The organism is Pueribacillus theae, assembly GCF_003097615.1.
Classification (GTDB): domain Bacteria; phylum Bacillota; class Bacilli; order Bacillales; family UBA6769; genus Pueribacillus; species Pueribacillus theae.
Genome location: NZ_QCZG01000019.1, coordinates 1 through 57,671, shown reverse-complemented (window position 1 = coordinate 57,671; position 57,671 = coordinate 1). Strand labels below are relative to the sequence as shown.

The window sequence follows — 57,671 nt, the reverse complement described above, 5'->3', positions numbered from 1 at the left end:
AGATATGCAAACCATTTCCTACGTCTACAACTGGGAAAGGCGAGGAATGTCTGTTGACTTGCCTTATCTAGAAGAAGGAATCGAGTACGGAGAGCTTAAACTCAAAGAACTGGAGCAAGAGATACACACCATAGCTGGAAGAGAACTTAACACGAACTCACCGAAACAAATTCTTGGAATCTTTCATGAACGTGGATTGCCCATCAAAGCAACAGACGAGGAAACATTAGAAGGAATTGCAGCCCAAGATCCATTAGCGTCGAAAATTGTCGAGTACCGCAAGCATGGAAAAATCGTTGGAACCTACTTTAAACCGATTTACGAAAGAGCGAAACGAACGGGAGGAACCATTCACGCCAACTTCAATGTTGCCGGGCCCGTAACAGGAAGATTTTCAAGTTCAGACCCGAACCTTCAAAATATTCCTAACCACAACTTAGGTGAAAAGCTGAATGTTAGAAGAGCGTTCATTCCCTCCAATGGCTATAGTTTTGTGTTTATGGACTATTCCCAGATGGAAGTTATTATCATGGCTGAATACAGCGGGGACGAAAACTTGATCCAAGCCATTTTAAATAAAGAAGATCTTCACACAAAGACAGCATTGTCCATCGATCCAAGAGCGAAAGAAGTTTACCTTCCCGGCGTTCCAAAGGACGAACAGCCGCCTGAGTTTCAAAAAATCAGAAGCATGGCAAAAGCGACAACGTTTGGGATTTTCTACGGCATCGGAGCCAGCACCCTTTCAAAGAATCTAAAGATCGACATTGAAACAGCAAGGCAATATATCCGAAACTTCTTTCTAACCTATCCTAGAATCGAAGCCTTTATGAGAGCCGTTCAAAACACTGCCCAACGCAGGCCAGGCAGATACGTGATCAATAAATTCGGAAGAGTGTACTGGGGAGTAGAAGGCAGGGAATACGCTCTTGCCAACTACCTTATCCAAGGCACAGGAGCCGATATGATTAAAACCGCAATTGACAGATGCGAGAAGCTGCTTCAAGGATACAAAAGCCGCATCGTCCTCATGGTACATGACGAACTTATCTTTGAAATTGCGGACGGGGAGCAGCACCTTATCCCGCTCTTGAAAGAACAGATGACTTACTTTCCAACGTTCAAGCTTCCTATTGAAGTAGGCATTGAATATTCTTCTACTTCATGGGCAGAACCTTTACCTTGGAGAGGTCAAGATAAAAAGCAAACCGCTTAGGAGGATTAAACATGCAATACATGAAATTATCTGATGAATTTTTGTCACAGTACAAAGGGAAGCAGCCGAAATGGGGGTTTGATGGACTAGGGTATATCATTTACTTAAGAACTTACGCACGCACAAAACAGGACGGCACACTCGAAGATTGGTGGGAAACCGTAAGACGTTTTACAGAAGGAAACTTTAATATTGAAGCACAAAGGCTTGTCAAGCTTGGCAAATTTACATTTTCAAAGAAAAGACAGCTTCGGCAAGAAATGGAACGCTTTTACCACATGGCTTTTAATCTCGTTATCCTTCCTCCAGGAAGAGGAATGTGGATGTCCGGCACAGAGTACGCCAATCGGGTAGGAGACGCAGAAAATAACTGCTGGTTTATCTCGATGCGCCCTCAAGCATACGGGAAAGTAAATCCCCTGGGAGTGAAATCAAATAAACCGCTGCCTAGTTTTCCAGCCGTTTTCACGTTTGATCAAGCAATGAAAGGCGGAGGCGTGGGCGATAATATACAAATCAAGAATACCGGATTAATGCCAGAGGTCAAAAACTCAACTGAACTTAAATTTTATGTAAATGCCCATCACGAAGATGTAGAAGAGTTGCTGGCTTTAAAATGCGGCGTTCATAAGAAGACGTTAGACCTTACCGGAAAACAAGTGCGTGACTTAGAGAGTTCGTTTGTCGTACCTGATTCACGCGAAGGATGGGCAAACGCTTTACGTATTGTTATTGACGCACATTTTGAAGGTAAGGATTCACTAGCCATTGACGTTTCCAAAGTACGCCCAAAAGGAGCCCCGATTAGAGGCTTTGGCGGAACAGCTTCTGGCCCAGCACCACTTGTTGAAATGTTAACGAAAGTTAACCGCATACTCAATAGAAGAGTCGGAAGAAAATTAACCCCGACAGAATGGGGGGACATTATTCAGCTTATCGGCACTTGTGTCGTAGCTGGGAACGTAAGAAGAACCGCCTTAATTCTTATCGGAGACCAAGACGACCAACAATTTATCCAATCAAAGAACTATGAACTGGAAGAGAATCAAGCTGCTTCCCAGTGGCGATGGGCAAGCAACAACAGCGTTGATATTTCATTTAATACCACGTCAATTCAGTTTAAGAAAATAGCTGAAAATATTTACTACAATGGGGAGCCTGGCGTTGTAAACGTTGCTCTCGCCAAGGATTACGGAAGAATCGCAGACGGCAAGCAGGAAGGGGTTGATGAAGAAGTAGAAGGCTTCAATCCTTGCGGAGAGGTCACACTGCCGAATGGAAGTCCTTGTAACTTGTTTGAAATCAATCTTCCTAGAATCCATGAACTCATTGAAGCTGGAGTGGAAACGGACTTCTTGTATGAAGAAGCAGCGTATATGGCTGCAAGGTACGCATACCGTGTGACTTTCCGTCCTTACGAATGGGAAGTAACAAGAGAGATTGTGGAACGTCATAGACGCTTAGGAATCGGCATTACAGGCATTACAGACTGGGTACTCATGAAGTTTGGAGACCGTGCGATCTTAGGCTTTAACGACAACGGCGATCCAATTTTTAACAAAGAAGTTACGAAGAGCCTGGACGCTCTTTACAACCACGTCAAAGAATCCAATATCGCTCAAGCGAAAGATCTAGGGGCGAATGAATCTATCAAACTTACAACCGTAAAGCCTTCTGGAACAGTATCAATCCTTATGGGAGTAAGCCCAGGGCAGCACTTCCATTGGTCAAAATACATGGTGAGACGAGTTCGCTTTGCCGCAAACGCTCCTTTAGTACCTGTTCTTGAAGAATGCGGCTATCCAAAAGAACAAGCAATTAAAGGTTTTGATGAAAAAGGAAACCCTGTTTATGACGAAAACACAGTCGTATTTTCCTTCCCAGTCAAAGCCCCGATCGCGGAACATGAGAAATTTCAATCTGCTGGAGACGTGCCTTTGCATGAGCAGGCAGCTATTCAAGCACTACTGCAAACATTTTGGAGCGACAACGCTGTAAGTGCGACATTATCATTCAAGAAAGCATTGCCTAAGCCTGTATACTTTTCAGACGGAACGCAGCTTCAAGATAAATTTGGCTACCCAGTTCTGGAGCCGAATCCTCGTGAAGAGAAACAAATTGTAGAAGAAATTGCAGACGTTTTAAACAGGTACTCAACTGTCCTTAAATCAACAAGCCTGCTTCCTCATGCAACAGAAACCTATCCGCAAATGCCATATGAGGAGATTTCGGAAGAAGAGTATAAGGAAATGGCTTCCAAAATAACCGCCAAGCCTTGGGAAGTTATGAACGGAACAATTCTTGCCGACCAGGAAAGCGAAGAAGATGTTATAGGGGAGTGTGAAGGTGGAGTATGTCCAATAAAATAACGGTTTTAGATAAAGGGTATGTCCGTTTGATTGAGCCAATGGGATCTGATTTGAGCGTAGTCAATGCTGCAAGAGTTTCTTTCGACAAAGAAAGCGGAAGGATAGACGACAGAGATAAGCGTCTCATTCAATTTTTGGCTAGGGAAGGGCATACCAGCCCCTTTCGCCACGCCTTCGCTTCTTTTGAAATATACGCGCCCCTGATGGTAGCTAGGCAATGGTTTAAATATATCGTCGGAAGCGATCACGCTATGGACGGATGGAACGAATCGAGCAGAAGGTATATTACTGAAGAACCGACATTCTATGTTCCTGGAAAAGAGGAGTGGCGTTCTGCTCCAGAAAACTCCAAACAAGGATCAGGAAAACCCGTTGACCCGTTAATTGGAAACATGCTTATGAACGAAATGGAAAATCACATTAGAAAGGGAGAAGCATTATATAACTTTGCCATTGAACAAGGTATATGCGCAGAGCAAGCACGCCTTTTCCTCCCTGCCTACAGTCTGTATGTTCGCTGGAGGTGGACAGCATCACTACAGAGCATTTGCCACTTCCTAAACGAGCGTTTAGCATCTGACGCACAGAACGAAATTACTCAATACGCCAAAGGGGTCTATGAATTAGTCGAACCACACTTCCCAGAATCCGTAAAAGCGTTGGTGAAGCAACATGAGTAAACTGGCGGTTCATTTCTCAAGCCGATCATCTGACTGGGAAACTCCACAAGACTTTTTTGACGAACTGGATAAAGAATTTAACTTCACCCTAGACCCGTGCGCCAGCCATACGAACGCAAAATGCGACAAATACTTTACCAAAGAGGACAACGGACTTTTGCAAGATTGGAGTGGGGAAACCGTTTTTATGAATCCCCCATACGGGAGAGAAATCAAAGACTGGGTAAGGAAAGCTTACGAAGAATCCCTTAAAGGTACGACAGTCGTATGCCTTCTTCCAGCTAGAACAGATACCCGTTGGTTTCACGACTATATTTACGGAAATGCAGCCATTCGATTTATCAAAGGAAGGCTGAAATTCGGAGGAGCAAAAAATTCAGCCCCCTTTCCAAGTATGGTCGTTATTTATGACAGGGGGAAATAAGTTGGCTCAAGCAATGGAATTCATTATTAAATTAATCATTGTTATAGCGATGGCTTGGTTTGTTTTGTACTCAACTTTTAAATTAGAAGATTAATAGGAGGAATGAAATATGAGCAAAGCTAGAAGATTACGAGTAAAAGCAAAACCCGAAGATTTCGAGAGGCAGCATGATGATGACGCAGGATTCGATTTAAGGGCAAAAGAAGAAGTGACATTGATTGAAGGAAAGCCAAAATTAGTCAAAACAAATGTCTTTGTTGAAATCCCGAAAAACCATGTCGGTCTTGTCATGATTCGTTCCAGCCTGGGAATGAAAGGAATCACGCTCGCTAACTCGGTAGGCGTAATTGACAGTGGTTACCGGGGAGAGGTTGGCCTGATTATGGTTTCGTTGTCTGGAAACCAGACCGTATTCGCTGGAGACAGAGTAGCGCAAATGCTAATCGTCCCGCTACAGCCAGTCAATGTGGAATACGTGAAACAGCTAAAAGGAAGTGAACGTGGTGAAGGCGGCTTCGGGAGTACAGGAAAATCATAAGCGAATCGTAGCGATTGATCCTGGGAAAAGCAACGGATTCGCATTTTTTGAGGGCGAAGAGCTTCATCTTTCAGGAGTTTTTATGAATATTCCGGAAGCGATAGAGAGAATGTTTTATTTAATAGATTATTACTCTCCAGATGAATTAGTGATTGAATCATTTAGGCTTTACCCGTGGAAAGCGAAACAGCAATTCTGGAGCGACTTTGAAACACCCGAAATCATTGGAGTATTAAAACACTGGGCATGGAATAGAGAACTTCCCGTAATCATGCAGCCTGCATCGAACAAGCAGCCTTTCCCAGATGAACGGCTCCGTAAAATGAACGTCTATGTTACGAACGGCCACGCAAGAGACGCAATACGGCACGGTCTGTATAGAGTACGTTTCGGAAAGTGAGGAGGGAATTACATGTCTTTATACCTTCATGACGCGCTTGAAAGAAGAATTGGAGGAAAGAAAGTTGAAGAAATACGTGTCGGACAGGGAATCATTACGTTAATCTTTGAAGGCGGTATCGAAGTTACTTTCGGCAAATTTAGACAAGAAAACCTAGAATTTAAAATTGAATACTATGAGAAAAAGAAAGTTGAATTTACCGTACCCAAAGATTACTGAGGAGGGTTAAAGTGGAAAAGCATTTAGTCATCACATGGGATCATGAGAACAAGAAGTTTGATGTAAATGCAGTTGGAAATCCGACATTTGTAGAAGCCGTCGGAGTGTTGGAATTAGCCAAAATCACGTTGTTTAACGATCAAACAACCCTTACAAAAGAAGAGGAGGAAACTGAAGATGTCGAGAAGAAAGCAGACTAAATATTTCCAAGATGCCGTAATGGATCATATTACTGAACTCGCTGACACACTGATTCGAAAACAAATTGATTACGGGCCGAACGCTATTTCACGATTTGGAATGGACGGAATCGTAATTCGTATATCAGATAAACTGGAACGGCTTATCAATCTAACGCAGCTTAAATCCGAGCCTGAAGTGGATGAAAGTGTTGAGGACACGTTAAGAGATATGGCTGGATACGCCATACTTGGACTAATGGTACTTGAAGGCAACTTTCCGCTACCGATCAAACAAAAAGAACAGGTATAATACCATTCGGAGCAAAAAACAAACCCCTTAAAAGCAATTTTAAGGGGTCAATTTTTACATAAATTACTGATTTTCCGCTAATTCAAGGATGTTTTTCTTCGTTTTTCGTTCGCCCATATCATCGAGCAACTGTCTAAACAAACGCACTTGTTCAGGAGTTAAGCCAAGTTCTTCTGCTTGATCAATCTCCGTTTTCGTATACACTGTTTCGCCTTTTCTCGTTAGCCTGCGTATTTCTCCTTGGAGTTGCTGGGCGTGTCGGTATGGAAGAGCTTCCTCCAACCAGTATTCTGGGTTATACTCCCCGAACATTCCGGCAAACCCTAACGGTTCTTTCGGATCGAACGGAGCTAAGTTACGTGCGATAAATGCGTCTTCCGGTCTAGCATCTTCAGGGTTCGGAGGGTTTACGACATCCGTTATTTCTCTTGAATCGGTTAATGAGCGATACAAGTTATACGGTAAACCGCTTTGCTGGAAGAGGTAATTAATAAATGCTTCACCGCTTACATTCTCTCCAGATAATTCAGCGTCTCTGTCTATCGGCTGCCCAGTAAAGAATTGCTTGTTTTGTGAGTATTCGATTGGGCCTCTTACGAACGGAGCCGTCTGCTGCATCATATATTTCAAGAAATCTTGAGGACTGCTTGCTCCTCGTAAAATCTCCATAATATCGTTCGCTGGAAGGGCGAATTGGTTAAGATACCTAGTATATCCTTCTTCCGTATTCCCTAAAGGAACCATCGCGGAATTAGCCAACCAATCAGGCATTTCTTCGATGTCAATTCCAGAAAACTCCGCACCTTCATCTTGAGCATGGGCTAGCCCTGTATACATTCCAGGACGAGTAATTAACGCCTCTAACTGGAGAGGGATATTTTTACGGCTCCACGTATAGAAAGGAATAACTCTTCGTAGCCATTTCTTTTCAAAGTTTGACAGCTCAGAGTAATCGAATAAATGTTTCTTTACGTTTAAGGCAGAAGCGTAAGGATCGCCTGTTTTTCTTAATTGATCCATAAATCCAGCAAGCCTTGCCACGTCCTCAGACGCTTCACCAAACTCTCTCACATGACCGAGCCTTGCAGCTTTTCTTAGTCCAGAACTTTTTCCAATCTCTTTTACAGACATAGAGCCTAAATCACCCATCCAGCCTGCATGAAGAAGATCATATTGATTTGCAAGCCTCAATATCTCTTCTCCAGATAAAGAATGACCGTTAGGTAAATCAATACGAATGCGGTTAATTGCTTCCATATTTTTATCAAGCCGTCTTGCTTTTCCAACTAAAATCATATCCGCAGCATTGATATAATCTCTTGGGTTTTTTACGCCCATTATCCAGTTATTCCATATTGACCCCAAGAAGTTACGAACGTGGAACCCAGGAGTCGCTGTTGCTGAAGTTTTGAATATCCGCATAGCAGTATCCCAAATTTCAACAAGATTATTTAAAGATCCGCCTGGTTTTGTGATATTGTTCCATTCCTGCAAAAACTTAGCGACATCGTTACTAATGGCGAAGTTTTCTAAGTCTTTACTAACTCCTTCCAGTTTCGTAAAGCCTGGATCTGGGATACTGTTTTTCTTTAAAGGACGTACATAATCAGTTCCCAATTTCTTGATGTTATCGACAAGCTTTTTATTTTGAATTAATGTTTCAGACGCAATTCTGCGAGTTGCAACAACTTGACCAATATTGTAGTTCACTTCAATATCCTTTAATCCAGGATTCGAGCGATTGAACATTTCGACAAACTTTTCCAACTCCTCTAATGTTTCCATCGTTCTTGCTTGTTGGAAAGTGCCGATTGACCGTAATTGGTTAGGCTGTGTAGAAGATAGCGTTCTCCTCGCTTCGTCTAATGCTCGTTTATCTCCAGAAAGAAGGTGAGAGAAGTAAAAGTCCCTTACTTTATCAGCGTCCATTACGCCAGCAGCTACTTCACGTTTCGCAATTTCGTCTAATTCTTTTTTAGCTAAGTTCATTGCAGCTTGAACTGAATTTCTTTGTTCTGATGGAAGGGAATGGAGTAATTGGCTTGTTCGGCTAGGATTTTCAATCGACATGGCAATTGCACGATGTAATTCCTCGTTACCTTTATACCTGCCTATCATCTGATCAATCTTTATTCCCGTTTGCACCCCAATTTTTGACCCAGCATTAATCTTCATTTGCCGTTGTCTGAACAAATTAGCGACATTACTAGGGAGATTATAAGAAGCGAACATATTCCTTACCGTGCTTCCCGTTCTTGAACCTAGCTGTCCGATTGAACGAATAATCGGGTTATTTGAAGTAGGCATTTTACGAAAAGCTTCCCCAGCTTTCCTGAAAGCAGGAGTAAGATCTGCGATCTGTTTTGAAACATTCGTAAAAGGAATACCGACTTCTAAATTAATTTGTCTTGGAAGGTTGGGAGCAACGTCTCCAAGTTCATAAATGGGCGATCTTCCATCCGTTCTAGCCCTTACTTTTACAGGCCTGCCCATTTCCCTTGCGACCGCAGCAATTCTAGGATCAGCAGTAGAAGAAGCCCCTCTCGAAGCAGGGCCTACTGCATGTTCAATAATCTTCTGTAACTCCTTCGATGAAGCTTTTTGACCGTGTTTAGCCAACGCTTTTTTGGCAGCCGTTTCTGTAGCCTTCGTACCAACGTTCTTGGCAAGCCCGACACCTAAGTAAGTTGTAGGGTCTAACACAACATCGGCTAAGAACCCTCCGACTCCTTTTGCGACCTTGTTTTTAACGCCAAGCTCGTCAAGAATATCGGAGCCTATTTTACGATCTTCTCCTGTAAAGCCTTTTTTAAGTGACTGGAGGGGTGATCTGTTTGTTCCTTTAATTGCGTCATGAACTAAAGTTGTGACGGCTCCTCCAGGTGCGCCTAAAGCGTTTAACAATTTCCCTACAAAACCCTGTCTGCCTTGAGAATCAGGCTCAGGAACCTTATGCCCCGATTTTTCCAAGCGTTCTTTTAATGTATCTAATCTCTTTTGAGTTTTAGAGCGATTATCAGTTGGTTTATCTTCTTGAAGAAGGGAGGAGGTAGGCGTGATTCCCATATCAATAAACGTATTTTCAATCAATTGTTTCCATTCTTTAGCGGAGAGAGGATCTTCCCCTAAGCGTCTAACGGTTATAGGCTGGAAAGAAGATTGAGGGGCTTGCATAGTTGAAGCAAGCCTCCTAATATTTGAAAAATCCGGTTGCCTAAGCTGTACCACTGGCTAAACCTCCTTTAATAGCCTCGATATTTCCCTCCAGCAGCCATACTTTTAATGCCTGGAACATTCGTAACCGTGCCATAGCGTGACTTAATATAATTAATCGCTGCGATGGCGTTATGCACTGGGTTATAAATATCGTCATAGCCTTTAATTTTATAACGGCTGAAAGTCGGATCAATCGTTTGCATAAGCCCTTTCGAAGGAGTACCTCGTTTAGCGTTGCTATCCCATTTGTTAATCGCTCTAGGGTTTCCAGACGACTCTTTCATAGCGATTGTTCGTAAATGGGGGAGCCATGACATCGGAACTCCTGTAATTCTAATTGCTTGTGTCAGCCAATCATCAACTTTCCCTCCAGAACCTCCGCTGCTTGGAGCTTTCCAAGAAACATGAACATGGTCATAGTGTCCTGGAACTTGCCACAATACTTGGTCAAACAATCCACTGCTCTTGGCCCACTTAGCAAACTGATCCATTGCTTTTTTCGATCCAGAAAAGTCATAAGCCAAACCTTGCATATGCTTCGATTTCTTAGAACCTCCGACCGCAGCGTTTTTCTTAGGATCCCGATATCCGCTCGTTAATCTTAGTCCCAACTGGGAAGCCATTTGATGCGCTTGGATTGCTGCATCTGATAATTTGACTCCTTGCGTCGCTAACCCAGGTAAATTCTGTGCGTATCTTTGCTGCTCTTCTGTAAGCATTTTTTGATATCCCATTTGTTCTTGGAGTAAACGTCCTTCTTGCTGCTGAATGAGCGCATTGTACTCCAACTGAGCTTCGTTAAGCAGACGTTCTGCATCTTGAACCCTTCCCTGGAAAAGAGATTCCTGTGCTTGATTTATATAAGTTTGATAACGTTTTGTCGCTTCAGCCCCTTGCTGGACAGCCAACTCTCTTTGAGGCCCAAACACTTGAGACAGCAATTGATTCAAATAGTTTCCTTCCATTTGCCCTTGCTGCCCAATAAGTTCCTGAAGACCTTGTGCCTGCTGCTGGAGAGGGGCTTGGCCTGCCTGTAATATATTCATTAGCCCGACCCCAGAAGAAGCTACCCCTCTTTTAGCCTCCTGCTGTCTAACTTGGCTTGCCGTTTGTTTTAAATTTTGCTGGAACCACTGGGGGAGAAGGGAACGATTTCTTTGAATAGCATTTAATTGCTGCGTTCTTTGTTGATCCAGTATTCTCCTTGTTCCTTGAAGTGCTTCTCTTTGAGGAGCGGTAGCAGTCGCTGCTTCTTGTCGAGAACGATCCCTGAAATTTCGTAAATCCTGATTAGGAAGAGTGAAATCAGTTAATTTGCGTATCGTATTTTGCAACGGATTTAAACTAGGCATTAATTCTTTATAACTAGGCAATTAAATCACCGCCTTATATTTCTCATTGCTGCTGAAGCCAAGGAACCAGGATTTAACGCAAAAGGAATAGTTCTAATTAAATTCCAAGCCACGTTTGAAGCTATGTTACCAATCGTAGGAGTCTTTGTTTTTCCAACCTTATCGTAGAATCCTTTCGGAACTACAGAAGCTGGAGTCGTAATATAAGGCGCAGAATAGTTGGGGTTCTTCCAGTTTGGTCCAAGATCCTTAATATAGTTCTCCAATTGGTTGTATCCTTCTTGTCCGATTGCGTCAATAATTGTTCCACGGTTTTGCTGGAGAAGAGATAAAGCGTCTGAACGATTTTCGACACTTGGTCCGGTTAAATAATTCGTCCATTGACTTAAATTACTTTGCGCTAAATTCGCTTCGTCAATCTGAGCTTGCTGCATATTTTGTTGAAACAATTGTTCCATAAATCTATTGTAGTTTTCCGTGCTTTGCGATTGGTATTGATTATAAGCAGCGGCAGATTCCTGCTGAAATCTAGCAGCATTGGATCTTGCTCCAGATTCCATCTGGGAGATTCCTTGCAGGAACTGTTGCTGTGCTTGTTGAGCGGCTCTAAATTGCTGAACGGCTTGGTCTTTTAAGGCGTTGTAATTTTCTTTCGTCATATTCTTCTTATTCTTTTCAATTGACTTTAATAAATTTTGCGCCTCTTTCTGCTGCATCTGCAAAGCACCTAACACTTGTTCACGTGTATTTACATAGTCCGTGTGCATTGCTTTTGTTAAAGGGGCTGCCTGCTGCCTTGCCTGGGAAGCTAACTTAACCGCAACGCCTGAACGAATCCCTCCTTGCTGGCTTTGCGCTTCTTGAATCGCTTCTCTAACTGTTCTATTAACGCTATCGACCATTTGCTCTTGAGAATCTCGATAAGAAGAATCTATATCTTTTCTAGCTTGAGGAATCAAGCTTTTGAATGCGTTGATTTGACTTCTTAGAGCTTCAATTTGAGGATTTGTCAACAACTCAGTTTGCGTCTTAGCCCGTTCCTGAAGCTGTTTTTCATTCATGTTTGGTTTTGCGTTCATAAGCTTATTAATCAGTTTCAATGTATCGTTCGGCATGAAATAAGAAGCGTCAAATGTCGGGATATCTCGGAATTTTGGAACCATAGGCGTATACGTTATCGGAGGGGAAACAGAACTTAAAGGAAGCGTGTTCGGCGCGCCAGATGTTGATGATTTAGGAGCCGATTTAACAGTTGTTGCGGTCTTTTTAGGCGTGATCTTTTTCGTCCTAGCCTGATTCGATAAAGACTTTAACGTATCAAGCCTTGAAGTAGGCTTAGGACTAGGTCTCATGACAGTCGGATAACGCGCGCCCTGTATTCGATCTCTTAACGCAGCTAAACTCACGATTTTACCTCCTTATCCAAACATTTTCATCCAAGTTTTCGGCCCTACAATTCCGTCTACTTGTAACTTGTTCTTTAATTGATACTTTCTTACAGCCAACTCAGAATTTTTTCCGTATAGTCCGTCTACAAGTACTCCGGTTTTACGCTGAACAATTTTAACCGATTTTCCCTTCATAAGGGGTTTTTTAACCGAGATAAGATAGCCAGGATATTTTACCATTGTAGTGAACGCTTTCTTTGTATCAGGCCCGATAATTCCGTCAACGCTTATTCCAGCGTCTAACTGGAAGAGGCGTAGAGCTGCCTCAGTGTTAGGGCCGAAAATTCCGTCCACTTTCCCAGGATTGTAGCCCATTTTCTTGAGTCTATTTTGATACGACTTAACCTCCGAACCTTTGCTCCCGACTCTAATTAAGCCGCTGGACTTGGGGGTGGAGGTATCTTTGGTTTTTTCCTTGGCTGGAGCAGAATATTTAACCCCTTGAACCAGTGCAATAAATTCATCCCAATTAGCTCCTTTTCTTAGATTTCTAGGACAGTTCTTTCCAGACCATTTATTATGCTGGACGACATTACTAATTGGAATATTAATCTCTTTCATCAAGTACCGTACGAGCCATGCTGCATGAATCTTAGCTTTGCCATAGTCCCCGTCACGGTTTACGCAGATTTCTATATGAACGGACTTGCGGTTCCCCGTACCATTCCTTCCGTCACCGCCAGCCCAGGCTGCTTCGTTCGTTGGAATGCTTTGATAAATAATCGGCTTATCATCGACCTGGAAGTGCCAGGAGGCTTGCCTTCGGTTCCCGTTTTCCTGGAGACGGGCATGGGCGAGAGCGTTTGCTCCGACATTTGGATTATCCGTTTCATGTACCGTGATATATTCAGGCTTCATTGAAAAACCGGGGCGAGTGAATGTATTCGACTTTGGGATAAAAGCTTGAATAATCTTCATGTTATTCCTCCTCCTTCAGAACAACATTTTTTGTGCCGCTGTAGACGCCGACCGCTGATGCTCCGGCAGCTAGGCCAAGAACAACCCCTTGAGCCGTCATTCCGTAAGCGCACACCCCTAAAACAACGCCGATAATGAGAGCGAGAATAGGGGAGAAGCGGCTTGGCGATCCTACTTTCTTAGCAACTTCTACAAGCGCAATGCATAGGGCGACCGCACCGACACCATATAATTCAAACATCGTTAGTCTCCTCCCATAAACTTTTTAACTTCCTGTAAATCAATACTCCTGTCTTTAGCAAACACAGTAGCTAGTGTTATCACCGCTTTCGTATTCTGGTTTATTTGTTCACATAACGTATCAACGCGTTTTGACAGCTGGAACGTCGTCCACCATACGAAGAAAACCGCCAAGGCTGATGGGAAACCGAGCTTTGTTACTGCTTCCACTAAATCCACGGAATCACCCCTATACGCAATTGACTACTCACTTATTTTTAGAAGGTTTATCTCTTTCCTCCAGCTTTTTCTTCAATTCCTTATTTTCTTCATCTAACTTCATTATAACATTTTCATAGTCTTTTAGCTGAGACTGGAGGAGGGCTTTTTCTTTTGATAGCTTTGCTACATCTTCAGACATCGAAGCGATCAAGGCATCGACATTAACATTTATTTTTTGTGGTTGCACGAACAACACTCCTTAACCAATTTTTGTTCCAACGCTGCAATTTTTGAAGACAGCTCCTGAATCGCCTTCCAGCTCCAAGTATTCATCAAATATTGCTCAACGCCGTCTCCGTCAATGATGCCTTCGGGAGTACTGAATCCTTTTCCGATAACTAATCCTTGCCTGTTTCTAGCAATGCCTTGCTCAAGCTCGGTTTTTAATTGGTACTCATAAATTGTCGCAGAGTTGATTAAGTCAAGCGCACTTTCTTCCCATACGGTAATGTTCTCCTTATACTCCACCAAAGAACCTGTTGGAAAAGAGCTTGCACGGAAGGGCATGTAAGCAGTGCCTGCATTATTTATACATCTGCCTTCCAAGCCCGTATACAAAACAATATTTTGGTTAGGAGGGGCTATAACGCCAGATGTCCGAATCCTTTCATAATGGTAGCTATCTGCGTGGCCATCCCCCGGGATATCGTCATAACTGACCACGCGGGCTTCATATCCGCGTAAAGGGGCTAAATAAACATTCGCAACGTTTGTGCCGACGGCATTTGTCTCAACCATTATGTGGTTCAGACTGTACGTTCGACGACCGTTATTAAACTTGATTCCTTGAGGGTCAAGTGTCATAACTCCGCCACTATGAGATTCAAACCTTCCGCCAATGACCCTCCCGCCAACAAGGTCGCCTACAAAGGTTCCGCTTGCGCCGTTTAGCTGCCCAATGAAATTGCCGTCTACCGCATCAAGAGTTCCAGTAAATACGCCATCTACAGCCTGGAGAGTGCCTGCAAAAGTCCCGCTGGCAGCACGTAGTTCTCCCGTAAAACTGCCTCCTGCCGCCTGCAAGTCGCCTGAAAAGGTTCCCGAAGCTGCCAACAGATTACCTGAAAAACTGCCGCTAGCAGCGAGCAATTCCCCAGTAAACGTCCCGGAAGCTGCCAACAGGTTGCCCGTGAAAGAGCCGTTCGCGGCCTGTAGCGTACCGGTAAATGTGCCGTCCACTCCTTGAAGACTGCCCGTAAAGATCCCATCAGCCGCTACCAGTGTCCCGTCAAGATGGAGATTTCCAGACGTATCGGCATATAATTTTGCTTTCCACGGGTCATTCACACTAGAACGGGTCTGAATCGCGATACCTACAGTTGCGTTCACAACCGTTTCTACTAATTCGTCGTCACGTAATGCGAGAAAGCCGTCGGATTTTGTAATACTCACGCCGTTATAGCGGTCAGTCTGTAATACGGATTGCTCAATGTTTACCGGAGAGTGGTACTCTAAATTATGGTCAAATTTGATGAAAGCCGTCGTGTAGTCGTTAGGCTTAAAAACATATTCAAAGCGTTCTACATTAAATAGGGTATCCGTAATTGTCTTAGATTCCGTTTGACCAGCAAAACGCATACGTCCCTGCGCGTATGATGTAGCTTCAGTGAAAGAGTTTGTAAAGCCGACTTCCCGTAAAACGCTTTTTATAATTGAATTTATAAAGGTTTCTGAACGCGCGTTTCCAGATCGGGAAACAATCGAACGGATGCTTGTTTCTGTTATAGTATTGGACTCTACTAATCCGCGGACTTCAAAGCGTCCAACAGCTTCAGTATCCGTTTGCGTTACCGACACTACTGTATTTGCTTGCCGTGAATCCCCGACAGCTAGGGTGAATGTAAAGGTTTCTGATATTACGAAACCTTGCACCCGGTTAATCCCATTTCCATTATAAGGCGTGTTATATTTTTTCGGGTACAAGAGAACACCACCTTTCTAGGGGAGAGAGTGCTGTACATTTTGATCCTTGATATCGCGTTAATTTTCTTCTGATAACCGCTGCTCAATCGCTTGAATCATATCATCTTCATCTACTTCAAATGCTAATTCTTCTTTTTTGAATCTAAAGTATTTCTTTTCGTTGTTTACTAAAGCAGTTATACGTCTGCCGTAATAATGCTCTTCTACCGCTCTTGTTGGTTTCCCAACCTCCGGGTTTTTGAACTGAATCTTGCTTGTTTCTATAAAAATTTCCATCAAATTAAGCCTCCTTCATTTCTGATACTTCTATAATTTCGTTAACGCTAAACATGCGGGACTCTCCGTTCCATGATTCTCCTATTTCACGTTCCACGCCTTTGATGCTCCATTCTTGTACAGATTGATGGTCGTCATTTCGTGTTCCTATTACAAGGACGTTGTATTCGCCTTCATACTGACAATGTATTTCTAATTGTTCTGTTTCTTCATTTAGTACACCGTAGCCGTTTCCGAAATGGCCTTGCGGCGTGACAAAAACTTGTACGTCTTTGTTTAGCCACACGAAATAGTCAGGGAGTTCAATAATTGCTTTATCGTTGTCCTTCGTTGCTACAACTTTCCAGCGGTATAACGTGTCTCCCGCTGTTGGACTTTCTACTGCTCCGTGTCTTATGACGTGTGTTTCTCTTTTTTCTGGCTTTGGGTGAGGCATCTCAAAATTTTTTGTTCCCTGAACGGTAAACCTTCCCGGAACTACCCATGAGTACACTTCATTTTCTGACCCCAACATACCTTCGCCAACCGCTTCTGCGCCAGCTCCAATTGCCGCGCTATGCCTTCCCCAAGCTACAGCCCCTTCGCCAATTACGACGTTTGCCGATCCGACGGCAAATGCATCATTTCCTATTATCACATTATCTGGCTCTGTGGCGTAAGCTTCTCTGCCAATTATAATACATCCATTTTGGGCATCCGCGAAACTGCCTATAGCTATTGAATAACTTCCTGATACTTGTGCCGCACGACCTATTCTTACAGTGTCTGCGTTTTCGTTAAACCCACTAATCACACCATTGGAAGTTATTTTAATTGTATTTCCATCAACCCTTACATGTCCTAGTGTAGACATTGTTGCTTTTTCCGCCTTATGCAAATCAAGTGCATTTGATACATTCCGCACGTCTGTTTCATCCGCTAGCTCTTGATACGTCCCAGCGGTAAAGCTGTTCTCGATTTTTACGCCGGCCGCATGGCTTGCCGCGCTTGTATTTTCCTTAGCACGCTCAACTGTCCACGTCGTCCCGTTTACTGCGGTGACCTCGACGATCTCCATATTTCCGAGCGGATCAATTGTTGCGCGAAACGGGACGGCTGGGAAGGAAGAAGAGTCTATGACAGTTAAAGTCGTTTGAGAAGCGTTTATAGATTCCGCAAGTGTCGTCTCAGCGTCATTAGCTGCCTGTAATCTTGGCATAAATATACCTCCTACTGGCCATCGTTTAAGATAATCGTATAATTTTGTTCATCTAAGAAAAATTGAGTATTCGCTTTAACCTCAAAACTGTCATTCAACTGATCCGAGTCCAGTAAATTCCCCGAAGTTTTAGCATCATAAATAGCCAAATAATCGACCGTACCCCAGTCGGAGCTAGCGATAGGAAATTCGACACTGCCGTTATTTTGAGCCTTAACACTTCCCGAACTCTCTACAGGTTCACCAAACGAAATGCTTTGCCGTTCGTACTCACTGGCTGAAACCTCTGATCCGCCGTTTCTTGGATCGCCGTTGTATAAGGCAAGGTAAAGTGAACCACTCCGAAACAAATGATTGAGCGTTTCCTTTTTTGCGTACACTGAAAAAGGCATCATTCATCCTCCTAAACTGCAATTTTGCGCCGAACTAATACGTCGGCAGTCTTACTAGCCATGAAATCTGTAATAAGCATATTCCCCTGTCTGCCGTCCTCGGCTGAACCTAAATAGATTTCATCCCCCAAGGAAACATCTAAAGATTGGCTGCCTACCTTGTCACCGTTGATATAGGCAGTAACAGCTCCTTTTTTCCATGTAAAGCCTAAATCTACAGCATGTTCTAACCTAACCGTACCGCCCTTGATTCCAGAAAAACTCCATTGATTTCCTTGAATTTCAACGAATAAATTTCCTGCCGTCAAAGCCCGCAAACCATTAGCGATTTGCCGTGAAGAAACCGACACTACCAATGCCCCTTCATCTGTAGAGAGGACGGAGGAGGGGATTGTCAACCATTCAGGCGCGCGTGCGCCGTCCCCAGCTTCAATTAAGATACCGTTTCCTATGAAACGCGGCTCATTCTTTTGGACAACAGTTCCGTCCGGTAGCGTCGCGGTAGAGTTTCGGGTAAATAGGGCCTTCTCAGAGCGTTTGGTAAAGCTCCACTCGAACGACTGATCTTTTGCGGCTTGTTCAGCTTCACTAGAAACCTTCACAGCAAAATTTTTGAGAAAGTCCCTCTGCTCGATAATGGTTTGATTCGTTTGATCAATGTTTGCCTGAACCCCATCGAGCTGCTGAGTCGCGGCATTGAGCCTTTCTTTTATTTGCTCAATCTTCTCCGCGTTATCAATTGCCTGCTGCTCCAAATCCTGGCGGACTTGCTCGATATACTGCTCCGCTTGCTTAATGCGCTCTTCAGCCTCAGCTAATTCTTGTTCGGCTTTTTCTATTTGCGCCAATTTGCTGGCCGTTCTCCGTCTAGGTAACGCTCCATATAGTCTTTATGGTCCTCAAACTCTCGAACACGCCGCCCAAAATCCTGGCGAACTCCGGAAACCTCGGCCTGAATTTTTCTAAAGTTGTTGTTTATTTGAGCCAAAGAACTTTGTGAAGTAATGGTTGTCAGATTAATTGGAACGCTCTGCGCATCATTGCCCAAATTCAACCCTCCTTCATACGCTAATGTCTAGGTAATTTAAGCCATTGAACCGATATACACAGCAAGCCACGGAATACTTACTCTCTCACGGTCTGTTGCATACGTGCTATGGAAATAAAGAGTAAAGCCAGTTCTGGAAGGACTCATATAAGAAATATGAAAGTTATGCGGCTGGGAACCGCTTTTACCGAACATAATATAAGGCGTACCTGGAAAGGATCTGGGGAAGTTAATCTCCCTGCTGTACGTTGTTTTCGTTGGAATATTTTCAAGAACTTCAATCCCTGACTGAAATCTTTGGGTGAAGTTGTCTAGCGTCACATTACCGCCGTTTATGTCTTTCGTCGTAATTTCCGCTCCTGTAATCGTTCCGATGTTATCGGATCCTAAGTTTCCGTTAACAACGTTTACAATCGCATTAAAGTTAGCCATGACTTGTGAAGCGTCTGCTACTGTTCCATTTACTAAGTGGTGGGGAAGTGAAATCTGCGCCAATTTATCTCGCTCCTTTTTGAATATATTCTAATAGTAGGTTCTCAAACCTGAAGCCGTGGTCAGGGGATTTATCCTTGATGACAATTTGTAGGGTTTTACCGGAAATGATATTGTACTGGCTCAAGTAGAGCTTTCTGTAAATTGAGCCAACATCGTCACTAAGCGTACCTTCTTTGTGGTCGCCCCAGTTAAACGCTTCCCAAACGGAATATCCCCACTTAGGAGCAAACTTTATTTCAGACCTACCCCATTCAAATTCATCCCATTTTGTTTGGCCCCAAATGACGCCGGAAGAGTTGGCCGCAAAGCCCCAATACATTTCGCCCCACTTATACTCATTCCAAATTTCCGTTTCAGAAGCAATGTCTGACGTTACCCTTACGGAAGCAGTTAAGGAGTCATCGACGTAAAATTCCAAATCAAATCCATTGCTCCCGCCGCCCTGAATCGCGCCACGTATATACAAATTTTTAAATCTTTTAATGTTTTCTAAGGCTTCTAGGCTCCATTTTGTTGTCTTAATTATTCCTTCGATAGGGGCAAGGTCGTCTTTATATTGCGTCCCGAATTGATACAGCGAGCCGTAATTATGTGAGCCGGTGAAATAAAGCGTCCCGTTGATATGAACGTAATCAGCCGCAGGGATTCCTTTATACTTTGACCACGCGCCGTATTCTGGGAAGTAGACTAACGTTACCCGATCTTTAGGAACGTAGGAATTATCAAACGTGAACCAAATGCTATCCTTGTAATGCGTGATAACGGCATTCTTTGTGGCGTTTTGCGTAAACTCTGACTTGATGTAGTGGGAGATATGTCTCGATATTTCAGTGGGGTAGTTTCCTCCGTCAAACTCATAAATCTTCTGGTCTTCGGAAATGAAGTAGAATACACTTCCATACACATATAAAGCCTCAGCCGACACTGCCCCGATTCCATGAACTTCCTGGGAGACGGCAAACGCTTCTAAATCTCCAACAAGGGAGTAAATGGATCGATTCGTAAAAATAAACAGCTTCCCAAGAAGGGGAACCATTGCCGTAATTCTCTCCCCGGAGCCACCGTCAAGCGTAATATAATTTAACGCGCTCCAGGAAGAGGCGTCCCCTTTGGCCGAGTAGTAAAAGGTCATCGGGTCGCTGATTAATCCTCCTACAAGCAGACGGTTTCCGTACACCGCCAACACGTCTCCGGAAGGGGAAAATGTTTCCGTAACACTCTTTCCGTTAAACTTCAAGATGCTGCCTTTGCCGTGAGCGATATAACAGTCACCTTCAAAATCTGCAAAACGGATTCGGCCGGAAGGGGGGAGGTTGTTGTAGATTCTTTTCCCCCCGTCCGTCTGCGACAACTGGTAAGTGTCATATAGAGCGGTTCCATAAGCTGAAAGCACATGCAGATGCTCTCGTTGGTTAAAGACGTGCATCCCTTTAGATTTTCCAGGAGTATTTGTGACTGGGGTAAAAGAGCCTGAATACGTGTAACCTTTGCGCTTTTGCCACATGCCTTGAACGATTTCCATATTTAGAATGTCGTCTAAATATTTATCCTCTATGTTGTACGTGGCAGCCTGGGTTACAAACCCTCCTGTTAGATCGTTTACTTCAAACTGGAGCCTATGTCTTCCACGATTTTGAGCTTCAATTCTATTCGCCATCCCGATCACTCCAGCTAGGAAGCGTTATAAAATCTTCAGCATTTTGCTTCAAACGCTCCACAATTTGTTCTCGATCAACAAACTCTGTATTTTCAAGAAGGTCAGCTTTATCAATAACGCCAGTCTGCATAAGAGCCATTCCTTTTTCCTCAACTTCAACACGTTGCCAGATTTTCTTCTTCATAGGCAAGTTCAGCCATTCTGCCGCTTCTGCTGGATTTAAAATACCTAATTTTATCATTTCGATAATAATATCTGCATCTTGAGAAACAGGCGTTTTCTGGATGGAGATACGCTGATAGCCTGTTAAAAATTCTTGTCGATAAACTTCTGCTGCTTCGTAATCTTCATCTTTCTGCAAAGCCCTCATTGTCGCATAAGAGACAATGTACGTGTGGAAGGGGAGAGGAATTTCAGGCTCATCGCTATCCGCACGGAGCATTTTAGGCTTTCTATCATAGAAAAGAGTAACGGAGTAATCCGTCTGTAGCTCAACATTAGGAGCGACTAAGACGAAGTTATCTCCGAAACGGAAAATCGCTGTTCCTTCCATATTTTCATCAATAATATCTGTTCCAGAAGCAATTGGGATAATCGGAATGGATTTATTGTTTTCGTCCCATGCTCCTTTAAAGACTAATAAATCTTCTGGGAGCTGGTGGAATGTAGTACCTGTTTTTAGATTAAGCTGTTGAAACGTTTCGATACGATAGGCAGAACCAAGGAGCTGATGTCCTTGGTTAATCCACCTGTTTAATTCCTCATTTGAACGAAAACCAGGGGTAGGTTCGATGATAAGAGATCGAACGTCATCCCTAATCTCTTTAAGATTCATCAGAAACTACCCCCTTTGAGAGTTGCCATATTTATTAACCGCCTGACGCTACTGCTCTTACTCCAATAGCTCCACGCCAGTTAGAGTAGCCGTGCGAATAACGCATGTACCCACGATATTTCGCCTCAAGCGTATCGAAATCTTCTTCAGACTTAAACTCAGGGCGAACGCGCCAGAAGAAGTTAAGCTCATGAACATCGTCATCAAGCAAGAAGAACGCATCATCTTTGTCCAAATAGTCCATAACAACAATCTGAAGCTTAGACTTAATCGTGTTAATATCGTTCAAGTCCGTTCCAGGACGTTGGGCCGAATTAACGATACGTTGAGCTTGCGGCTCCAAGTTTGGAGGAATGACTAACTTCTTCGGACGCACGACAATTTTCAGTCCAGCGTCATCCGTAGTCCGTCTGGCGAGAAGAATAGCTTCATTCACCGTATCCTCATTTAGAATGTCCTCTGGATTTGTAGCCCCCGATACTTCAATTAAGTTGCTTACTTTTCCACCAGTCCGCTTAATCGGATGCTCTTTGGAGAATAGAGGCTCTGTGTCATAACCTGTATTCGTAAACCCGTTATTAAGCACACTAGCAGCATCCGTCTCAACTTTTGCCCGTCCAGAACGAGCCAAGTTTTTAGGCAGTTTATTAATTTGGTTATACAGTTCGTCATCAACCATCGCACGAGAAACTTTAAACCCTTTCAAAAACTCCGTGTGCGTATAGTCGATTGAAAAACCTTCCATCGGATCATCGTAAGGTACAGCAGAAGTTTCCGAAGTTCTAGCTTCCCACGGTCCGAATCCAGTCAAGCTAAGATCATGTTCTGCGTGCTTTTTAGAGTTTAATACATTGAATACTTGCGTGAATTGGGTTGGATACTCTTTCCAAGACTCGAAGAAAATCTTTCGAAGACCTGGTTCGAGCAGTCTACTCCAACCTGCTTTAGACGTATCTAACGTCATTAAAATCAGCTCCTGTCAAACATTAATCAATCGTATATTTGACGTTTTTCATCTGAGCGTAATCTTCTGGGGATACTCCAAGCATGTTAGCGGCAGCCAGCTCTTCCTGAGATAGATTCGCACCTTCTCCAGGAGGTTCCGGTGTGCCAGAAGGCTCTAAGGCTTTTAAACCTTTCGCACGAATTTTTTCAACTACTTGCTTCTCCGTATTCGCCCGAACATCGTCCCAACGATCAACCATTAAGCGACCGAACGCTGTTTCTACGTCAAGACCCTGAGACTGCGCCAGATTCATAACGTCTGGATACATTTCATCAAATTGAGGAAAGCGTTTCCTCAAATTGTCAATTTGCTGCATTTGTTTCAATTCCTGAAGTTGCTGCTCTAGTTGAGTAACTCTAGGATCATCGTAAGTCTGAGGGTAATTTACTTGCTGGAAATTCTGTGCTGGTAAGCTTCCGTACATGTCATGCGGCTGCTGATGTTGAGGTTGTTGTCCTTGATAATACTCAAGCTGCTGCAACGCTTGTTCGGCAGAAATTCCAGTTTGTTCTTGAAACTTTTCCCAAGCTTCTAGTTCCTTTAGCTTCTGAGCCTTGCGAGTGTAGTCTTTTTCTAAATTACGGAAAGACTTTTCATAATCAATCGGTTGCTGCTCTTGTTGCTGAGGTTGTTCGCCTTCAAGATTGCCTTGGTCTCCTTCATGAGACTGTACATTCTGTAGGTCCATGCCTTGCATTTGTTGCTGCTCTTCAAATTCCATTCTCAAATTCCTCCTTTGACTGTACCCATTAATGTTAGAGGACTGTACTTAATTGACAGGGAAGGTAGGACTCGAACCCACAACCTTTCGGGTAGAAACCGACTGCTCTGTCCAATTGAGCTACATCCCTATAGACAAGTAAGCCTTGGTCCTTTGAACACATCACGAGCCTTGGTCAATGAATGATAAGACACACTAATCTAATACTAACTATACTATAGGGTAGTCATTTAGTCAATGATTTAATGTAACCAGCTTTTCGCCATTTATCAAAGTATTCTTTCCACCCAGCATTAAAGTAGGGGTGCGTCTCCAAACTAGCGTAAGTCAGATCGTACTCAGCAAACGTACTAACGAAATCCTTAACAGAAATGAAGATTACCGTATTATCATTACCTTTTTCAAGAATAATCACATCTTCATCATTAATCTCTTCGATAATGTTAGAAAAAGCCTGCTCAACTTCAGCCCTAGTCACTTATAAAACCTCCTTAATATTTTTAGAATAATTGTTCAGGAGCCATTTGCTCTTGCTGTTCCATCGCGTCTTGCGGGGAGTTCGTGTTTTCAATATTCATACCACCTGGAAGGGAAGGGTTTCCGACGTCAAGAGCGGTTAATTCAGCTAATTCTCCTTGCATTGCTGGAGAAATCATTTCTTGCGGCAGTCCGGCCAGTTGTCCTTGAAGCTCTGACACTTGCTCAAGTCTTTCAATAATTTCTTCCTTATTAGGGAAGTTCATCGTTTTCAACACTTCAACTGAATTAATTACACCCATCTGGAAGAGTTGCATCGCCATTTGCTCAATGTACGCCCTGCTCATCGGAGCGTCAAAGCCAACTTCGATAGAAACATCGTATTCTGGGATGATAAGATTGCCTTCTTCATCACGTTTTGCCAAGTCATCTTGGCTCATTTCAATCCACTGAGGTTGTCTTCGCTCGTCAAGGTAACGGAAGTACCGATCTTCCGTGTAAAACTCAACTGCATACGCAATGATAAATTGAACAAGTTCTTCAATTAATCTTCCTTGTTCCTGCAACTTTAATTTAACTCTCGCTGTCGCTTGTTCCTGGAGGGCGAGGATACCGGAAGCTGCTGTTATAGAACCTGGAGCTTCACCGAGGTAAAGAGGGGAGACACCTGTAACGAGTTCAATATTTTTTTGCAACATCTGAATTAAATTTACGACCCATCCCGGCGCAATCACACCGTCAAGTTTTTTAATCGAGTTGACATCGTTAACTGGGATGGTAAGACCAGGTTGCCACAACTTATTCGCTAACGACTTTATATCTCGGATTCCTGATGCGTTTTTGTCAACAAGCATCTGCCCGTTTGCTAAAGCAACGTTTTCAACGACAATCTGGAGAAGCTTATTCAAGATTTTTTGCATTTCGACAAGCTGTTCCGCTTCTCCCATGCCCCAGAAGCTTTTCTGGACAGGGTAATTTAATGAACGGACGAACGGATACTTGCCATGCATATAAAAATTCGTGTCATATCTAAGCAGCGTGTCTCCAGCTATAACAATTCTGACTAAACCGTTATCTTTATCTTTCTTCCAATATTCAATTAGCGTTGCCTGGCGGTTTCTAGGATCTTCTTCATCTTCGCTATCGTAGACGCTAATCTCTGAGGACAATTGATCTGGCTGGATTTGTGAAGCTTTATCTGGGTAACGCTTTCTAAGATATTCGATTGAACGTTTGACTGACGTGCCGCAAAAATCAGCGTTTTGAAGTTCGTCAACTTCGTTCGGATCAATGAAGAAATTAACTGGGTCCACAACTTCAAAAGCAACGTCACCTAGACCATTTAATTTTGTTGGGTCAAAAAATACCTTCCATATAGATGTACCAAATTTCAGCCGCTGCCTTTCACCTAGCTGCAATGCTTTTTCGATGTTATTTTTATTCAAAATGATTTTCACGATTTTTGTTAAATCAGTCGCCGTTTCTTCCGCTTCTGGGTGAGTAGGGAGGACGATAGGGTCAGGGACGTTCGATGTTAAATAAGGCATCAAACTTTCCACCGTAGTAAAGACATAATTAATCGTAGGTTTTATTCTGTCCTTATCCACTTTAATTTGTCGCCATTGGTCGTTCTTATAGAATTCTTCATACAAACGCCATTTATCGTGTAGCTCTTTTTTCGCTTGCATAGCGTATCTGTAGTTATCCCAAACCTCATTCACAATTTCTTCTTCACGTTTTTTCGATAATTTTTCAGCCATCACTATTCACCGTCCTCATAAGAGTGGATCCCGTCTTTAATATCGTCAATCCATTTCTTTGCGTTCTCATATTTCAGCTTCCAGTACTCGGCTTCGTTTTTTGCTTTTGTCAGCTCGTTTGTTAAATAAAACACTCGCTGCCTATGTTCGGTTACAGTTCTCCGTGCATTAAATAAGGCCTGAATAAATTTCAACACGGTCGATGTCCTCCTCTCCAGGTTCATAAAATTCAGGCAACGGCGGGGGAACAGAACTAATCATTGAAGCCGGAGAGTCGTTGAAATATCTCGGCAGCCCCATCACCATGTACCTTAGAGCGTCTACCGTATGATCTTTATAAGAATGAGGCTTCTCTGGCTCATTCTGCCTAGGCTTCGCCTTCTCCCAGCGGTATTGAGAAAGTTCTTCGATTAAATGCTCACACCGTTCAGAAATCACAATCTTTGGCTTTCCGTGTTTATCCTTCTTCAAGTACTCAGAGATTTTATGAATCCCTGCATGTAAATCGTTGTTACCTAGAGTGACTGGAACACCGAGACGTAAGTATTCGCTTCGTACCGACTTCCCAGTAACAGCGTTTCGGTTTTGTGTTGCAGGATCAATCCAATGCCCAAAAATCGCCGTATCTTTCGACATAAACTTAATATTCGCTGCATGATGTTCGACAAGCTGATTCTTCTCGTAATATTCTTGATAAATATAAAGCGTCCCGTCTTCAGGGTTTACAGATCCCCACAAAGCAGCAGTCGGGTTATGCAGACCGTGGTCCAGTCCAAAATAAACCGGATGCTCTGGATTCGGATCAACATGAGGGATTACGTAAGGAATCGTCGGCTGAAACTCTGGGAATACTTGCCCTTCAAACGCCGACCAATCTGCGTAGATGTACCTCTTCACCCAGCTCTCTGGGTAAGAATCCAACAGTCCTTGCACATAATCTTCTGGAAGGTAAATATTCTCAGTAGTCGGAGCTTGGAAATAAGAGTAGTTCTTGCTTTTCCCGTTATTTTGTACGAACTTGGAATACACCCAGCTACCGCCTTCAGGGTTTGTCGTTCCAAAACCAGTCCGTCTAGGAACCGTATTCCTACGCAGACGAGACTCAAGCATCATCCAAATTTCTTCAGCAACTTCAGAAACTTCATCTATATAGAACGCACCTAAGTTAAGCGACTTGTACTTATTCGGATCGTCCATCGAACGGAAAATGACTGAAGAACCGTTATGGAACTCTAGCATATTCTCAGCCTTATTAAACGCCCTTTCAATCGAACCGCCTTTTAAAACAGGGTGGGGGACAATCTCAAGAAACGTTCGTAAAGTAGTATCACGCAAGTTCGGATACGTTTGCGCTCCAACTAATATGAAGTTTCCTGGATAACGAAGGGCAAGTTGAATGGATTCCTGACATCCGCACAACGTTTTCCCAGACCCGAACCCTCCAGCATATAAACGGTACTTGCTTGGAGAAGCGTGAAACTCCTGTTGAGCTGGAAGAGGATTATAGAACTGCTCTAAATAACCGCAAGTAGCGCAAAAACCCCACCACGTATCAGAACCTTCCTTATAAGGTTTACCGCACATTTTACAAGCTTGTTCATTATATGGAAGAAACTCAGCCATTCGTAATCTCCTCCATATTAATTACTTGCGGTTTCTGATCGTCAGGGTTTGGAATATTGTTCACGATAATAATGTTCGGAGATCTCATTTCTTCGTCCTTCGAGCTGATTTTCATAAACTCAAGCAGCATTTTCTGTTGACGACCTTTTCCAGCGACAGCCTGGCTGTAAATCGTATTCAACACTTCCGGAAGCCTCGCAACGTAAAGGTCTTGCATAGTTTTTACCGCCCAGCGAAGAAACTCAGGGTTATTCATATAGTTAGAGTACTCGCTAAGTGAAATGCCTAGTTGATCCGCTTTATAAGAGTCAGGCATTTCAGAGAACCCTTTTTCCATCATTAAGAGAACAAGTTCCTTAGCTGTATCATCTTTTTCAAATGACTTTTTCATAGGTAACTTTTCCATCGTTAACCCTGCTTTCTCTCATTCACCAATTCTGTCATAAATTATATCATTTAATGACTATGCAATCAACTAGTCAATATTAAACACTGGATAAAATGGAAAAATATTTTTCGAAAAAAGTGTTGACATATGTCCCAGAATTCATTATGATAGTGATGTTGTCGCAAAAAAGACAACCCCTGCAAAAAGGATCGAATCCTTTCATCCTAACATCGAATATGAGACGAAAAAATCGCACAAAACCCAGTAGTCCTGCCGGAGTGGCGGAATAGGCAGACGCACAGGACTTAAAATCCTGCGGAGGGTGTACCTCCGTGCCGGTTCGAGTCCGGCCTCCGGCACCATTCTCAATTTATCTTTAAGATAATAAATATAAAAGAAGTGCTTGTCGGTACTTAAATGAAGTACCTATTTTTATCTTTATCATTTTGCCGGTGTGGCGGAATTGGCAGACGCGCGGGACTCAAAATCCCGTGTCCGTTGAGGACGTGTCGGTTCGACCCCGACCACCGGTATCAGAAAATGCGGTAAAACATTGATATGAAAGCATCCTTTCGAGTTGAAGGGGTGCTTTTTTTTTTTTTTCTAAAAAATTTATTAAATCGTTTTGTTGAATACTTTAAATTTTAACGGCTATAAGGAGGTTGGATTCCCACTAGCAAAAAACGTAATTATCCCCTTTCACCTAATTTAATTCGAAAAAAGAAATCAATTATCAAAGATTGCTAAATAAGACATCTAAGACCCTAAATAATGATCCTCTGTCGTGAAGGCATATCAAGCACTCGTTAACGATTATGGTGAAACGGTAGGGGTAAACGCTACTTGCCGTAAATTCAGGCATACATTTTTCCTTACATCATTTGTAAGTGTTTCTAGTTTTTTATACTAGTTATAATGTGTATAGCTTAATTCGATTATAATTACGAAAAATGATAATAAGAAAGGAGAGTTATACATTGGTCAAACAAGGAAAATTACTAGAAGTTCAGGACTTACAAAAAAACTACGGAAAGAAAAACAATATAACAAAAGCTTTAAACGGTGTTAGTTTTGATATTCTCCCAGGAGAATTCTTAGGAATAATGGGACCAAGCGGCTCTGGTAAAACGACATTATTAAACTGCATTGCAACAATAATAAAACCAACATCTGGGCGTGTACTTTTAAATGGTAAAAATATCAGTGCTTTTGACAGTAAGGATTTAGCGGAGTATCGGGGGAGTCGAATTGGCTATTTGTTTCAAGACTTTGCACTGTTGGATAATCTAACGGGACAAGAAAATATACTATTACCATTATCAATTCATGGGATGGATTTTGTAAAAGCGCGTGCTAAATTAGATGAGCTAGCAGTTTTTTTAGAAATTACAGATATTCTTAACAAATTCCCATCTCAGATGTCTGGGGGGCAAAAGCAAAGGGTAGCTGCTGCACGTTGTTTGATTTCTGATCCAGATATCGTTCTGGCAGATGAACCGACAGGAGCACTAGACACACGTTCTGCAAGAACTTTAATGAATAAGTTGAAAGGTATTAATAGAAGTAGTGGAAAAACAATTTTAATGGTCAGCCACGATCCGAATGCAGCAAGTTTTTGTTCAAGAATCCTTTTTATTCAAGATGGCGTTATCTTTCATGAATTGCGCCGTAAACATGATGAGTCACAAGAGAAATTTTATGCAAGAATTTTAAAGTTATTAGCTCAGCTTGGAGGAGGAAGTGCGAATGTTTTCTAGGCTGATTTACCGTAATGCGAAACGTAGTCGTAAGGAGAATTTAATTTACTTTGCAACACTGGTAACAGCAATAGCCTCGTTTTACATTATTCTTTCGCTTGGTAGACAAGATGTTATTTTATTTCTGAAAGAATTTGAAAGTGATGCAATCGATAAACTTTTAGCTCAAATGTCAATTGTATATGTATTTGCGTTATTTTTATTGTTTTTCTTGATTTTATTCGCGAATCGGTATCAATTAAATCGAAGGAGTAAAGAGTTTGGGCTCTATCTCATGTTAGGTATGCGCAAGAAACGCCTTGTTCTTCAGCTTTTAGCAGAGGGGTTCATTACTTCTATTTTGGCACTTATTGGTGGCATTTTAATTGGTGGATTTTTAGCAGAAATCATCAGCTTGACAGTTTCTAAATTAGTCGGACAAGGAATTATTGGTCATCAAATAAGCTTGTCGGTAAGTGCGATTTTCTTTACGATCATCGGTTTTTTATTTATCCAGTTTGTTGCATTAGTTATTCTTGGTGGAAAACTATTTAATCAAGAAGTACATCAATTACTTTATGATCAAATGGACAAGAAACAAGATATGGGACATTTGAAAGCCAACGTGTTCCATATTTTAGTAGGTTCTGTCTTGCTAGGTGTTGCATATTGGATTGTTTTATATCGCTTTATGGATTTTGCAGGATTGCTTCTATTTGTGGCATTGGGTCTTGGATGTTTAGGGACGATATTTTTTATGAGAGGATTTGCAAAATTACTAGGCTTATTGGCAAGTTTGTCCGAGCGAAAATCTACGAAAGGGCTGCATACATTTACATTAAGACAGTTTCAAGAAAACATAGGTAATCGATCTACTTCTGTTGCAGTAACATCTATTCTAACCACATTGTCAATCATTTTACTAGCAGAAGGTGCTTCGACTATGATGGGATTAGAACATGTTTATACTAGAAGTTCATCAATATATGATTTTACTGTTAATGGGGATAATCAAAAGGCTGAACAATTTCTTACGTCAGAAAAAATGCTACCGTATGTAGAAGACTTAAATTTTCTAGAAATTGGACGAATGAAATATAAGGATGAACGTGGGGAAGACGACTTCCCTTTGTCAATGGTAGACTGGTCTGAATTAAGAGAGCAAATTATTATGGCGCTGCCAAGCAACGATAAAGAACAAATTTTATCTGGAGAAATGCAAGGCTACACTATCAGTCCGGAAAACCCTGAAGCACTTAATCTGCTTGGGATCCTAGAGATTGATGCAACAACACCTTACCTAATTCCTGAATCATCTTATAATGGACTTTTAGATGCGATAGGAGAAAAACCACTGAATCTACATTCAGATGAAATTGCTTTATACTTTAATCCAGACCTTTTGCAAATGGATAATCTAGAAAGCATGCCTATACTAGATAATATTCTTGAAAAGGCTGTAAAAAAAGGGCAAAGTTTGATGAGCATTAATGATCAGGAAGTATTTATACGCCCATCCATTCCAATGAGAGGACTAGTAGCAGATCGTTCAGTAGAAATTCATTCAGCATTCATCGTTCCTAATCCTATGTTCGAACAATTATTAAATACGGACACCTATGTGTCATATTGGAATTTTCGCATCCCACATAAGCTGCAAGAACAGCAAGGTTTAATGAAGCCAATGATGGAGGCGAGGGATTTATTAAAAGCTTCAGGCTTCACGTTTGAAAGTTATTTACAAAACTTTGGACGGAAACTTTTCTACGTTGTTGCTGGAAGTTATACAACACTATATATGGGACTCTTATTCTTGATTATTGCCTGTACGGTATTAGCTTTGCAATTTTTGACGCAGATGAAGCAGACAAGCGGGCGCTATGTAACGCTTTCCATGTTGGGGGCAAAACGTAATCAAATGAAAAAATCAATGCATAAACAGGTGTTGTTAACCTTTCTGTTACCTATGTCTCTTGCATGCATTAGTGGAGCTGTTGGCATAAGGGCTATGATTTCATTTCTTATTCTTTACTTCGACGATCAAAAGTTACTTTACCCGATTGCCATTACCTTTGCATGTATAGTAATCGGAATTTTTGTGATTTATGGGTTAGCAGTGGCTCGTGCAGCAGATCACGAGATAGATAAATTACGTTGGAAGCCAAATATAGATTAAGAAGAAAGCTTAGGAGGTGCTGAAGTGGCGAGGATTACAATTGTTGAAGATGATGTATGGATGAGGGAAGAATTAATCGATATATTGCAAAAAGAAGGGTTTGAAGTGACGGCAATTACAGACTTTCATGATGTAGTTGCTCAAATAGCCACTTTAGCACCAGACTTAGTCTTATTAGACATCAACTTACCGGAACAATCAGGATTTGAAATATGTAAAAGTCTAAAATCAAAAGGAATTGCTCCAATATTGATTCTTACATCTAGAGATAAGTTACAAGATGAATTACATGGTCTTCATTTAGGTGCAGATGATTATCTCACAAAACCATTCAATCGGGATAGATTGTTAGCGCGCATTCAGAACTTGCTTAGAAGATTTGAAGGGCAACCAGGCTTGATAGATGGTGGCAGTTTTTCGCTAGACCCAAATACGTTTACCCTATATAAGGGACCCCAATCGTTATTATTATCAGCGAATGAAGGAAAAATTTTATTGGCTCTAGTACAGAATAGGCCTGAGGTTGTATCCAAAAGGGCACTGAGTGAACTTTTATGGGGAACAGACCAATATATAGACGAAAATGCACTTCAAGTAAATCTCACTCGCTTACGAAAGGCACTACGACAATTGGGCTTGGAGAATCAAATTGAGACAGTAAGGGGCCAGGGGTATCGACTTAGGGGACAAGTGAAACGATGAAATGGATAAAGCAAATTTATGATTGTTTTCTTGCTTATAAACTATGGTTTCTTATGTTAATTTCTACAAATCTTCTATTTATTTTTTTAGCTTGGTTGGCTTATCCAGAAACGTTTAAGGTGTTAGTAGGGCTCATGATTGTTTTTACGCTAGCAATGATTTCGTTATCTGTATTCGTGATCATTAGAAAGCAACAAATAATCGAAGCTGCCTTTCAAGATTTTTTATTAGAAGCGAATGAGACGAACGAAGAAAAGTTGTGCCGGGTATCTCCTAAGACACATTGGTCGTTTATCCGTAGAATGGGAAGCGTCATAAGATTAAATCATGCGGAACTTAATAGGCAAGTTATTGAACTGGCCGATTATGAAAACTATATAGAAGGATGGGTCCACGAAATTAAAAAGCCTCTGTCATTGATGACATTGGTATTGGATAACCGCAGTGACGAAATGTCTCCGCTTGTTAGACAGCGTATGCTTCATATTAGAGATCAAATGCTTGGAGACGTAGAACGAATTTTGTATTTTGCAAGACTTGGGGCTGCTCATAAAGATTATATTTTTGAGTCTATAAACTTACTAGCCTTTTGTAAACAGACAATTGAAGACCATCAAACATTACTAGATGAATCCGGTTTTCAAATACAGTTCATAGGTGAGGAGATGGAAATTTTTTCCGACCGCAAAGGCTTAGCTTTTATATTAGAACAAATAATCGCTAATAGTACGAAACACGTTGCACATAATCAGGATTTTCCAATTTTGAAATTTGAAACGGTTTATGACAAAGTGAGTGGTAAAACCGTTTTACATATTAGTGATAATGGACCTGGTGTATCTGAAGAAGATTTACCATTTATTTTTGATAAGGGCTTTACTGGAAGGAGAGGTACTTATACAAGGCAAGCAACGGGTATGGGACTCTTCTTAGTGAGCAAGATGGCTTATGATTTAGCAATTCAGTTGGATGCAAAATCAGAGCTTGGTTCAGGGTTGACCATATCATTAATATTTCCGCATGTGAAACAATAAGCAGTTAATTCCGCCACGGTATATTTGAGATTTGAGACAGGTAAATTATCAAGATGTTCTTAAATACAGTGTTCGAACAGGTTCACCATGGTTTTTTTCTTTTGGCAAAACAAATTTGGAATAAAACCTTTAACAAAAGACCATTTGGTATAGGGATGTTGTTGTATACGGTTTAGATAAATTGCGATATCATTCTGCTTTTACGATCTTCTAAAATTCCCAAGCACTTCTACGGTTTCACTGATGCTGACAAATGCCTTTGGATCAATTTCTTTGATTAGGCTTTTGACCATTGCTAATTCATATCGGGTAATGACGGTATACAATACGTTGTTTTCCTTATTGGAATAAGCTCCCCGTCCGTTCATTACGGTGATGCCCCGGACTAAATTCTTGATAAGTGCGCTCTTTAATTCTTCGGTACGGGTTGTAACAACCATTAGGCTTAATTTAATATGTCTTGTATGAATCCGATCCATGACAACGCCAGTCACGTAGATAGAGGCCATTGTATATAATGCCAAATCCCAAGAAAAGATAAATCCCGAGATGAACACGACAATACTATTTAAACCAAAAATCAAGCCGCCAAGCGGTATATCAATCTTTCTGGTAAGGACAAGGCCAATGATATCAAATCCGCCGGTTGATCCGTAGAAACGCACGATCAGGCCAATTGCAATTCCTGAAATGACTCCGCCGAAGATGGCAGACAATAGGGCATCATCGGTTATTTTTATAAGCGGGATGTATTGCATGGAAAGCGATGTAATCACAACGGACAAGATACTGTTTAATATAAAAGCTTTTCCCAGCCTCATCCAGCCAATAATAAAAATTGGAATATTTAACACCAAAAGCCAAATCCCTGTGTTAATGGGCGTAAGCAAACCAAAAACCATCGCTAGGCCGGTAATTCCGCCGGATAATACTTCATGGGGGAGCAAAAACATATTTAAAGCGAACCCGAGTACAACAGAAAAAACAATTAATATGGCATATCTAAAGATGTAGGTCACTCCATCACCTTCCTTCTTCTTACCTTTATCTTTTCCCAATTTCTTCACGGAACTATATATGTGAATAAAAGAATTTTAATCAATAGTTGGTTTGAGTTTGACAAAGAAGCGTCCAAGACACTCCGCAAGCTTCCGGGCGCCTGCAAGTAAAATAATAATGGCCGCCCTCCAGCTTTCTACGTTTTGATGTTCAAACTCAAAAGACTGCTCCTTAAAAATTCTTTAAGTCCCTTTTATATATTAAAAAGAGGTTCCCTTTATTGAATGTAATGTTTCATATTCTTGTCCGACTTTCAAAGTTTTTCAATATCAAAGCGTAAGAAAGAAATGAGAATTCTGGTCATTTTTCATATTATTGCTTCAATTAAAATCATTTGATTCCAAGCTTTTTCCCTTCATAAACATGTTATGATAGGATAAGAACGTTTGTTTTTTAGGGAGAGATCGATTTGGTAGATGAATTAACCGCTGCACAGCCATTTTTGAAGTGGGCTGGCGGAAAGCGTCAGTTGCTTCCCGAAATACGAAAGTATGTTCCAGTCTATTGCAATACATATTACGAGCCATTCGTTGGGGCGGGGGCTGTTTTATTTGACCTTCAACCGAGCGTTGCAGTCATTAATGATGTAAATAAGGAATTAATTAATACATATATGGTCATCCGTGATCATGTTGATGAGCTTATAGAAGATTTGAAAAAACATAAAAATGAGAAGGATTATTTTTATGAAATAAGAAACATCGACCGCAGGGACGATTATCATGAGCTTTCGCCTGTCCAGCGGGCATCCCGTATCATCTTTTTGAATAAAACATGCTTTAACGGGTTGTTCCGCGTCAATAGCAAAGGCCAGTTCAATGTTCCTTTCGGACAATATAAAAATCCGAAGATTGTAAATGAAACGGTTTTAAGGGCAGTACACCATTTTTTAAAAGATCATAAGGTTACAATATTAAACACCGATTTTGAAAAGGCAGTTTGTCATGCGCAGGAAGGCGATTTTGTATATCTTGATCCTCCGTATGATCCCGTTTCCAACACTTCATCTTTTACAAGCTACAGTTTAAATGGATTTGGAAAGGAAGAGCAACTACGATTAAGAGACCTTTTTGTTGATTTAGACAAGCGGGGCTGCAAGGTGCTTCTTAGCAATTCTTCTACTGATTTTATTTTGGGACTGTACAAGGATTATAAAATTGAGATCGTTCAAGCGAGCAGGAATATCAATTCAAAGTCTTCTGGCAGGGGGAAAATACCGGAGGTGCTGGTAAGAAATTATGAGTAAAACGGACAAGGCATGGGAAGTGCTGTTTCAGCGCCATGATATTTTAAATAACGTTCAAAAGAATGGTTTTTTTGAAATTCAAGCGAAAGAGATAAGAAAAGAACGGGAACCGAGGTTAATGGCAAAATTTGATCACTATAAAAATCTTCCGACACTATTTAAGGAGAACGGCTTGTCGATTTTGCCGATTTCTCGGTCAAGCTATGTCATCGGGGAATTTGACGTCTACAGCAAAGTGAATTACGACAAAAATCTAAAGCCCGTTCAGGTTCCTTTTCCGAGCCATATTACGACGATTGATCCAACGAATCTCTATTCGGAAAGTTCGGCTCTTCATTGTGCCCACGTAACCGGAATGATGGCAGATGTTTTAGGAGAAGAACCTGAACAAACTATCTCGGGGAGAATGTCTTCGAAAGAATTTGGCTTTACGATTCGTACAAGAAGTGGGCTTGAACGTCTCATTGAGATTAAAAATTCACAAGTTGAAATCGACGGTGGGTATGAGAGCAAAACCAAATTTATGATTGTTGAAGCCAAAAATGAAAAAGTGGATGATTTTTTAGTCAGGCAAATTTATTATCCGTATCGGTTATGGCGAGAGAAAACATACAAAGAAGTGAAGCCCGTCTTTTTTACGTATTCCAATGATATTTTTAGTTTTTTTGTTTATGAATTCACAGATGCTAACCGCTATAACTCACTTAGGCTTATTGAACAAAAAGATTATATTATTGCCCATGAGAATATAACATTTGATGATGTTGCCGCATTATTTCATTCCATTCGAACACAGGCTGAACCCCAAATTCCCTTTCCACAGGCAGACTCTTTTCCAAGGATCGTTGATTTGCTAGGATTGCTTGTGGAAAATGATTTGAGCAAAGAAGATATTACATTGAATTATGACTTTGATGCGAGGCAAACGAATTACTACACGACCGCTGCGATATATTTGGATCTTGTCGAACGATATATCAATAAAAATAAACAGGTCATGTTTAGGCTTACATCAATAGGCAGAGAAATCATGCTAAATCGAACGAAAGAAAAATATTTAAAACTGGCTGGAAGCATCTTCGCCCATGAACCATTTAAACGTGTATTCCAGGAATATCTAAACACTTCCAAAATGCCGGAACGGAAAAGAGTGATTCAAATAATGAAGGAGTGCGATTTATATAATATAAACTCCGAAAGCACGTATTTCCGGAGAGCATCTACTGTGATAAGCTGGACAGAATGGATTATGAATTTACCAAAAATCTATTAAAAAATAGCAGGAAAATTGTAAAAAACTAGTAAGGTTTAATCGTCTGTAACATTTTAGGTTTAATTAAAAAAAGGCAATTTTTAGACTTCTTTCGTTGAATTATGTTACGATATAAAGGAAGTATTCATAATTCTGAGCCTATTCGCCTAAGTATAACTAAAGGCATTACAAAAACCAGAAGAGGGGGAACTGTAGAATGTTTAAGAAAAAGTATGGACTTTTATCATTTCTATTGATGCTCACTCTGCTTGCTTTAGCGGCATGCGGCGGAGGAGGCGGCGATGAAACCGCGAATGAAAATGAAGGAGAAAAAGAAAAGAGCGAAAGCAAAGCTGGCGGCACTGTCGATCTCCTGATGGGAACGGGCAGCCAAGGCGGGACGTATTTTCCGCTAGGTGCCGAGATGGCAAATGTATGGAATAAAAACATTGACAATGTGAACGTAACATCAACAGAGTCAGGTGCGTCCGTTGAAAACTTGGCAAAGATTTGGAAAGGTGAATTTGACCTTGGCATGACCGTAAACCTTCCAGCTTATGATGCGATGAATGGAGTAGGGGATTTCGAAGGAAAGAAAGTTGAAAACTTTGCTTTTATCGGCCATATTTATCCAGAGGTGCTTCAGATTGTCACACGTGAAAGCACGGGCATTAACAGCATCGAAGATTTAAAAGGGAAGCGTGTGGCGATTGGGCCGCCGGGAAGTGGGACACAGACAGCAACAAAAATTGTTCTTGAAGCGTTTGGCATTAAAGACGGTGATTATGAAGCATATCAAGAAGGCTTTGGAGATGCGAAGTCAAAATTGCAAGACGGAACAATCGATGCCTCCTTCGGCCTGTTAGGCCTTCCAGATGCAGGAATTGATGAATTGCAGGCTTCTGTTAAAGATGTGAAATTTTTGCCTGTTACAGATGAGGCAATCAAATATATCGAAGAAAATAGCGGCTATTCTTCTTATACGATTCCAGCAGGCTCCTATGAATGGCAGGAAGAAGATATTTCAGCTGTTTCGGCCTTTGCTGTACTCGTCGCGAACACTGACAAGGTTGATGATGATCTAGCTTATCAATTGGCTAAAGTCATGATTGAAAATGCTGATGAAAATACACATCCACAAGCAAAGCATATGACGAAGGAAAATGCGTTAAACGGTCTCGGGGATCTGCCGCTTCATCCAGGTGCTGAAAAGTATTATGAAGAAGCCGGTATTAAATAAGAATGCTTTAATATTCTATTTGCAAGGACCAGACACTTCGTGTCCGGTCCTTTTTTAAAAATAGGAAGGATGGTCAGCGTATTCCTTTAAATCATATAGGTGGTGATGTGATGAGTAAAAAAGAAGGAACAAAAAATGAACAAATCGATGATGTATCTGTTGATGAAATATTAGAAAAATATGACAGGGAAAGCACTTATCGAAGGAACCTTGGAAAATGGTCATGGATTGTGATGTTCCTTGCCGTCTCATTGACGTTGTTTCATTTGTTTACGGGTTATCGAGGGGCATTTGAAGCACGGATTCAAGGTCCCATCCATTTAGGGACCGCACTAGGGCTGATTTTTTTGCTTTATCCCATAAAGAAAGGTTTGCAACGCAAGCAAAAGGGTGTTCCGTGGTATGATGCGATCCTAGCGATTGTTGCGTTAGGCGTTGGATATTATAATGTTATCTTTTATGATGAGCTTGTCAGCCAAAAAATCGTATTCGGCTATACAATGATGGATTACATCGTGGCAACGCTCGGTGTATTGCTTGTGTTGGAAGCGGCAAGAAGATGTGTCGGCCTTCCAATTGTTTTCGTAGCCGGAGCAGCCATTCTATATGCATTATTTGGCAACCATATTCCAACAAAGTTATTTGCACATCGTGGATTTTCGTGGGAAATATTATCAACGGATCTCTATTTGACGACGAAAGGAATTTTTAGTACACCGATCCAAGTTTCTTCAACGTTTATTTTTCTTTTTTTGTTATTTGGAGTCATGCTAATCCGAACTGGAGTCGGCCAGTTTTTTAATGATCTGGCATTTGCGATAACGGGCAGATTTACTGGTGGGCAAGCGAAAGCAGCTGTCGTTGCTAGTGCTTTGCAAGGAATGGTCTCGGGAAGTTCCGTGGCAAATACAGTTGGTTCAGGGTCATTTACTATTCCAATGATGAAAAAAGCTGGCTATAAGCCGGAATTTGCGGCTGCGACGGAAGCGAGTGCATCAACGGGAGGACAAATTATGCCACCTGTCATGGGGGCAGCAGCATTCATCATGGCAACGTATACTGAAACGCCTTACAGCCACATTATGATTGTTGCGGTTATTCCTGCAATGCTTTATTTTCTGGGCGTTTTTTTAGGTGTTCATTTTGAATCAAAAAAAATGGGCATTGTCGGTTTTACGAAAGACTCATTGCCGAGAATGGGCCAGCTCATGATTGAACGCGGGTATCTTATTTTGCCTTTGGTTGTCATTTTCTACACGCTTGTAACAGGGCGTACGCCGATGAGAGCGGCATTAATTGCGATCCTTGTATCCTTTTTAGTGAGTTTAGTTCGGAAAGAAACGAGAATGTCTATTAAAGGAATTATTCATGCTTTTGAAGAAGGAGCACGCAGCGCCCTACCGGTAATTGCAGCTTGTGCTGCTGCAGGAATTATAGTTGGTGTCGTTGTACAGACAGGGCTTGGCGGACGGATTGCCAATGGAATTATTGCGCTTGGTGGAGGAAGTTTAATATTAACATTAGTGTTCACAATGATCGCGTGCCTTATACTGGGGATGGGCCTTCCGACGACGGCGAACTATATTGTTACTGCAACAATGGCTGCCCCGGCATTAATATTGGGCTTGGATGTCCCGGTATTGGCTGCACACTTTTTTGTCTTTTATTTCGGAATTGTAGCTGATATTACTCCGCCAGTTTGTCTAGCGGCTTATGCCGGTGCAGGCTTGGCAAGGGCAAATCCGTTTATGAGCGGTGTTATCGCTACTAAACTTGCCACAGCTGCGTATATTATTCCTTTTATTTTTGTATTGAATCCACAAATGCTGTTAATCGATGCTGAAGTTTGGACGGTCGTATTCTCAGTAGCTACTTCTATCGTTGGGATGATTGGGGTAAGCAGTGGAATGATGGGTTATTTTATCCGAAAAGCGTACATGTGGGAACGTGTCGTCCTCATTATCGGCGGGCTTGGCCTTATTACCCCAAATCATATCCAAGATATAATTGGTGTCATCATGATTTTAGCGATCTTGCTCATTCAATCAAGACGTCCTAAGGATGTTATCGAAAAAAGAAAAATATCTATGACTTTATGATATAAGAATGGTACACCGCAAAAAGGAAAAGGGCTCGTGAAATGTTTATTTCACAAGTCCTTTTTTTTTCAAAAAACTACGCCCTTTTTGATGGCAAATGAAATATTTATTTCGTATAATGTAATAAATTCATCATAATATAATGATTATGAAACAAATATTTCAAATAAAGGGTGTGTATAATGAGTGCTCGAGTGATGAAGCACAATTTCATCCCGGGAAGAACAGCCGGGTCTGAACGCGCGTTTCAAGATGCGAAAGAAGTGATTCCTGGAGGGGTGACCGCAAACATTAAGTATTTTTCTCCTTACCCTCTTGTCATGGAAAAAGGAAAAGGCAGCAGGCTACTTGATGTTGATGGGAACGAATATATTGATTACCTATTGTGTTATGGTGCTCTAATTTTGGGACACGGGCATTCTCGAGTAGCTGAAGCTGTAATAAGTCAAATGAATTCGTCAGGAACATTTATCTTTGGCTCACCCCATCAATTGGAAGTGGAGATGGCAAGGAAGCTTATTACCCTTTTCCCCGGAATTGAAATGGTTCGTTACACGAATTCAGGTTTGGAAGCGACTTTATTATCGATTCGTTTAGCTGAAGCGTATACAGGAAAAAGAAAAGTGGCTAAGTTCGAAGGCCATTATCATGGCGGATATGATCAAATGCTCGTTAGCGTAAATCCAGACGCAGGAAAAGCGGGGCAGGCTTCAAATCCAAACCCTGTTCCGGATTCAAAAGGAATCTCTGATTATCATTTAGAGCATACGATCGTTTTGCCATTTAACGATTTGGAAGCGACTGAAAAGATTTTACGTAAACATAAAGATGAATTATCGTCGGTCATTTTAGAACCAATTCAAGGAGGATTTATTCCAGCTGAAGAGAAATTCATGAAAGGCCTCCGAAAAATAACCGAGGAGCTGGGTATTCTTTTAATTTTTGATGAAGTGAAAACCGGTTTCCGTTTAACTGTAGGCGGAGCTCAGACCATCTACAATATCAAACCTGATATTACCGCTTTAGGAAAAGTATTGGGAGGAGGCTTCCCGATCGGAGCAGTTGGGGGCAAAAAAGAAATTATGGCGATCATGTCACCTGATCGAGGCAAGGATATTTTAACTGCTGGTGCGAAAAACGATGTGAAAGATGATGTCATGTTTCATAGCGGCACGTACAACGGGCACCCGATTGTGTTAGCTGCCGGTATGGCAACAATTGAAGTACTTGAAGAGCCTGGAACGATGGAAGAACTATTAAGAAAATCAAACAATCTAAGAAAAGAGCTCGAAAAGTTGTATAATAAGTATAATCTATCGATGAAAACGATTGGAATGGGGAGTATTTTTAATCTCGTATTTACAGACGGCCCGGTCAAAAATTATCGCGATATGGCTAAAGCTGATTTAGAATTAAGGAAGAAAATTGATTATGAGCTTTTACATCGTGGCATTTATACAAAACCAATGAACCGATATTCAATGTCTGTCGTCCATAGCAGGGGTGATCTGCAATTTACGATTGACGCGCATGAAAAAGCGATAAAGAAGGTAATTCAAAAAGTCCGGGGGCTCACATAACCTTTCTGTACATCTATATGAAAGGAATTAAAGAAATTGTAAGGAGCAGTCTTTGGAGTGCCTTGACAGCTTCTTTGTTAAACTTAAACCAACTGTGAATAAGGTCTCTATTTACATGATTTGAGAGGATTTTGAAAAACATGGTTGACGTTCATCGAATTATTTCGGAAAAGCTGCCTGAAATGAGCAAGTCACAAAGAAAAATAGCTAAATATGTGCTAAGCAATTCGGATTCGGTTCCTTTTTTTACTGTTGGAAAGTTGGCGCATATGGTAGGCGTAAGCGAAGCGACGGTTGTCCGCTTCGCTGTCTTTCTTGGTTACAGTGGGTATTCGGAATTTCAACAAATGCTTCAGGAGGCTGTAAAGCGGCAGTTGACAACGGTTGAACGGCTGCAATTGTCGGATGATGTCTATGATAAAGAAGAGAAAGCGATCTATGAGATGTTTAGGGAGGATGCGGAAAGAATTCAAATGATGGCTGAACAATTGGATTTAGCTTCCTTTCACAAAGCAGTAGAGTCGATTATTGAGGCAAAGCGAATCTTTATTATTGCAAACCGCAGTGCTGTTTCATTAGGAACCTTCTTAGAATTTTATCTGGATTTAATGTTTGAAAATACAGAATTGATTCGAAATCCTCACGGTATATCTGAAAAGCTGTTTCGAATCGATGAAGATGATCTTGTGATTGGCTTGAGCTTTGCACGCTATACGAAAAATACGAGTGAAGCGGTTTCATTTGCGAGAGATCGGGGTTCAAAGGTTATCGCAATAACAGACAACATGCTTTCCCCGCTTATTCCGTATGCCCATGTTGCGCTATGTGCAAGAAGTGACATGCCATCGTTCATTGATTCTTTTGTCGCTCCGTTAAGCTTGATCAATGCGCTTATCACAGCAGTTGGAAGGCGGAAACGAAAAGAGATTGAACAGCATCTTGAAGAACTTGAAGATGTTTGGGAGCGCTTCGAGATTTTTAGTAAAGAATAATTTAAAAAATATATCAGCCTCAGGACTTTTTGGACAACCTCTTAAAGAAGTTGTACGTTCACATTTCCTCCGTGAAGTTGAAAAAACATCTCGGCGACTGCGCCTACCAATTGCTGTGCTTCCTCTCTCTTCATAGAAGGGCAGATATAAATAATGTGCAGCGCTTTTTTCGTTTCCTTCGTAACCATCGTTCGATTTGAATCGACGAAAGGGCTGCCAAAGGCACTATTTTGATCACAAAGTACGAATTTATTCGCCATGTTATAGACTCGTCCATTGAGCGCTTCGTATTTTTCATTTTCTGTTCCAATTTTTAGAGTGATTGGCCCTGTGATTTTTTCTAAATCATAAATACCAAATGGAATTTTATATTGTAATGAAAAGAGATTCGTAAGGTCAACAGCTGAATTAACGGTGTGAATGCTGTTCCCTTTTTTTACCCGCCTTAAAAGAGCTTCGGCTGAATGCCTGTATTTGGATGGATCAGCTCCACATTGTTTAACGATGCTTCGCCATTCTTTAATTGCCGCATCGTCTGAAGGAGACTTTGATTCAAATTCCAGTTTCGTATTTTCTTGGAAAAGCTCAAAACGGCCTCTTAACATTTGCGGTGAATCTCCAACAACGATATGATCATATTGTACAATACCTAATTTAAAATGCGGAAAAAGCTTATAGATTTCTGGGGAAATGGTTAAGTTTGGCATACAATTCACCTTCCTAAAGGAAACCTAGACATATTATAATTTATTTGGAGTACGTATTTTTTCAGTTTAGCATATTGCGGGCGTTTTGCAGAGAGGAGGGGTGAAGGATGTCGTTAGACAAACTCAAACAAGAAATTATCGAATATAGTAGAACGATTGGCATTGATAAAATTGGATTTACGACAGCAGATCCGTTCGTTGAGTTGAAGGAGCGGCTGCGTGATCAACAGGCATTAAATTATCAGTCAGGTTTTGAAGAACCAGATATCGAAAAACGGACGAATCCTAAAATGCTTATGCCTGAAGCAAAGTCGATTATCGCGATAGCCGTTGCTTATCCTTCTAGAATAAAAAACAAACCAAAGAATGAGAAGCATAACCGCAGAGGACTTTTCGCAAGCGCATCTTGGGGGATGGACTACCATCATGTGCTTCGGGACCGCTTAACTAAATTAGAGGCATTTATAAAGAAACGGGAACCGACAGCCATCATGACTTCGATGGTGGATACAGGAGAATTGTCTGATCGGGCAGTTGCAGAGAGAGCAGGGCTCGGGTATGTTGGAAAAAACTGTGCACTGATTACAAAAGAGTTTGGCTCATATGTTTACTTAGGTGAAATGATAACGAACCTTCCATTCCCCTCAGATGAGCCAGTTACAGATTCATGCGGTTCCTGCAATAAATGTGTAGAAGCTTGCCCAACGGGGGCGCTCGTTCAAGGTGGACAGCTCGATTCTACGAAATGTCTTGCTTTTTTAACACAGACGAAGGGTTTCTTACCCGACGAATACAGGGACAAACTTGGAAATCGTTTGTACGGAATGGATAAATGCCAAATCGTTTGTCCAAAAAATAAAACGCTCGATTTCCATCATCATCCAGAATTTGAACCGGATCCTGACATTGCGATGCCCCCATTAAAACCGCTTCTAAAAATGAGCAATAGAGAGTTTAAGGAAAAATTTGGTTCAATTGCCGGGTCCTGGCGGGGGAAAAAGCCAATTCAGCGCAATGCGATACTCGCGCTTGCACATTTTAAAGATACAACAGCGGTTGATGAGTTAATTGAAGTTATGGAATCAGACCCCCGGCCAGTCATTCGTGGGACGGCCGCATGGGCACTTGGGAAAATTGGCGATCCGAAAGCTGAAACAGCCCTTAAAAAGAAGAAAATGGAAGAAAAAGATAAAGAAGTCCTAAAAGAAATCGATAAAGGGTTGTCCATGCTTAAAAACAAGCAAAATAAAGAGTCGCAATGGGTGTTCTGATTCGTTAAACTATGGAAAATGAGTTTTAAAGAGGGGTTGTTCATGAATTCTTGCGGGATCATCTTTTATGGTGGAATGGAAAGTCCTATTGGACGACTAACAATATTTGCATCAGCTAAAGGCATATGTGCACTGCAATTCGGGGATCAAGACCAAGCACTTATGAACGTAAAAACAAAACTGGCCAAGTTCTCCAGTAAATTAGACTTTGTATGCGATGAAAGAAAAGTCGAAGAGGCAATGATCCAGCTGAAAGAGTATTTCTCGGGTATTAGAAAAACATTCGATCTGCCATTGGATTTGCACGGAACGCCCTTTCAATTGAAAGTTTGGGAGGAGCTTTCAGGAATAGCTTACGGTAAAACGGTGAGTTACAAAGATGTTGCAGCCGCCATTGGGATGCCAAAAGCAGTGAGAGCGGTGGGAGGAGCAAATAATAGAAATCCAGTGCCAATCATTATTCCTTGCCACCGGGTGATTGGGACAAATGGCTCACTTGTCGGGTATGGAGGCGGACTCCAAAAAAAAGAGTATTTGCTTCATTTGGAAAAAAGCCCATATCGCCGACTTACCTCGTAAAAAGAACTCATAATGGTTCTTTTTTTCTTGTCAAGGCGTAAACGTCAATTTTCGATCATAAAGTAGGCGTAGTGCTACTTCAGGAAGGAGATTTTTATGAATTGGCATGATGCCTTGAAAGAATACTGGGGAGAGTTGAATGGGTCAATTGTGAATGACAGAGAAGTGTTGTGTTTTGATCAAAAGGAAAGTACAGCATTTGAACGCAAAAAACAGCAATTAACCGATCGGAAAGTGAAAATTGTGAAAGCCATATCAAATGCGCAAATTGTAGGCTGTCATTATATAGACGGCAAAGAGCATGTGCGATATGGCATTCATCATCAGTTTGTCATGAAACAAAACGATGAATTTTATATTGAAGAAAGGGTGCAGCCGAGAAAGGCTGTGTTTAAAATGGGGAAAATAATTGATGACATCGCATTTCCACAAGAAACCATTGAACAAGAAAAGAGTGAAGTTGATTCACAGCCTAAAACCGGAGACAGCGACATCCGGTTTAAATATGATCGGCTCCAAGCGGTAAGATATGCAGAAAGATGGTGGAATTCTTACAACCCGGCATATCGGCAATTTGATGTGGATTGCACGAATTATGTCTCCCAATGCCTTCATGCCGGTGGAGCGCCGATGAGAGGGTATCCCAACCGTTCAAAAGGCTGGTGGTATCAAAATAATAATTGGAGCTTCAGCTGGTCTGTAGCACATGCTTTACGCTGGTATTTAAGCGGTTCGCAGTCAGGCCTTCAAGCAGCAGAAGTTTTTGAACCAAATGATCTGGAACTTGGAGATGTAATTTGCTATGATTTTGACGGAGATGGCAGGTGGCAGCATAATACGATCGTCGTCGCCAAAGACGGGAACAACATGCCGCTCGTGAATGCCCATACGACGAACAGCCGAATGAGGTATTGGGCATATGAAGATTCGACCGCTTGGACTGATCAAATTCAATACAAATTTTTTCACATTCGAAGCAGTGAACAATAATGGGGTGTAGAAGTTTTGGGATTACATGTCGTTTTATATCAACCAGAAATACCGGCAAATACCGGAAATATCGCAAGGACGTGTGCTGCAACAAACACCGCTTTGCATTTGATTCGGCCGCTTGGGTTTTCAACCGATGATAAAATGTTGAAGCGCGCGGGGCTTGACTACTGGAAATTTGTGGATGTAACCTATTACGATTCATTGGATGAATTTTATAAAAAAAATGAAGGAGAGTTTTTCTATATTACGAAATTCGGAAAGAAAAAGCATACAGATATCGACCTTACAGACAGGGAAACAAATTTTTATTTCATTTTTGGAAGGGAAACAAACGGGTTGCCGCCAGAAGTTATTGAAGCGAACCACGATCGCTGCCTGAGGTTGCCGATGACAGACTCGGTTCGGGCATTAAACCTTTCAAATACGGCGGCGATTCTTGTCTATGAAGCACTTCGGCAGCAAGATTACCCGGGTGTTAAATAAAGGAAAACGACCTAGACTTTGCGAGGTCGTTTTTTTGATCATGTTTTTACTTTTTCTTTAATCCCGGTGGATCGTTGTAGCCTGCAGTAAAAATGGATGTTAAAAATGCAAGAATGACGCCTAAAATTAAAATAAAGCTCATTTTATTACATGCCTCCTTGAATGTAATTTATTTCTAAATAATTGGTTTTCACCTATGTAATTATAATTCTTATTATAGCCTAAGAACAAAAGAAAGTGAAATAGAATTCAATAACGGACAATTAGAAAAAGACTGTAATCATGATAGTTGCCTGTGCATACGATGATAAAAAGTAACCAAGTCAGGCGTCATGTTCTCAATTTCAATTGAAGTGGTGTGATTCGAATTGAAGAAAAGTCGCTACAGGCGGTTAGCTCCCCTGTTTAAAAAGCACAAGCCTGCTTTATTAAGGCGGGTTGCATGGCAGAAATGGAGGGTGAACAGATGGATATATTAAATAAAGTAAAGAGTTACCGCGAAGAAGAGGAACGAATGAAATGGGAAGGGACGTTCTTGGAATATTTGGAAATGCTAAAAGAAAGGCCAGAAATCGCTCAAACCGCACATTCTCGTGTATATAATATGATAAAAGATGCAGGTATCACGGAAGTAGACGGAATGAAAAGGTATGAATTTTTTGGAAATCAGATATTTGGTCTAGAAGAGGCCATTGAAAGACTCGTTGAAGAATATTTTCACCCTGCCGCAAGGCGCCTTGACGTTCGCAAACGTATTTTGTTGCTTATGGGTCCTGTCAGCGGCGGGAAATCGACAATCGTAACCATGCTAAAGCGCGGGCTTGAACAATATTCCCGCACGGACGCTGGGGCTGTCTATGCGATTAAAGGATGCCCGATGCATGAGGATCCGCTCCATTTAATCCCACAGCATTTGCGGGAAGATTTTTATAAGGAATACGGCATTCGAATTGAAGGAAGCCTGTCGCCGCTCAATACGATGAGGCTGGAGAAGGAATATGGCGGCCGTATAGAGGATGTCATCATTGAGCGAATCTTTTTCTCTGAAGATAAGCGGGTTGGAATCGGGACGTTCAGCCCTTCTGATCCGAAATCACAAGATATTGCTGATTTAACAGGCAGCATTGACTTCTCGACAATCGCAGAATATGGGTCTGAGTCTGATCCAAGAGCTTACCGGTTTGATGGGGAACTGAACAAAGCAAACAGGGGTATGATGGAATTTCAGGAAATGTTGAAATGCGATGAGAAGTTTTTATGGCATTTGCTATCTTTGACACAGGAAGGCAATTTTAAAGCAGGCCGATTTGCGTTAATTTCTGCTGACGAGCTTATCGTTGCCCACACGAACGAAGCAGAATACCGCTCGTTTATCTCAAACAAGAAAAATGAGGCGCTGCATTCGAGAATTATCGTCATGCCCATCCCGTACAATTTACGAGTCAGCCAAGAGGAACGAATTTATGAAAAGATGATCAAAGAAAGTGATATGGCCCATGTGCATATCGCGCCACACGCATTAAAGGTTGCAGCTATTTTTTCAATATTAACAAGGCTTAAGGAATCAAAAAAGCAGGGCGTCGATCTTGTTAAGAAAATGAGGCTGTACGACGGCGAAAGCATTGAAGGATTCAATCAAGTGGATGTCGAGGAATTGAAAGTTGAACATCAGGATGAAGGCATGAGTGGAATCGATCCGCGCTATGTGATCAATCGAATTTCCTCTTCAATTATCCGCAAAGAAGTTCCATCAATCAATGCATTAGATGTGCTCCGTTCGCTAAAGGATGGGCTTGATCAACATCCATCCATTTCACAGGAAGACCGTGAAAAATATATGAATTACATCTCCGTTGCGAGAAGGGAATATGATGAAATCGCGAAAAAAGAAGTTCAGAAAGCATTCGTCTACTCTTATGAAGAATCGGCTAAAACATTAATGGATAACTATCTTGACAACGTTGAAGCGTTTTGCAATAAAAATAAGCTAAGGGACCCCATTACAGGCGAAGAAATGAATCCTGATGAAAAACTAATGCGTTCAATTGAAGAACAAATTGGCATATCTGAAAATGCGAAAAAGGCATTCAGAGAAGAAATTTTAATTCGTATTTCTGCCTATGCCCGAAAAGGCAAAAAATTTGACTACAGGTCTCATGACCGATTAAGGGAAGCGATTCAAAAGAAACTATTCGCTGATTTGAAAGATGTCGTAAAAATCACAACATCGACAAAAACGCCAGATGAATCACAGCTTAAGAAAATCAATGAAGTCATTGCAAGGCTGATTGACGAATATGGCTATAATTCAGTCTCGGCAAACGAACTGCTTCGCTATGTTGGAAGCCTTCTAAACCGCTAATAGAGGTTGTTCAAAAAGGCACTGAAGATCCGCGGCGCATCTCTTCGTTACGGTCTCATATGGCGCTGTTTGAAAAAAACGCTCTTGATAGTTTTTTATCAAGAACGTTTTTTTTACCTTATCTGTTGTTGCAGTTGTTCGGGAGAAAATGGTAAAGTATATTTAAGAAAAAACGCTTGCGCGTCCTTTTAGGAAGTCAGAGGTCAGAAACCAGAATAGTCTAAATTTGCGTCAAAGCAAATTTATGCTTGCTTATTTTTTTAAAAAAGGAGAAAGTCCAGATGCCGAATAACGAAGTCCGCTTCATAGACTGGCTTAAGGCTGCCTTCATCTCCTTTTTAATCGTTATCCTTGTCAGGCATTTTCTAATTGCAAATTATATTGTCCACGGGGAATCGATGATGCCCACAATCGAAGAAGGCAACCGGCTGATCGTAAATAAAATTGAATATGGATTTAAAGAACCATCCCGTTTTGATTTAATTGTATTTCATGCGAATTCAAATGAGGACTATATTAAACGTGTGATCGGAGTAGCTGGTGACGCGATTGAATATAAAGATGATCAATTATTTATAAACGGAGAAGCAGTTGAAGAACCTTATTTGGATGAATATAAAGATCAATTGTTTGATACTCAGCTTACTGAAGATTTTACCTTGCTTGAAAAGACAGGGAGATCGACTGTCCCTGAGGGCTATTTATTTGTCATGGGTGACAACCGAAGGCATAGTTATGACAGCCGGCATATTGGCTTTATAAACAAAAAGGAAGTTGTAGGTATCGTTGATTTGCGCTATTGGCCAATTGAAAGTTTTCAAACAAAGTTTAACTAACAAGGCATATTCCGAATAGAATGAGCCTTGTTTTTTGTTCAAAAAAAGTAAAAATTTGAATTTTAGTTAAGAAGCATAGATGATTTTTTGCAATAATTTGTTTTGTCTGCATAAGATAAAAGAAACAAGTTGTTTAACTGCAGAAATCTAGGTACAAATACGCCAAGGCGTATTCTGATTAAGAGGAGGGGAAATTGTGCAGGAAAACCAAGATTCAAGCTTTGTTGTCTCCAAGGAAAACTGGTCCCTCCACCGCAAAGGTTACCAAGATCAAGATAGGCATATGGAGAAAGTAAAAGAAGCAATAAAAAACAACTTACCTGATTTAGTAAGCGAAGAAAGCATTATTTTATCAAGTGGCCGTGGAGTTGTTAAAATTCCAATTCGTTCACTAGATGAATTTAAAATTAGATATAACTACAATAAAACAAAACACGTTGGGCAAGGCGAAGGAGACAGCCAAGTTGGGGATGTTGTCGCTCGTGAACCGGATTATGGCCAAGGAAAGCCAGGGGCGGGAAAAGGACAGCAGGCAGGTGACAAACCTGGATATGATTATTATGAAGCGGATGTTTCACTTGCTGAACTTGAGGAAGCCCTTTTTAAAGAAATGGAGCTCCCTAACTTAAAACAAAAGGAACAGGCAGAGATTGCGACAGAAAAAATTGAATTTAACGACGTTAGAAAAAAAGGCTTAATGGGGAACATTGACAAGAAACGCACGATCCTTGCTGCATTAAAAAGAAACGCGAGAAAAGGTAAAAAGAGCATTGCACCCATTTCTGACGATGATTTGCGATTTAAGACATGGAATGATGTCATTAAACCCGAGTCAAAAGCGGTAGTCATTGCCATGATGGATACTAGTGGCTCGATGGGAAATTGGGAAAAGTATATGGCAAGAAGCTTCTTTTTCTGGATGACACGATTTTTACGCACCCAGTACGAATCAGTTGAAATGGAGTTTATTGCCCATCATACCGAAGCGAAAGTCGTATCGGAAGAAGACTTTTTCTCCAAGGGGGAGAGCGGAGGGACAATTTGTTCGTCTGCTTACCGGAAAGCATTGGAATTGATTGAAGAGAAATACAATCCTATTCGATACAATATTTATCCATTCCATTTTTCGGATGGAGATAACTTAACATCTGACAACCAAAGATGCCTCAAGCTTGTTAATGACATCATGGAAGTTTCGAACATGTTTGGCTATGGGGAAGTTAATGCGTATAGCCGACATTCGACATTAATGACAGCTTATAAAAATATTGACAACCCAAAGTTCAGGCATTACATCTTGAAAGACAAACGCGACGTGTACTATGCATTAAAGAGCTTCTTCCAAAAACAATCGGTTGCTGTGTAAGAGGATATTCAAAAAGTCCGGTTTGAACACGCACTAAAAAAAGGAAAAATAATGATGCCAAACATGGACAAAATAGAGGCGAAAGGAGATGATCATATGCAACAACACACGATCGAAAACATCATGACAAAATCAGTAATTTCCGTTTCGCCAGAACAAAGCATTGAAGAAGCTGCCCAATTAATGCACCAGCATAATATCGGTGCTATTCCTGTTGTGGAAAATAATCGTGTAACTGGAATGATTACCGATCGCGATATTACGATTCGCTCGACGGCTGACGGCGGAAATGAAAAGATGCCCGTCTCTCAAGTAATGACAAATGATGTGGTAACCGTTTCGCCAAATATGAGTGTAGAGGAAGCGGCACAGCTTATGTCACAAAAACAAATTCGCCGCCTCCCTGTTGTTGAAAATGATCATGTCATTGGCATGGTTGCGTTAGGTGATCTCGCTACAGAAGAGAAGCACGATGCGAAAGCGGAAGAAGCATTAACAGATATTTCGCAGCCATCAAGGCCAACCCATTAATTCGGGATCTCGATTAAAGAGACAAAAATAGAAGCGTTCCTTCACGGGAGCGCTTTTTTTCTGTTATCATTGTTTAAAAAAGGGGGCGGTTTTTTGGGCAAAAAATATGTGTTGGCCATCGATCAAGGGACAACGAGTACGAGAGCAATTTTATTCAATAAATTTGGCGAGGTAGAATCTGTTGCACAAAAAGAATTCACGCAGCATTTTCCCAATCCTGGCTGGGTGGAACATGATGCGCAAGAGATTTGGAGCAGTACATTGTCAGTCATAGCGGAAGTCATTTCAAACCGTTCTGATATTTCCCAAAAAGAAATTGCCGCGATGGGAATTACGAATCAGCGGGAGACAACCGTTGTATGGGATAAACGGACAGGAAAGCCAATTTATCATGCCATTGTATGGCAATCCAGGCAGACCGTTGATATCTGTCATGAGTTAAAGGTTAAAGGCTATGAACAGCTTATTTCTGATAAAACGGGGCTTTTAATTGACGCGTATTTTTCTGGGACAAAATTAAAATGGATTCTTGATCATGTCGATGGCGCGAGACAACTTGCTGAAGAAGGGCATTTATTATTTGGAACAATTGATACATGGCTCATTTGGAAGCTGTCTGGCGGCGCGGTGCATGTGACAGATTACACAAATGCGTCACGCACGCTTTTGTATAATATCCATGAATTGAAGTGGGATGAAGAATTACTTAAAATTTTTGATATTCCAAAAGCCATGCTTCCAGAAGTAAAACCATCTTCATTTGTTTATGCAAAAACATTGCCAGAGCATTTCTTTGGTGAACAAATCCCGATCTCTTCCGCTGTAGGAGATCAGCAAGCTGCATTATTCGGGCAGGCTTGTTTTGACAATGGAATGGCTAAGAATACATATGGGACAGGCTGCTTTATGTTAATGAACACAGGCGAAAAAGCAGTAAAAAGTAAAAATGGCCTGCTTACGACCATTGCTTGGGGAATGGACGGAATGGTTGAGTATGCGCTTGAAGGCAGCATTTTTGTAGCTGGTTCAGCGGTTCAATGGCTGCGTGATGGGCTTGGCATGCTCAACGATTCAAAAGACAGCGAAAAATATGCGAAACGCATCACTTCAACAGATGGTGTCTATGTTGTCCCAGCCTTTGTCGGATTGGGCACACCTTATTGGGACAGTGATGCTAGAGGTGCGGTATTTGGCTTAACGAGAGGAACAAAAAAAGAACATGTTATTCGAGCAACACTAGAATCCCTTGCCTATCAAACGAAAGATGTGATCGATGCGATGACAGCAGATTCTGGAATTAAGCTGAAAGCGCTTCGTGTTGACGGCGGCGCAGTCAAAAATGATTTTTTAATGCAGTTTCAAAGCGATATTCTTGGCGTGTCGGTTGAACGACCGAAAGTGAATGAGACAACAGCACTTGGCGCTGCGATGCTGGCCGGGCTTGCCGTCGGATTCTGGAAAGATAAAAAGCAGCTCGCTGACCAATTTTCGATCGAAAAGACATTTACAGCGACAATGGCTGACGATGAAAGAAATAAGCTTTATCAAGGCTGGAAAAAAGCAATTGAAGCAACGATGGCTTTTAAGCCTTAATAGTGCGTTAGGAAGACAACGAGAGCCTCCGTACTTTTTGAACATCCACGGGAAAATACTAGTTCATTAATTGTATTTCGGCTCATACCATATAGTAATCCATCGATGAAAAGGGGATTACTTTTATGGACGAGATAAAAGCACTCAACCGTGCTATTGAAGAAATTAATGAAATTGCAAAGGGTTTCGGGCTTGATTTTTATCCGATGCGTTACGAAGTTTGTCCAGCCGATATTATTTACACATTTGGAGCATATGGGATGCCGACGCGTTTTTCCCACTGGAGTTTTGGAAAGCAATTTCACAAAATGAAACTTCATTATGATCTCGGCTTGAGCAAAATTTATGAGCTTGTTATTAATTCGAATCCATGCTATGCATTTCTTCTTGATACGAACAGCTTAATTCAAAATAAAATGATTATCGCGCATGTTCTGGCGCATTGTGATTTTTTCAAAAACAATGTGAGGTTTTCGAATACGAGGCGCGACATGGTCGAAAGCATGACAGCAACAGCCGAGCGCATCGCCCATTATGAAGTGGTTCATGGGAAAAAGGAAGTTGAAAAATTTTTAGATGCTGTATTATCGATTCAAGAGCACATCGACCCTTCCATTATGAGGCCTAAACTGAATTATAATATGTACGACGAACCGGAAGAGGAAGAGAGCGTAAAAACAACACCGTACGATGATTTATGGAAGATCGATCGCAAACTTACTCCAAAAGAAGAGCCTGTCCCTAAAAAGAAAAAGTTTCCGCCAAAACCAGAAAAAGATTTGCTTTTATTCATCGAGCAATTCAGCAGAGAGCTTGAAGATTGGCAGCGTGATGTTTTGACGATGATGCGAGAAGAAATGTTGTATTTCTGGCCGCAGCTTGAGACAAAAATAATGAATGAAGGATGGGCGACTTACTGGCATCAGCGGATTTTAAGAGAGATGGATTTAACGACAGAAGAAGCCATTGAATTCTCCAAACTGAACGCGGGAGTTGTTATGCCTTCAAGAACTTCGATAAATCCATACTACCTTGGATTAAAAATTTTTGAAGATATTGAAGAACGCTACAATAATCCTACGGAAGAAATGAAGAAATTGGGGGTTGAACCGAATTCCGGAAGAGAGAAGCTGTTCGAAGTGAGGGAAATCGAATCAGACATCTCGTTTATCAGGAACTATTTAACGAAAGAACTCGTCCAGAAAGAAGATATGTATTTATTCGAAAAGCAAGGGCGGGATTATAAAATAACGGATAAAGATTATGAAAATGTACGGGATCAGCTTGTTGCTATCCGTGTAAACGGCGGCTTTCCTTATATTACGGTGACGGATGGCGATTACCTGAGGAATGGCGAGCTATATTTAGTACACAGTTATGAAGGAACAGAACTTGACCTGCCGTATCTTGAAAACGTCCTGCCCTATATTTATCAGTTATGGGGAAGGCAAGTGCATATAGAAACGATCGTGGATGAAAAGCCGGTCGTTTATTCTTACGACGGAAAAAAGGTTTTTCGAAGATATTTATGATCGGGAAGTTAGGCGTGTGGCAACGCTACACAAAAAGGATGATCTCAAGCAAAAATGAGATCATCTTTTCATTTTCATTAGCGAAATTGGTTTTCTGTTGATTTCATTCGATTTTGTTCATCTGGGATACGACTTTGATCTTTCAAGCGTTGGTTTTCTTCAGCCTGTCTATTTTTTGAATTCTCTTTCAGAAACTCTTTATCCTTATTATCAGCCATAATGAAACCCCTCCTCATAACGAATTAATGTTACTTTTCCCCACTTTTATTGAAAAAAAACGAGAGAAGTGGTCTCACTAGGTCTTTACTTTTTCTCAAATCGGTAAAAGGTTCCGTTCGTCGCACACATGAGCTCGCCTTTTTCATTTTTCACTTCACATTCCATGAATGAGACTTTATAGCCTTCTTTCACATAGCGGGCGGTAGCAATGATTGTCCCTGTGTTTGACGCTTTAAAATAAGAGGTTTTCAGTTCCAATGAAACATATGGAGCATCTTTATATCGAAAGTTTAAATGACCCATTGCTGTATCCGTAATATATGTATAAATGCCGCCATGGACGATGCCGGAAGGATTGAGCATTGGCTCGGTTACCTGGCATGTGATGGTACATGTCCTTTTTTCATCATCATATGTAAAGTTAAAATCAAACAATTTAAATAAAAACACATTTTCAGGCTGTTGGCTGCTAGCATCGTATGCTTTTTCGACGTGGTTTAAAAATTGTTGCTTGTCCATTTCGTTCACCCTTTTTCACAAGATTAAAACTCTTCTTCATTGTAATCGAGTAGAACAAAATTTGCGAGTGGATATCCCGTCTTTTTTGTTTTAGGATAATTGATAACCAAACTGTTAAGTGGTATTTTATTATGTATATTTGTTATGAAAGAAGGGAAGGCGGAATGCCTAGAATAAGACGTATGAAATCCAATCATTTATCATCCTTTCAACTGCTTGTGATCTTTTATTTTAGTGCTGTTTCAATTTCCGCAATCCTGCTTAGCCTTCCTTTTGCCCACAAACCGGGCGTTGAGTTTAGTGTAATGGACGGGATTTTTACGGCAGTGAGCGCTGTTAGTGTGACCGGGCTAACCGTTGTATCGATCGCGGACACATTCAGTGTCGCTGGCACGTTTGTCATACTGATTGTCATTCAAATTGGCGGTCTCGGTTTAATGACGATGAGCACGTTTATTTGGATTCTAGTGGGAAAAAAAATCGGGCTAAAGGAACGCCAGCTGATTATGGCTGATCAAAATCAACCAACACTTTCAGGGCTTGTCAATTTAATGAAACAAATCCTTCTGCTTATTTTAACAATTGAATTTATCGGTTTTCTTATCCTTGGCACTTATTATTTAACGTATTTTCCAACTTGGCAAGAAGCGTATTATCAAGCACTTTTTGCAACGATTAGTGCAACGACAAACACAGGCTTTGATATAACTGGCAATTCCTTGCTTCCTTTTGCACATGATTACTTTGTGCAATTTATCCATATGGTCCTCATTATACTTGGGGCGATTGGTTTTCCTGTGTTAATTGAAATCAAACGCTTTTTCCAGCATAAAAAGAAATCTGAGCCTTATCGTTTTTCATTATTTACAAAATTAACGACGTCAACTTACTTTATCTTAATTGCAGTTGGGTTCTTACTTATTCTCGTTTTGGAATGGACTCATTTTTTTGTTGGAAAGTCATGGCACGAAAGCTTTTTTTATGCATTATTCCAATCTGTCACGACGAGGAGTTCGGGCCTTTCGACCCTCGATGTTAGCGAGTTCACACTTGCGACCCAGCTTATTTTAAGTGTTTCGATGTTCATTGGCGCTTCGCCGAGCAGTGTGGGAGGCGGGATTCGAACAACGACGTTTGCGATTGTTTTACTGGCAATCTTTTTCTATGCGAAAGGAAAAGGATCAATTAAAGTGTTTAATCGTGAAATTTATGAGGATGACATGAGGAAGGCTTTTGTTGTATCTGCGGTAGCCGTATTATTGTTTGTGGTCGCTGTCATCATTTTGTCGATTACAGAGCAATTATCGCTGATGCCAATTATTTTTGAAGTTGCTTCTGCTTTCGGTACATGTGGTTTATCTTTAGGAATAACACCGGAATTAAGCACGATTGGCAAAATCGTCATCATGTCACTTATGTTTATCGGAAGGATTGGCCTGGTTACACTTGTTTTTCTTATACGTGGAAAGGAAATTACAGAGAAATATCATTATCCAAAAGAACGCGTTATTATTGGTTAAGCAAGGGAGTCTCCTTTGCTTTTTTTTCTTTTTCTTACTAATAATTGGCATGTAATTACATACATAAGCATTGCCCAATGTCGCAAACTATGTGTACAAAGGAGGTGATACACATGGCAAACAACAACAGCAACAACAGCAACCAAATCCTTGTTGAAGGTGCAGCACAAGCAATTGATCAAATGAAACTTGAAATTGCTCAAGAGTTCGGTGTAAACCTCGGTGCTGACACAACTTCTCGTGCTAACGGTTCAGTTGGTGGAGAAATTACAAAGCGTCTTGTATCTTTCGCTCAGCAACAAATGAAAGGTTTCCAACAACAATAATTTCATATAACATGGCTGTGAGGGGGCGGTTTTTACCGTCCCTTCTTCTATACTAATCATCATTTCGCTGGGGTGAAACATCTATGGAGCCTGTTTGTCCGCTTTGCAACCAACTTGAAAACATACAGCTTGATTGTGAGAAATGC

Annotated in this window: 57 protein-coding genes, 3 tRNA genes and 2 pseudogenes (1 of these 62 running past the window's edge); 33 read left to right on the top strand and 29 right to left on the bottom strand. The window is 41.3% G+C overall.

Translation table 11 applies throughout. The features are described from left to right. The 9 genes from DCC39_RS10355 to DCC39_RS10315 form a co-directional block, all read left to right on the top strand. Positions 1–1,216: the 3' portion of a DNA polymerase gene (locus DCC39_RS10355; RefSeq protein ID WP_116554823.1), read on the top strand. 701 nt of this gene lie to the left of the window's left edge; 1,216 of the gene's 1,917 nt are visible here — the last part of the coding sequence; its start codon lies off the left edge, out of view; it ends in the stop codon at positions 1,214–1,216. Between the two features lie 11 nt (positions 1,217–1,227). Beyond that, positions 1,228–3,585, top strand: coding sequence for a ribonucleoside-triphosphate reductase, adenosylcobalamin-dependent (gene nrdJ, locus DCC39_RS10350; RefSeq protein WP_116554822.1), 2,358 nt, complete (start codon positions 1,228–1,230; stop codon positions 3,583–3,585). Next, positions 3,570–4,265 (top strand): FAD-dependent thymidylate synthase, encoded by a 696-nt coding sequence (gene thyX / locus DCC39_RS10345; protein ID WP_116554821.1) that lies wholly within the window; start codon positions 3,570–3,572, stop codon positions 4,263–4,265. Before nrdJ ends, thyX begins: the two co-directional genes overlap by 16 nt. A gap of 1 nt (position 4,266) precedes the next feature. Further along, entirely contained in the window at positions 4,267–4,689 is a 423-nt protein-coding gene (locus DCC39_RS10340) for a DNA N-6-adenine-methyltransferase (protein WP_165820836.1), read from the top strand. A 109-nt stretch (positions 4,690–4,798) separates the two neighbouring features. Continuing rightward, positions 4,799–5,227 (top strand): dUTP diphosphatase, encoded by a 429-nt coding sequence (gene dut / locus DCC39_RS10335; protein ID WP_116554819.1) that lies wholly within the window; start codon positions 4,799–4,801, stop codon positions 5,225–5,227. Then, entirely contained in the window at positions 5,193–5,627 is a 435-nt protein-coding gene (locus DCC39_RS10330) for a hypothetical protein (protein ID WP_116554818.1), read from the top strand. The genes dut and DCC39_RS10330 overlap by 35 nt, the downstream gene beginning before the upstream one ends. A gap of 12 nt (positions 5,628–5,639) precedes the next feature. Continuing rightward, positions 5,640–5,846, top strand: coding sequence for a hypothetical protein (locus DCC39_RS10325; RefSeq protein WP_116554817.1), 207 nt, complete (start codon positions 5,640–5,642; stop codon positions 5,844–5,846). Between the two features lie 11 nt (positions 5,847–5,857). Further along, complete coding sequence (locus DCC39_RS10320) at positions 5,858–6,046, top strand: FHA domain-containing protein (RefSeq protein ID WP_116554816.1); 189 nt, start codon at positions 5,858–5,860, stop codon at positions 6,044–6,046. Then, the gene (locus DCC39_RS10315; protein WP_116554815.1) at positions 6,024–6,338 is read left to right on the top strand and encodes a nucleotide modification associated domain-containing protein; all 315 of its coding nucleotides are present in this window, start codon (positions 6,024–6,026) and stop codon (positions 6,336–6,338) included. The genes DCC39_RS10320 and DCC39_RS10315 overlap by 23 nt, the downstream gene beginning before the upstream one ends. A gap of 63 nt (positions 6,339–6,401) precedes the next feature. Here the strand turns inward: DCC39_RS10315 and DCC39_RS10310 are convergent, their stop codons facing one another. The 25 genes and pseudogenes from DCC39_RS10310 to DCC39_RS10195 form a co-directional block, all read right to left on the bottom strand. Then, entirely contained in the window at positions 6,402–9,566 is a 3,165-nt protein-coding gene (locus tag DCC39_RS10310; RefSeq protein ID WP_116554814.1) for a hypothetical protein, read from the bottom strand. Between the two features lie 17 nt (positions 9,567–9,583). Continuing rightward, positions 9,584–9,934, bottom strand: a pseudogene (locus tag DCC39_RS19115) (transglycosylase SLT domain-containing protein); the annotation flags it as partial. Positions 9,935–9,964: 30 nt separating this feature from the next. Next, positions 9,965–10,177: pseudogene (locus DCC39_RS19435) on the bottom strand (D-Ala-D-Ala carboxypeptidase family metallohydrolase); the annotation flags it as partial. 755 nt (positions 10,178–10,932) lie between these two features. Then, a complete protein-coding gene (locus DCC39_RS10300; protein ID WP_116554812.1) occupies positions 10,933–12,312 on the bottom strand; it encodes a hypothetical protein in 1,380 nt (459 codons plus the stop codon). A 12-nt stretch (positions 12,313–12,324) separates the two neighbouring features. Then, on the bottom strand, positions 12,325–13,272 hold the full coding sequence (locus DCC39_RS10295; protein ID WP_116554811.1) for an N-acetylmuramoyl-L-alanine amidase: 948 nt from the start codon (positions 13,270–13,272) through the stop codon (positions 12,325–12,327). A gap of 1 nt (position 13,273) precedes the next feature. Further along, positions 13,274–13,513, bottom strand: a complete 240-nt coding sequence (locus tag DCC39_RS10290; protein WP_116554810.1) for a hypothetical protein — start codon at positions 13,511–13,513, stop codon at positions 13,274–13,276. Positions 13,514–13,515: 2 nt separating this feature from the next. After that, positions 13,516–13,731, bottom strand: coding sequence for a hypothetical protein (locus DCC39_RS10285; protein ID WP_116554809.1), 216 nt, complete (start codon positions 13,729–13,731; stop codon positions 13,516–13,518). A gap of 28 nt (positions 13,732–13,759) precedes the next feature. Further along, positions 13,760–13,960, bottom strand: a complete 201-nt coding sequence (locus DCC39_RS10280; RefSeq protein ID WP_116554808.1) for a hypothetical protein — start codon at positions 13,958–13,960, stop codon at positions 13,760–13,762. Then, positions 13,942–15,696 (bottom strand): translocation/assembly module TamB domain-containing protein, encoded by a 1,755-nt coding sequence (locus tag DCC39_RS10275; protein WP_116554807.1) that lies wholly within the window; start codon positions 15,694–15,696, stop codon positions 13,942–13,944. Before DCC39_RS10275 ends, DCC39_RS10280 begins: the two co-directional genes overlap by 19 nt. A gap of 57 nt (positions 15,697–15,753) precedes the next feature. After that, a complete protein-coding gene (locus tag DCC39_RS10270; protein ID WP_116554806.1) occupies positions 15,754–15,972 on the bottom strand; it encodes a hypothetical protein in 219 nt (72 codons plus the stop codon). A gap of 4 nt (positions 15,973–15,976) precedes the next feature. Further along, positions 15,977–17,170 (bottom strand): hypothetical protein, encoded by a 1,194-nt coding sequence (locus DCC39_RS10265; RefSeq protein ID WP_116554805.1) that lies wholly within the window; start codon positions 17,168–17,170, stop codon positions 15,977–15,979. 11 nt (positions 17,171–17,181) lie between these two features. Beyond that, positions 17,182–17,562: a phage tail fiber protein gene (locus DCC39_RS10260; RefSeq protein ID WP_116554804.1), complete on the bottom strand. Its 381-nt coding sequence runs from the start codon at positions 17,560–17,562 to the stop codon at positions 17,182–17,184. An 11-nt stretch (positions 17,563–17,573) separates the two neighbouring features. Beyond that, complete coding sequence (locus DCC39_RS10255; RefSeq protein ID WP_116554803.1) at positions 17,574–18,410, bottom strand: hypothetical protein; 837 nt, start codon at positions 18,408–18,410, stop codon at positions 17,574–17,576. Further along, positions 18,398–18,610, bottom strand: coding sequence for a hypothetical protein (locus DCC39_RS10250; RefSeq protein WP_116554802.1), 213 nt, complete (start codon positions 18,608–18,610; stop codon positions 18,398–18,400). Before DCC39_RS10250 ends, DCC39_RS10255 begins: the two co-directional genes overlap by 13 nt. Before the next feature lie 36 nt (positions 18,611–18,646). Beyond that, positions 18,647–19,105, bottom strand: a complete 459-nt coding sequence (locus DCC39_RS10245; RefSeq protein WP_116554801.1) for a hypothetical protein — start codon at positions 19,103–19,105, stop codon at positions 18,647–18,649. A gap of 1 nt (position 19,106) precedes the next feature. Further along, positions 19,107–20,762 carry a hypothetical protein gene (locus DCC39_RS10240; protein WP_116554800.1) on the bottom strand — a complete coding sequence of 552 codons (1,656 nt, stop codon included), beginning with the start codon at positions 20,760–20,762 and terminating at the stop codon, positions 19,107–19,109. Continuing rightward, positions 20,752–21,597: a phage adaptor protein gene (locus DCC39_RS10235; RefSeq protein WP_116554799.1), complete on the bottom strand. Its 846-nt coding sequence runs from the start codon at positions 21,595–21,597 to the stop codon at positions 20,752–20,754. The genes DCC39_RS10240 and DCC39_RS10235 overlap by 11 nt, the downstream gene beginning before the upstream one ends. 34 nt (positions 21,598–21,631) lie before the next feature. Further along, entirely contained in the window at positions 21,632–22,561 is a 930-nt protein-coding gene (locus tag DCC39_RS10230) for a Mu-like prophage major head subunit gpT family protein (protein WP_116554798.1), read from the bottom strand. Between the two features lie 22 nt (positions 22,562–22,583). After that, positions 22,584–23,324, bottom strand: a complete 741-nt coding sequence (locus tag DCC39_RS10225) for a hypothetical protein (RefSeq protein ID WP_116554797.1) — start codon at positions 23,322–23,324, stop codon at positions 22,584–22,586. A 56-nt stretch (positions 23,325–23,380) separates the two neighbouring features. Continuing rightward, a tRNA-Arg gene (locus DCC39_RS10220) sits at positions 23,381–23,454 on the bottom strand. Between the two features lie 96 nt (positions 23,455–23,550). Next, entirely contained in the window at positions 23,551–23,802 is a 252-nt protein-coding gene (locus DCC39_RS10215) for a hypothetical protein (protein WP_116554796.1), read from the bottom strand. Between the two features lie 22 nt (positions 23,803–23,824). Next, on the bottom strand, positions 23,825–25,561 hold the full coding sequence (locus DCC39_RS10210) for a portal protein (protein ID WP_116554795.1): 1,737 nt from the start codon (positions 25,559–25,561) through the stop codon (positions 23,825–23,827). 2 nt (positions 25,562–25,563) lie between these two features. Beyond that, positions 25,564–25,758, bottom strand: a complete 195-nt coding sequence (locus DCC39_RS10205) for a hypothetical protein (RefSeq protein ID WP_116554794.1) — start codon at positions 25,756–25,758, stop codon at positions 25,564–25,566. Beyond that, positions 25,730–27,184 carry a PBSX family phage terminase large subunit gene (locus DCC39_RS10200; RefSeq protein ID WP_116554793.1) on the bottom strand — a complete coding sequence of 485 codons (1,455 nt, stop codon included), beginning with the start codon at positions 27,182–27,184 and terminating at the stop codon, positions 25,730–25,732. The genes DCC39_RS10205 and DCC39_RS10200 overlap by 29 nt, the downstream gene beginning before the upstream one ends. Beyond that, positions 27,177–27,590 (bottom strand): hypothetical protein, encoded by a 414-nt coding sequence (locus tag DCC39_RS10195; protein WP_116554792.1) that lies wholly within the window; start codon positions 27,588–27,590, stop codon positions 27,177–27,179. Before DCC39_RS10195 ends, DCC39_RS10200 begins: the two co-directional genes overlap by 8 nt. A gap of 254 nt (positions 27,591–27,844) precedes the next feature. Between DCC39_RS10195 and DCC39_RS10190 the strand changes: the two genes are divergently transcribed. The 6 genes from DCC39_RS10190 to DCC39_RS10165 all read left to right on the top strand — a co-directional run bounded on the left by DCC39_RS10190 (position 27,845) and on the right by DCC39_RS10165 (position 33,220). After that, positions 27,845–27,934: transfer RNA gene (locus tag DCC39_RS10190), tRNA-Leu, on the top strand. An 86-nt stretch (positions 27,935–28,020) separates the two neighbouring features. Next, a tRNA-Leu gene (locus DCC39_RS10185) sits at positions 28,021–28,105 on the top strand. Between the two features lie 444 nt (positions 28,106–28,549). Continuing rightward, on the top strand, positions 28,550–29,329 hold the full coding sequence (locus DCC39_RS10180; protein WP_205948497.1) for an ABC transporter ATP-binding protein: 780 nt from the start codon (positions 28,550–28,552) through the stop codon (positions 29,327–29,329). Continuing rightward, positions 29,319–31,484, top strand: a complete 2,166-nt coding sequence (locus DCC39_RS10175; RefSeq protein ID WP_116554790.1) for an ABC transporter permease — start codon at positions 29,319–29,321, stop codon at positions 31,482–31,484. Before DCC39_RS10180 ends, DCC39_RS10175 begins: the two co-directional genes overlap by 11 nt. 24 nt (positions 31,485–31,508) lie before the next feature. Then, positions 31,509–32,186: a response regulator transcription factor gene (locus DCC39_RS10170; RefSeq protein ID WP_116554789.1), complete on the top strand. Its 678-nt coding sequence runs from the start codon at positions 31,509–31,511 to the stop codon at positions 32,184–32,186. After that, positions 32,183–33,220 carry a sensor histidine kinase gene (locus tag DCC39_RS10165; RefSeq protein ID WP_116554788.1) on the top strand — a complete coding sequence of 346 codons (1,038 nt, stop codon included), beginning with the start codon at positions 32,183–32,185 and terminating at the stop codon, positions 33,218–33,220. The genes DCC39_RS10170 and DCC39_RS10165 overlap by 4 nt, the downstream gene beginning before the upstream one ends. 200 nt (positions 33,221–33,420) lie before the next feature. Here the strand turns inward: DCC39_RS10165 and DCC39_RS10155 are convergent, their stop codons facing one another. Beyond that, complete coding sequence (locus DCC39_RS10155) at positions 33,421–34,230, bottom strand: YitT family protein (protein WP_116554842.1); 810 nt, start codon at positions 34,228–34,230, stop codon at positions 33,421–33,423. A gap of 458 nt (positions 34,231–34,688) precedes the next feature. Here DCC39_RS10155 and DCC39_RS10150 point away from each other — a divergent pair, with 458 nt between their 5' ends. The 6 genes from DCC39_RS10150 (at position 34,689) to DCC39_RS10125 (ending at position 42,688) form a co-directional block, all read left to right on the top strand. Next, complete coding sequence (locus tag DCC39_RS10150; RefSeq protein WP_116554787.1) at positions 34,689–35,525, top strand: DNA adenine methylase; 837 nt, start codon at positions 34,689–34,691, stop codon at positions 35,523–35,525. Then, complete coding sequence (locus tag DCC39_RS10145; RefSeq protein ID WP_116554786.1) at positions 35,518–36,798, top strand: type II restriction enzyme; 1,281 nt, start codon at positions 35,518–35,520, stop codon at positions 36,796–36,798. Before DCC39_RS10150 ends, DCC39_RS10145 begins: the two co-directional genes overlap by 8 nt. 196 nt (positions 36,799–36,994) lie before the next feature. After that, positions 36,995–38,017 carry a TAXI family TRAP transporter solute-binding subunit gene (locus DCC39_RS10140; protein ID WP_116554785.1) on the top strand — a complete coding sequence of 341 codons (1,023 nt, stop codon included), beginning with the start codon at positions 36,995–36,997 and terminating at the stop codon, positions 38,015–38,017. Positions 38,018–38,127: 110 nt separating this feature from the next. Next, positions 38,128–40,116, top strand: a complete 1,989-nt coding sequence (locus DCC39_RS10135) for a TRAP transporter permease (RefSeq protein WP_116554784.1) — start codon at positions 38,128–38,130, stop codon at positions 40,114–40,116. A gap of 182 nt (positions 40,117–40,298) precedes the next feature. Beyond that, a complete protein-coding gene (locus tag DCC39_RS10130; protein ID WP_116554783.1) occupies positions 40,299–41,696 on the top strand; it encodes an aspartate aminotransferase family protein in 1,398 nt (465 codons plus the stop codon). 140 nt (positions 41,697–41,836) lie between these two features. Further along, the gene (locus tag DCC39_RS10125; RefSeq protein ID WP_116554782.1) at positions 41,837–42,688 is read left to right on the top strand and encodes a MurR/RpiR family transcriptional regulator; all 852 of its coding nucleotides are present in this window, start codon (positions 41,837–41,839) and stop codon (positions 42,686–42,688) included. Positions 42,689–42,729: 41 nt separating this feature from the next. Here DCC39_RS10125 and DCC39_RS10120 read toward each other — a convergent pair whose 3' ends face one another. Then, complete coding sequence (locus tag DCC39_RS10120) at positions 42,730–43,395, bottom strand: B3/B4 domain-containing protein (RefSeq protein WP_116554781.1); 666 nt, start codon at positions 43,393–43,395, stop codon at positions 42,730–42,732. Positions 43,396–43,502: 107 nt separating this feature from the next. Between DCC39_RS10120 and queG the strand changes: the two genes are divergently transcribed. The 10 genes from queG to DCC39_RS10070 all read left to right on the top strand — a co-directional run bounded on the left by queG (position 43,503) and on the right by DCC39_RS10070 (position 54,941). Continuing rightward, entirely contained in the window at positions 43,503–44,666 is a 1,164-nt protein-coding gene (gene queG, locus DCC39_RS10115; protein WP_116554780.1) for a tRNA epoxyqueuosine(34) reductase QueG, read from the top strand. A 42-nt stretch (positions 44,667–44,708) separates the two neighbouring features. Then, positions 44,709–45,245, top strand: coding sequence for a methylated-DNA--[protein]-cysteine S-methyltransferase (locus DCC39_RS10110; RefSeq protein WP_116554779.1), 537 nt, complete (start codon positions 44,709–44,711; stop codon positions 45,243–45,245). Positions 45,246–45,341: 96 nt separating this feature from the next. Beyond that, positions 45,342–46,235: an amidase domain-containing protein gene (locus tag DCC39_RS10105; protein ID WP_116554778.1), complete on the top strand. Its 894-nt coding sequence runs from the start codon at positions 45,342–45,344 to the stop codon at positions 46,233–46,235. Positions 46,236–46,250: 15 nt separating this feature from the next. Next, positions 46,251–46,721 carry a tRNA (uridine(34)/cytosine(34)/5-carboxymethylaminomethyluridine(34)-2'-O)-methyltransferase TrmL gene (trmL, locus tag DCC39_RS10100; protein WP_116554777.1) on the top strand — a complete coding sequence of 157 codons (471 nt, stop codon included), beginning with the start codon at positions 46,251–46,253 and terminating at the stop codon, positions 46,719–46,721. A gap of 466 nt (positions 46,722–47,187) precedes the next feature. Next, on the top strand, positions 47,188–49,083 hold the full coding sequence (locus DCC39_RS10095) for a PrkA family serine protein kinase (RefSeq protein WP_116554776.1): 1,896 nt from the start codon (positions 47,188–47,190) through the stop codon (positions 49,081–49,083). A gap of 281 nt (positions 49,084–49,364) precedes the next feature. After that, the gene (gene lepB, locus DCC39_RS10090; RefSeq protein WP_116554775.1) at positions 49,365–49,919 is read left to right on the top strand and encodes a signal peptidase I; all 555 of its coding nucleotides are present in this window, start codon (positions 49,365–49,367) and stop codon (positions 49,917–49,919) included. Between the two features lie 196 nt (positions 49,920–50,115). Further along, the gene (gene yhbH, locus DCC39_RS10085; RefSeq protein WP_116554774.1) at positions 50,116–51,285 is read left to right on the top strand and encodes a sporulation protein YhbH; all 1,170 of its coding nucleotides are present in this window, start codon (positions 50,116–50,118) and stop codon (positions 51,283–51,285) included. A 96-nt stretch (positions 51,286–51,381) separates the two neighbouring features. Next, on the top strand, positions 51,382–51,816 hold the full coding sequence (locus DCC39_RS10080) for a CBS domain-containing protein (protein ID WP_116554841.1): 435 nt from the start codon (positions 51,382–51,384) through the stop codon (positions 51,814–51,816). A 93-nt stretch (positions 51,817–51,909) separates the two neighbouring features. After that, a complete protein-coding gene (gene glpK / locus DCC39_RS10075; RefSeq protein WP_116554773.1) occupies positions 51,910–53,409 on the top strand; it encodes a glycerol kinase GlpK in 1,500 nt (499 codons plus the stop codon). Between the two features lie 125 nt (positions 53,410–53,534). Next, positions 53,535–54,941: a SpoVR family protein gene (locus DCC39_RS10070; protein WP_116554772.1), complete on the top strand. Its 1,407-nt coding sequence runs from the start codon at positions 53,535–53,537 to the stop codon at positions 54,939–54,941. 77 nt (positions 54,942–55,018) lie between these two features. On the opposite strand, the gene DCC39_RS19110 is transcribed toward DCC39_RS10070, so the two are convergent. Then, positions 55,019–55,159, bottom strand: a complete 141-nt coding sequence (locus tag DCC39_RS19110) for a hypothetical protein (protein WP_165820833.1) — start codon at positions 55,157–55,159, stop codon at positions 55,019–55,021. Between the two features lie 85 nt (positions 55,160–55,244). Then, positions 55,245–55,679 (bottom strand): PaaI family thioesterase, encoded by a 435-nt coding sequence (locus tag DCC39_RS10065; RefSeq protein WP_116554771.1) that lies wholly within the window; start codon positions 55,677–55,679, stop codon positions 55,245–55,247. Between the two features lie 173 nt (positions 55,680–55,852). On the opposite strand from DCC39_RS10065, the gene DCC39_RS10060 reads away from it, so the two are divergent. Both DCC39_RS10060 and DCC39_RS10055 read left to right on the top strand, forming a co-directional pair. Further along, positions 55,853–57,199: a TrkH family potassium uptake protein gene (locus tag DCC39_RS10060; RefSeq protein ID WP_116554840.1), complete on the top strand. Its 1,347-nt coding sequence runs from the start codon at positions 55,853–55,855 to the stop codon at positions 57,197–57,199. A 113-nt stretch (positions 57,200–57,312) separates the two neighbouring features. Continuing rightward, complete coding sequence (locus DCC39_RS10055) at positions 57,313–57,525, top strand: alpha/beta-type small acid-soluble spore protein (protein WP_116554770.1); 213 nt, start codon at positions 57,313–57,315, stop codon at positions 57,523–57,525. Positions 57,526–57,671 lie beyond the last annotated feature (146 nt).

Bases quoted from the DNA above. Each gene is read 5' to 3' on its own strand.
- dut (WP_116554819.1), top strand. From the start codon at position 4,799: ATGAGCAAAGCTAGAAGATTACGAGTAAAAGCAAAACCCGAAGATTTC.
- DCC39_RS10080 (WP_116554841.1), top strand. From the start codon at position 51,382: ATGCAACAACACACGATCGAAAACATCATGACAAAATCAGTAATTTCC.
- DCC39_RS10195 (WP_116554792.1), bottom strand. From the start codon at position 27,590: ATGGAAAAGTTACCTATGAAAAAGTCATTTGAAAAAGATGATACAGCT.
- DCC39_RS10240 (WP_116554800.1), bottom strand. From the start codon at position 20,762: ATGGCGAATAGAATTGAAGCTCAAAATCGTGGAAGACATAGGCTCCAG.
- queG (WP_116554780.1), top strand. From the start codon at position 43,503: ATGTCGTTAGACAAACTCAAACAAGAAATTATCGAATATAGTAGAACG.
- DCC39_RS10225 (WP_116554797.1), bottom strand. From the start codon at position 23,324: ATGGAATTTGAAGAGCAGCAACAAATGCAAGGCATGGACCTACAGAAT.
- DCC39_RS10165 (WP_116554788.1), top strand. From the start codon at position 32,183: ATGAAATGGATAAAGCAAATTTATGATTGTTTTCTTGCTTATAAACTA.
- lepB (WP_116554775.1), top strand. From the start codon at position 49,365: ATGCCGAATAACGAAGTCCGCTTCATAGACTGGCTTAAGGCTGCCTTC.
- DCC39_RS10325 (WP_116554817.1), top strand. From the start codon at position 5,640: ATGTCTTTATACCTTCATGACGCGCTTGAAAGAAGAATTGGAGGAAAG.
- DCC39_RS10065 (WP_116554771.1), bottom strand. From the start codon at position 55,679: ATGGACAAGCAACAATTTTTAAACCACGTCGAAAAAGCATACGATGCT.
- DCC39_RS10235 (WP_116554799.1), bottom strand. From the start codon at position 21,597: ATGAATCTTAAAGAGATTAGGGATGACGTTCGATCTCTTATCATCGAA.
- DCC39_RS10105 (WP_116554778.1), top strand. From the start codon at position 45,342: ATGAATTGGCATGATGCCTTGAAAGAATACTGGGGAGAGTTGAATGGG.
- DCC39_RS10315 (WP_116554815.1), top strand. From the start codon at position 6,024: ATGTCGAGAAGAAAGCAGACTAAATATTTCCAAGATGCCGTAATGGAT.
- nrdJ (WP_116554822.1), top strand. From the start codon at position 1,228: ATGCAATACATGAAATTATCTGATGAATTTTTGTCACAGTACAAAGGG.
- DCC39_RS10055 (WP_116554770.1), top strand. From the start codon at position 57,313: ATGGCAAACAACAACAGCAACAACAGCAACCAAATCCTTGTTGAAGGT.
- DCC39_RS10270 (WP_116554806.1), bottom strand. From the start codon at position 15,972: ATGGAAATTTTTATAGAAACAAGCAAGATTCAGTTCAAAAACCCGGAG.
- DCC39_RS10290 (WP_116554810.1), bottom strand. From the start codon at position 13,513: ATGTTTGAATTATATGGTGTCGGTGCGGTCGCCCTATGCATTGCGCTT.
- DCC39_RS10265 (WP_116554805.1), bottom strand. From the start codon at position 17,170: ATGCCAAGATTACAGGCAGCTAATGACGCTGAGACGACACTTGCGGAA.
- DCC39_RS10210 (WP_116554795.1), bottom strand. From the start codon at position 25,561: ATGGCTGAAAAATTATCGAAAAAACGTGAAGAAGAAATTGTGAATGAG.
- DCC39_RS19110 (WP_165820833.1), bottom strand. From the start codon at position 55,159: ATGGCTGATAATAAGGATAAAGAGTTTCTGAAAGAGAATTCAAAAAAT.
- DCC39_RS10135 (WP_116554784.1), top strand. From the start codon at position 38,128: ATGAGTAAAAAAGAAGGAACAAAAAATGAACAAATCGATGATGTATCT.
- DCC39_RS10200 (WP_116554793.1), bottom strand. From the start codon at position 27,184: ATGGCTGAGTTTCTTCCATATAATGAACAAGCTTGTAAAATGTGCGGT.
- DCC39_RS10125 (WP_116554782.1), top strand. From the start codon at position 41,837: ATGGTTGACGTTCATCGAATTATTTCGGAAAAGCTGCCTGAAATGAGC.
- DCC39_RS10120 (WP_116554781.1), bottom strand. From the start codon at position 43,395: ATGCCAAACTTAACCATTTCCCCAGAAATCTATAAGCTTTTTCCGCAT.
- DCC39_RS10110 (WP_116554779.1), top strand. From the start codon at position 44,709: ATGAATTCTTGCGGGATCATCTTTTATGGTGGAATGGAAAGTCCTATT.
- DCC39_RS10230 (WP_116554798.1), bottom strand. From the start codon at position 22,561: ATGACGTTAGATACGTCTAAAGCAGGTTGGAGTAGACTGCTCGAACCA.
- DCC39_RS10095 (WP_116554776.1), top strand. From the start codon at position 47,188: ATGGATATATTAAATAAAGTAAAGAGTTACCGCGAAGAAGAGGAACGA.
- DCC39_RS10260 (WP_116554804.1), bottom strand. From the start codon at position 17,562: ATGCCTTTTTCAGTGTACGCAAAAAAGGAAACGCTCAATCATTTGTTT.
- DCC39_RS10140 (WP_116554785.1), top strand. From the start codon at position 36,995: ATGTTTAAGAAAAAGTATGGACTTTTATCATTTCTATTGATGCTCACT.
- DCC39_RS10295 (WP_116554811.1), bottom strand. From the start codon at position 13,272: ATGAAGATTATTCAAGCTTTTATCCCAAAGTCGAATACATTCACTCGC.
- DCC39_RS10175 (WP_116554790.1), top strand. From the start codon at position 29,319: ATGTTTTCTAGGCTGATTTACCGTAATGCGAAACGTAGTCGTAAGGAG.
- DCC39_RS10145 (WP_116554786.1), top strand. From the start codon at position 35,518: ATGAGTAAAACGGACAAGGCATGGGAAGTGCTGTTTCAGCGCCATGAT.
- DCC39_RS10070 (WP_116554772.1), top strand. From the start codon at position 53,535: ATGGACGAGATAAAAGCACTCAACCGTGCTATTGAAGAAATTAATGAA.
- thyX (WP_116554821.1), top strand. From the start codon at position 3,570: ATGTCCAATAAAATAACGGTTTTAGATAAAGGGTATGTCCGTTTGATT.
- DCC39_RS10130 (WP_116554783.1), top strand. From the start codon at position 40,299: ATGAGTGCTCGAGTGATGAAGCACAATTTCATCCCGGGAAGAACAGCC.